Here is a 57671-nt window from a genome sequence, read left to right as displayed (position 1 = left end):
AGAGAATAAGTTTTAGCAAGTTGAACTGTATGTTTACCTCCGTGTGTTTTTACAAAATCAATATAAGCAATCCCCATATTGTAACTTTGTATTATGGTTTGTAAATCAACGCCTTGCTTTTTACCATAGGAATACACGTCTTTAAAGTGTGAGACCCCTTGTTGTATGCTTTTTGAAGTATCTTGAATACTATCCTTTGCTAGTCCTAGTGATTCTGAAGCCTGCATTGGATCTTTTCCTTTCCCCTTCGTTTCTTGCATTATTAGTCCTAGTAATAAAGGTGTATATTCTTCTAAATTAAACGTCTTTAATTCAGTATAAACTTGTGTTTCATACTTCAACACATCTTGGAAATAGTAACGATAGATCGCAAATAACCCAATAATTGACATCAGAAGTGTAAATAAAAGAAGTCTTTTAATAAATTTCCACATTCTATTCTTTTTCATTACCTCCAAACATTTCTCTTTAATACATTATAACGAATATTCCTATTTAGAAAAGCAATGTGCAAAAACTACATATATTTGACATTAAAATGTGAAAAAAGAAATATTTCTTATAATTAACATTTAATAAGAATTGTGCCCTTTTAACACTAGCTTAATAATTGCGGACTCCTCTAACCCTGAATCAACAAAAAAAGAGTCCAACCTAAATTGGACTCTTTTCTACAATTTACTTTATCTCTTTTACTTCTAAAATACGATCCATTTTTAATTCATCATTTTCTCTTGAGAAGTGGTAAGTAATTTCAAATGATTTCATTTTAGTTTTACCATGTTTATCAGTTATCTCATACGACTCATTTGTTGTAATGATCATACCTGAATCATCTTGCTTTGAATCTTTCATAGAAAAGCTTGTGAGTTTTTGCGTTGTATCCTTTTTCTTAATTTTGTCTTGATATTCCTTAGACTGTAAGAATGCTTGGCCATTTTGATTAAACAAACCATTGATTAGTTGCTTTTCTTCTAAATCAGAAGAAGGCTTAGGACTTGGTAAATACTTATCAAAAAAGCGTTTAAGTCCTGCAAAGAAACCATCTTTTTGATCAGTATGGTCCTGATTTTCAACTGGCGTATCAAACATTAAATCTACATATCTTCCTGTAACTGGAATATCATCCGTTTTAAATAATTCACCATTTTTTTCAATTTCAGCGTGAACTACTGTTTTACCATTTAATAAAAACGGACCAAAGCGATCTAGTTCACTTACTTTTTGCCCAGTATCTTTTCCATTTACAAAAAGTTCTGCCTCAGGTTCGTTTGAATAAATTTGGACATAACTAACATTAAAAGTTAATTCTTGTGATAACTTATTTTTCGAAGCAGAAGAAAAATCTATATCAACTGCATCCTTAACATCACTATAAACACCTTTATATGATACAGCCAAAGTGTACTTTCCAGGTAATATTTTGTGATATGTTGTTTCGTACTCGTCTTTATTCAAATGTGTAATATGATTGTTTAATTTTAATTGAATGTCGTCAATTGGAGAAGAAATCTTTAATTCGAATGGTTGGACACTTATTAAATACGTTTGATAAATTCCTAAAAATTTACCGCCCTTTTTAATTGAAAGCACATAATTGCCACGACCATCTATTAACTTACTATGAATTACTTTATTATTTTGAATCATATCGTCTAATTTATCTAAAACATCATAGCTATTTAAGTAATCCATAAATGCGATTACTGAGTCTTCATCTAGGGACGCCTCGGTACCGCCTTTTTGTAGCATATGTGTGACTTCTTTATAATTATTATCTGACACAGCTTTATCAAAAATCTTCACTAATCTTTTAGGTGAATTTAAGTAATTTAATGTTAAATGTGTAATTAATATCGCGATAATTGGTAGTAAAATAAACATCCATTTTCTTTTAAAACTAGGTATTCGTTCTTTTCGCATTGTTCGTATACCCGCTCTTGACAAGGAATTTTTTTCTCTTAACTGAGTTTCCATTTATTTTTAACTTCCCCTTAAATTTTCATTCTATATAGTACATGTTTTTAATATATAAATTGAATCTAAATAAATACTGAAAAAAGTAAACTATAGTCTATCATACTATTTTTTATTTAAAGGGTAAAAAGAAATTTTTTTATTATTTAGTGGAAGTAATTGGTTTCATTTCTCTTAAATATATGTATGACATCCTTTCCATTTACTTGTTAAACTATAAGAATTGAGAGATAGGAGGAGAGAGATTGAAACCTTTAGTTAATCGGAAAGAATCGATTTATTTTATATTACTTTTACTTATTAGTATTCCAATTTATTTATTACTTATTTTAAGCGTTGTTGGTCTTATTATTTTAGGAATTTTAATCATTTTACCACTCTTTGCCCATTTAATTTTCACTGCCCACATACGTATAAATGGCGTAAAGATTACTGAAAAACAATTTCCAGAAGTATATTTCAGAACAAGAGAAATTTCAAAGGAAATGGGCTTTTATTTCCTACCAGATGTTTATGTAGTCCAATCTGGGGGACTGTTAAATGCCTTTGCTACGCGTTTCTTTGGACGGAATATGATTGTTTTATATTCAGATCTATTCGAAGAGATTGAATCAAACCCAAAAGTAATTGATTTCGTGATTGCACACGAGCTTGCACATATTAAACGAAATCATATTCTAAAACAGGCTTTAGTATTACCTGCAAATTGGGTTCCTTTTTTAGGCTCGGCATATTCACGTGCATGTGAGTATACAAGTGATCAAATGGCTAGTCATTATACAAATGATTTTGAAGCATCGACTCAAGCACTTACAATGTTAGCCGTTGGTCGCAAATATTATCAACAAATTGATCAGCGTGAATATTTATTAAATAGTAGCAATGAAAAAGGCTTTTTAATTTGGTTAAGTGAACGATTAATGTTCCATCCAACTTTACCAAAACGTATTAACGCTTTGCATCATTTTAATAATGTAGAAAGCGATATTAAATTTAAAACACCAAAACGCGTATACGGAATTGCTGTAATTGTATTTGGGTTGTCATTCGGGGTTATAGTCGGTGCAAGTTTATTAATTGAAAAAGCGATTCCACTAGCACAATCATTCGTTGATGGCTATTTAGCTGCGGAAACACCATTAACGCAAGCAGTGCTTGATAACGATATTGAACAAGTTAAAGAGTTAATTGACGAAGGGGCAGACGTAAATGAATTGAACGATGACTACGAGTCTCCACTTCTCAAGACTTCATATACTGATGAAGACCATCTTAACTTAGAGATGTTAAAGTTATTACTTGATAACGGAGCTGATCCTTCTATAGGAGATGCAGATGATTGGACAATCTTACATGCCGCTGCTTCTATGGGGGACAAGCAAGCAATTGACTTACTACTAAAATACGGAGCAAATATTAACCAGCAAGACAGTTCTGGGGAATCACCTATTTTTGATACAACATATGAAGTAGATGATGTAAAAACATTCCAGTACCTTATTAAAAAAGGTGCAGACTTATCAATAAAGAATGTAGATGGAATGACAGTAAAAGAAGTAGCAAAGGAAAATGGAGCAACGAAGATAGTAAAATGGTTAGCTAGTCAAGGAACCGAGATTAACCTTTAAGACCTTCACAAGTATCTATTTTCTCATCAAAAGCATTGTATGATAGCAAATAAAAAAGCAAAGTTCATTAATCACTGAACTTTGCTTTTTTTAATAGCTCGTATATCCTATTATTCCTTTGATTTAATTAAATTTAAATTATATTGTTCTACATCATTAAGCTGTCCGCTATATGCTGGATTAGGTTTATACCAAGACTTCGAGCTGAAATAAATCGTCAAGTCACTAGATTTAAATACTAAACCATGCCTAGCATAGATTTCATTTCTGGCTAAACGTAAATCATTTGGAGCTAATTTAGTTAGATCTGCATTCGTTAGTTTTCTACTATTACTTTCCGGTAAAACATAATCATTTGATTGTTTTTCTTCATCGGAAACCTTTGTTTCCTTAGTGGTTGTTTCTTTAGCAACTTCCTTAGTTTTTGTTTCAGTCGCCTTTTCACTCTTTGTTTCTTTTTTTACATCCTTATCTGCTACTGCCTTTGTAGAAGCACTTTCCGGATGAATATTCCCTTCATTCATGATTTTAGGGTAGACATAAAAAATTGCTGTAGCACCTATTATTAGTACTCCAGCTATTGAGAGTATTAACGAAAAGTATCGTTTACTACTAAAAACATCTTCCTTATTCTTAAGTTTTCTATGTTCTGAACGACTTTCAACTTTATTTTCTGCCTTTTTAGCCAAATCCTTTCACTCCCCTAATACAGTTATAAATAAATACACTTATCATATTATCTAATCTATTTGCTTAAAATCCAATTCTTTTAATAGAAGTTTAATACGTTATTAACACAATTGAAAAGACTATATCAAATTAACAAGAAATCCCTAGCTCCTCAAACGGAATTAGGGATCATTCATCACTATATTTATTGTATATTGACGCTTATATATTTACCTCCTCTAGTTCCAACAATTACTTGTTGTCCAACTACAACTGGAGACGCCTCAATATTGGCACCTAGGTTAATCTTATTGATAATTTTTCCGCTACCACTTATTAAGTACAAGTTACCAACAGAATCACCTTGAATTAAGTAAGCTTTATTATCCTTTGTATATACCGTTACTGTAGATGACCACGCATAGTTTGGTAAGTCTAAATGCCATTTTTCTTTTCCAGTAACAGTATCATAACTAATTAATAAGCCCCCATTCATCGTTTTATATCTTGAAATATTAAAAATAACCTGCCCTTTTAATGGCCCAGTTCCAACAATTGGAGTCGCTAACAGTCCACCATTAACAGGATGATTACCTTTTATCGAATAACCCGGTATTTTCTTCTCCCAAATTACTTTCCCAGTAAGCCCATTTAACTTTTGAATGCGTGCATAGCCTTTAGTTCCTTGTTTATCGATTTCAGAACCTGTGTATAAAAACGGTGTACCATTGGAATTCTCAATGACAATTGAGGCATCTGTATCATCATATGCATTATTTGCCCAAATTGGCCTTTTCTTAATAATATCCAGCGCTTGAATACCACCACCGTTATCGGCGAAGTATGCAATATTTTTAAATACCGCTACTGAATTTTCAATACCTTGGTAAGAATTATTTTTAAGCTTATATCGATATTTTGAAATTACTGGAGAAATTTTTATCTTTTTAGCCTTTGAATCATATTTAGTATTTAGTTTGATAAAATAAACTAGTCCATTTTCCCCGCCAACTAACATAGCATCATCTTCTCGGTTAAATAACGCTGAACCATCAAAAGCTCCCCAACCACGAAAAGAATAAGAATCAATTCCAGGAATAAATGCTAATTGAGATCCATCAATTAGACTAAAAATCCTCATACCTATTTTTCCTGTTTGTGGTATACCTTGTCCAACGTATAAAAGAGGATAACCACGTGGATCAAGAGCCACGCTACCTTTAATTGGATTTTGAATATTAATTGGATTTCTTGTTTTCTTACCTGTTGCTAAGTCTAAAAAGTAAACTCTTCCATCTAAAGATCCATAAACTACTTCTTTAAAATTTGACTTTGTTTTAAATTGAGAATATAAATTCATAATTTTTTGTTCTTGTGGTTTCCATTCAATTACACTAGGTTGGCCAGTCCATCCTGAGCCCCCGCCCCATCCAGATGAAGAAGAAGTTTGAAAAGACCAACTCTTAATTAACTTTTGCTTTGAAATAACTGTCGTTCCCATCGGACCATTATTTCGGAAAGGTCCGCCTCGAAAGCTCAATATTCCATTAATAGTTTGATACTGCTCTGGGAAAGGCTTTGTAAACACTTTTATATTATTACTGAAACTATATGATAGGTTTTTACTACTTGGGAGTGGATTCAGTTGTAGTGCTTCCCATTTTTTTTGTTGATTTGTCTCATCCCTTTGAAGTGCTGATTGCGCACTACTCTTTTGATTTGTTGCAGCTTTCACTTCATTATTGATTATTAATTTGGTCTCATGTTTAGTGCCTCTATGTTTCAACGATGGTGAACTAAATATACTTGTTAAAAGTATTGCAGCAGAAAAGATTATACCGATCTTTGTCTTCAAATAAGCTCTCTCCCTCATATCTTAGTAGACTATTAATATGAAACTACTAAGATTATATATAATAGGAAGTAAGCAATTTGTCACATTTTGAAATTAACTAGTTATTTTTACTTAAAGATCAATCGCTACATTTTGATTCCTAATAATTTTTACTTTAGTATTAATAATATATTTTTCAATCTTTTCTATAAATTCCCACTATTTACACCTTGAGTCCCTTAAAACTTATGATACATTTAAACAAGAGACATGATAGATTACCAGCTCAGGAGGGAACACCCTTGATCCAGACTTTGCAAAAAATTATTGGCAATCGGAAATTAAAGGAGTATGAAAAAATTGTTCAGGAGATAAATACAAAGGAGCCATTCTTTGAAAGTCTTCTAGATGAAGATTTGCGTAAATTTACTTATCTATTAAAGCAAAAAATTTCTAATAACGAAGCTGTAATTCATGAAATTATAATAGATGCTTTTGCTCTAGTACGTGAAGCATCAAAACGTGTTTTAGGGATGCGCCCTTATGATGTTCAATTAATTGGCGGACTTGCATTACTAGATGGAAATATTGCTGAAATGCCAACTGGGGAAGGAAAAACATTGGTTTCTTCATTACCTGCCTATACTCGTGCGCTTGAGGGAAAAGGCGTACATATTATTACCATAAACGAATATTTGGCCCGACGAGATGCGGACCAAATTGGGCAAATTCACGAATTTTTAGGTCTTACCGTTGGTTTGAACATTCCAAATTTACCTATGGAGGCTAAAAAATCTGCATACAATGCAGATATTACTTATGGAATCGGAACCGAATTTGGTTTTGATTATTTACGCGATAATATGGTTAATTCTTTAGTTGAACAAGTTCAACGCCCATATCATTATGCAATTATTGATGAAGTTGACTCAGTATTAATAGATGAAGCAAAAACACCATTAATTATTGCAGGAAAAAAACCCGCACAATCACACTTATACACGCTTTGTGCACGCTTTATTCGTACGTTTATAAAAGGTAGGGATTATTTTTTAGATCAAGAAACTAAAGCAATTACTTTAACTGAAGAAGGCATTTCAAAGATTGAAAGAGCCTTTATGATAGAAAATTTATATGACCTTGAACATACAACGCTTTTCCACTTTGTTCATAACGCATTGCGAGCCGATTTAATATTTCAACGCGATGTTGATTATATTATTCACGAAGGTGAGATTAGACTAATTGACTTATTTACTGGCCGAATTATGGAAGGTCGCTCATTAAGTAACGGTCTCCATCAAGCAATCGAGGCAAAAGAAGGATTAAAAACAACTGAAGAAAATCATACCGTTGCATCTATAACAATACAAAATTATTTCCGTATGTACCCAATTCTTTCTGGCATGACTGGTACTGCAAAAACGGAAGAAAAAGAACTCCTACATGTTTATAACATGGAAGTTATTCGAATTCCTACTAATAAACCGGTAATTCGGATTGACCACGAAGATATTGTGTTTGAAAAAACAGAAGAAAAACTCAGAGCAGTACTGGCTGATGTAAAATTACGACATGAAAAGGGACAACCAATTCTAATTGGAACAAACTCCATTCGTCAATCTGAAGTATTCGCAGAATTATTAGAAAAAAAATCGATAAAGTTTCAGCTCCTTAATGCAAAAAATGTTGAAGAAGAGGCAAAGATGATTGCCATAGCTGGTCAAATGGGTATGATTACCATTTCAACCAATATGGCGGGTCGAGGGACTGATATCTTATTAGCTGAAGGTGTATCAGATTTAGGAGGTCTTCATGTAATTGGAACAGAACGTCATGAAAGTGAGCGCATTGATTTACAATTAAAAGGGCGTGCAGGGAGACAAGGGGACACTGGTTCATCTCAATTCTATCTGTCATTAGAAGATGAATTATTTGTAAAATATAATACAGAAAAGCTAGATAAATTATATAAAAATTTACAGACTGATCAATTTGGTAAAGTACTAAATTCTACGATTCAAGACCTTGTTTCAACTACACAAAAGCTCTGTGAAGGAAATCAATCTTCAATTCGTGAATGGCAGCTTAAATTAGATGGTGTTGCAAATGAACATCGCCGTATTATTTATAAATTAAGAAATAACTTTTTACAAAGTGAAACTGATTTAGGCTGGTTTATTGGTCAAGCTGAAGAAACGGTCAATCACTTATTAATGCAATTCTATCCTAAAGATAGTACACCTGAAGATTGGGATCTACTTGAAGGAAAAACAGCACTTGAACAACTTATACCACCACTTCGAATAGATATTGAACATTTTAATACTGAACAAGAGATTTGGAAAAACGTAAAAGAAGCTTTTTCAGTATATAAAGATGTATTAAACGGTATAGAGGAAGAGAAAAAAGTAAAACTTATTAGTATTTTAAAAAGCACGGTATTAAGTACTATAGATTTATATTGGACTGAACATTTAGAGCATTTACAACAATTGATTGAAGGGATACACTTAAGACAGTATCAACAAGAAGATCCAATTCGACTATATGAATTAGATGGATTTACTCTGTTTGAACATACTTATAACTCAATACAACAAGAAATATCAGCAAGTCTTGCTTCAACATTCCAAGAATTATCTTGTCCACAGGGGGTAGAAAAACAAAATGTTATCGTCGATTAAGCGTTTATTACAAAAGGGTAAAGATTCAACAGTTTCATCGAGTGATTTATTGCAACAAACATCTACTGATCAAGTAGTTCAAGTTGAAGGAAATGAAGTGGCTGAAATTTTTCCTAAAATTTCATTCCATCCATTAATGCATATTGAAGATGAAAAGCGTTATGTTTATCAATTTTTAAATAACGAGCTTTCTCCTTTAAAACCAAATCAATTATCATTATCTGCAATCGAACTTGAAACTAATGATGACGGAAGTGTAACTGTTACAGCATTCGTTCGTAATAGTTTAGAAAAATTAGTTCGCTTAGAAGATGCTATTTTATTATTGATTAGTGAAGAAGGAGAACTATTAGCTAAAAAAGGCTTTAGATTGGAAGAGCTTGGCGAAATGCCTCCTTGCAGTAGCCGCCCATGGCGCTTTGTATTTGAACGAGAGTATTTACTAAAAGAGGACTTGCCCGAAAAAGGTTTTGAGTTAGCATTTGATTTATCAAAAACTATCCACCGATTAGATATAGATCCAACATGGGAAGGCCGTCTTACTGAAGAACAAATTACAGAATTAAGCAATCTTGTAAATTCTTTACCTAAATTACGTATAAATGAAGTGAGCTTACATGCTTTGCGAGCAAGCTATAATGAAGAAGGAAACTTAGGCGTTAACATTTTAGTTCGAAATGGATCAACACAAGCCGTTAGTCTAGAATTACTACCACTAGAAATGTTAAATGAGAATGGCGAAATAATTGCGAAAGGTTTATTCACACTACCTCCATTAACAATCCAAGCAAATACGAGTAAACCATGGACATTTATCTTCCCTAAAGAACTAGTAGAAATAAATGCGTTCTCACAATGGACAATCAGAATACCTGAACAAGAAGTTATTTAAGGCATAATTAAAGAATAGATTCACTAAGTTTAAAAGCAGGATTTATGATCAATTAAGATCTTAAGGCCTGCTTTTTGTCTTTCCTTCCCCTGCTTTCCTAAAAACACCTTGCCTCTAGCCTACCCATCAGAAGAATATCCTTCTATTAATTCCTTAATCATCATTAACTTTTCTTCATCTGATTTTAGCTTATATTCTACTTTCTGACTTAAATACATACTAATAATCTTTGTGGCTTTACTAATTTGTTTATCAAAAATGTAATAAGAAATTGGGAATATCCTCTCTTCTCCATTCCTAAACTGTATTTTTGTTTTTCTTTTTTCTTTTATATATTTATTTATTTGGATAAAATTTAGCCATTTGCAAGATAAGTTATTTTGCGAAGATGTAGGAATCATAATAATTGATAATGTGGGATTAATCATAAGAGGAATCTTTTTCATAGTTGGATATTTACTTTTTACGACTTCGAGATGGCCTTTAATAGATTGATTATGGTAGAGGGCGGATTCTTTCAAGATTGCTTTCATTGGCCGCTTTGAATAGATTACTCCTTTGTTTTTATCTGTTATTTTGGTTAAATACTCTGGATGATCCGCAGCTTCAATCAGCATTGTTTCATACGATACAACATAATCTAATTTTGACATATGTGCCTCCTTTGAGGATTTTTTACATATCGATTATATCAAAATTATCTTTCCGTATTTTTGAAACTTCTATGACCGTTTAACCTGTGTTTTAGTAAACTTTACTTCTTTTAAAAATATAAATAGATAAGGTTTCATTTAATTATTTCTGGCAAATTTAAAGTTTTAAATTCAATACTCACCTTTCACTCTATTTTTATTATTCTTAATTGATGTTTCCAAATATGATATATATCTTATTTTTTTATATAGTTACTTCACCGCGGAATACACACAAGGGCATGCCTTTAAGAAAGGCAGTAAGCATGAAATGTAGTGAAGAACATGTAGATGATCAAGTTGTTTCAGGAAAATTGAAGCCAAGTACATTCGAGCAATGCATAAACCAGTATTCCCGAATGATAAAAGCAACTATGAAGAAGTTACATATATATAAAAACTTTGATGAATATTATCAAATTGGTCAAATAGCATTATGGAAGGCTTATCAGCAGTATCAAACCGAGAAAGGGGATTTTTCAAGTTATGCTTATATTACTGTAAGAGGCTATTTATTAAACGAGCTATCCAAAGCAATTAAATACGATGAACGAAACGTATTCTCCGAGCAAGGTATAGAAGATTTAATCTATTTTGATGAGGTATTTTCACTTGTTAATTTTATGAGTTTTCTAGATGGAATTTCCCCCTTACAGAAGCAAATTCTTATTGAACGTTTTTATTTCAATCATGACTTTCAACAAATTGCTAAAAATTTAAATATGAAAGAATCTAGTGTACGCTCTAGTTATCGTTATGCATTAAAAAGATTGAGAGAATCAAAATAAAACTAAAAAATACAGTAATCTATTTATTGATTACTGTATTTTTTTATTAGTTTCAATCTGTACTCCAATTCAAACCAAATAAACCATTACTTTCCTCCTACTTTTACAAATTTCAAAACTGTGCCATTTCGAGTAGAACTTCACACGTTTTTTAACATTCTCTTCTATTTTGGCCTGGTCTAGAATATTATTCTAAAATTACTAAATTCTACCAGTATTTTTTTGTAGTTTCGACATTTTTTTTACGAATGTCGAAATGTTTTCTGTTGAAATTTTTCCAATTGTTTCAAATATGAAAAAACGCCTTGATTTATCTAAAGCTTTTAATATAATTGAAATATTAGTAATACTATTGTTTTTTTTGAAACTACAAATTACTACAAACTATGTATTGGATTCATTATATAATTGTTATATAAATTTTTTAAAAATTGTAATAAATCTACCAGAACTCTCTCTAGAAAAAGGCAAACCAATTGAGAGATTGGGACGCAAAGCCACTGATCTTAGTTGTGAATATAGGGAAAAAGCACTAGTTCACTGTATTTTTTAACTATTAAACGAACTAAGATAGCAGGGTTACCTAGGTATCTTATACCTTAATTTTAGGAGGCATTATCCATGTACAGTGAATTGAAAAAACATTCTGCAGAATTAAACTGGATCGACTTACTACTAGAATGCATTGAAGTAGGCATAAGTCCTGATGAAGTGCGATTATTTCTTTACAATTGCGTTAAAGATTCATGTCAAAACTAGGAGAACTACTCCCTACTATGATATACTTTTTGTAATAGTCAAAAAGATATGGAGTAGCTTATATGATTGGAGAACGAATTAAAAAACTACGTTTACAACATGGAATGTCACTTACAGAGCTTGCAGAACGTGCTGGTATCGCAAAATCCTACATAAGTTCGATTGAACGAAATCTACAAAGCAATCCTTCAATTCAAGTACTTGAAAAAATTGCTGGCGTCTTCAATACAACGGCAGAAAGCCTCCTGAAAGATGATATTGATCCAACAAAAATTATTGATTCTGAATGGATGGATATCCTTCAAGAAGCAATTAATTCAGGTATACCAAAAGATGAATTATTAAAATTTATTGAGTTTAATAAGTATAAGCAAGGCAAATAAACCTTCGAATTAAAATGTAACCATTTTAATTTGAAGATTTTTTTTCCCACGATAATAAGAAGGGCGTTCTTCAAATGAAGAGTGCCCTTCTTATCATTTATTTACGCAAATCATATTTTAAAGAAATGTTATCGATATAACCAGCATCTTTACTAGAGCTGCCAGATTTATCTTTTGCATACGTAAGTTTTAACACATGTTTGCCTGGTTGAATAGTAAGCTTCTTATTTGTCCAATGGTTATCAGTACCTGATTCACTAACTAGTACACTGCCATCTAATGAAATCGTTAAGATATCTTTATTTAGTTGCGAAAGAACTAAATAATCAAAAGATAAGAATGCGTTGTATGCGTTATCTGGTACATTAATTGTTACCTCAGCAGTAGAAGAACTATTATTAGAAACGTTATTGCTGATTAAATAATAGTCAGCTTTCCCATCTACTTTTGAATTAATTCTTTCCCAACCACCAGCGATTGTAAATGGTGAACTTGCACTTTCAAAGTCTGCTAGATAACTATTTTGAGGAGTATATAATCCACTAGCTAAAGAATCTAAATCATTAAGTGTATCATTTTTTATATTTGTTGCCTTAGTAGCTAATGCTTTTGATTTTTTGAATTCTAAATCGCTTGTTGCATCATTGATAATTTGTGTTACTTTATCAATTTGATCTTGTAAGTAAGTTTTTACTTGTTGATCAGCTGTTTGTTTTTGCAGATCAATTAATTGGCCTAAAGTTACTTTAGCCGCATTTATTGCGTCTTCTAAATCATTAAGCGCCTTAGCTTGCTCAGCAGTAATTTTTTGTTGCCTATTTGTAACTTGTGAACTAAAGTCAGGTTTTAATCCGTTAACTTCACCTTCAACTCCAGCAGTAGTTTGAGCATTTAATTGTGCTACTAGCTGCGAAAATTGGTCAGTAGTATTTTGATTAATTCCAGGTAAAGCATTGTTGATTGCGTTAATATGCTCATCTGATTGACCGTTAATTTTATTAACACCAGCTTGTTGTAACTCGCCTTGTTTATTATTAACGCCATTTTCTGTATCAGAAGCATATGCATTTAATTTATTCTTTAATGCCCCAATCATATCTGAAGTTTTTGAACCTAATGTGTTACTAACAGTTGACTTCGCATCATTTAATAATTGAGCGGCATAATTTGTAAATAACTCTCCGGCATTAGTAGATGCAAATGCCAAACTAGAAGATGTTAGGATTCCAGCAGCCAGTATTCCAACTGCAATTTTCTTTTTCATTGATTTTTTTTCCATTTTCTTTCGTGCCTCCATTAGACAGATTACACTTTAAGTGGTTTTGCTATTTTATGAATAGGTAAGATTGAAACTAGTACATAACCTTTTATGTCATTAATAGGTATAAATCCAAATTCTTTACTTCGACTATCGAAACTTATTCCCGGCTCTCGATTATCACCAACAACAAATACCTTGTTTTTAGGAACCGTTATTTTTTCCATATCTTCAGAAGTCCCATTTGTAGAGATTTCTGGAACCGGTTGGTTATTCACATAAATAATTCCATTTTTTATAAAAACTGCGTCCCCAGAAACTCCAATTATTCGTTTTACAACATCAAATCCTTCAGCTCTTAATTTCATAATCGCAACATCTCCAAGTTCAGGATCATGAGTAAAACGAGCTAATTTATTCACAAAGACTACATCCCCATCGTTTAAAGTAGGGTACATTGAAAATCCGCTAACTTTTGTAAGTCCAACTGTGTTTAGTAAAATAACTAAAAGAACACCTAAGATTAGAAAGAACTTCATCCATTCAACTAATGACTGACTAAAAGTTTGTACGTTTTTATCTTCCATCGCTTTTTGTTCTTCAATTTTTGAAGCATTCATTACTGTTGACCTTCCTCACTAGACTGATCTTGGCTGTTTGTATTTTGTGAATCCTCATTTTTCGAGTTAGATGTTTCATCGGAATTATTCCCATTATTTGAGTTCACCTTAGGAACCTGCTGTTTAATTTCTTCTTTTGCTTGTTCCTGAGCGTTTTGTATAATTTTATCAATTCTCTCTTTTGCTTCTTGTACATCTTTTTCGTTCTTACTATCAATTTGTTTAATCAATTGATCTCCATACTTTTGAAGCTCTGCTTGTGATTCTAAGCTTTTTTGTGTCGAATATTTTTGTATTTCATCAGCAGATTCCTTCGCTTTTTCTTGCACCTCTTGAATTAAGCGTGCTTTTTGCTTAGTAGACTCTGCTTCGGTCATTCCAATAATATAATCACTGGCTTGCTTAGTTTGTTGGCTTGTCCATGCAGTCATTGCTGCAGGTAAATTTGTATCGGCAAATGAAAACGTCGTTGCGATTAGCAAACCACCACTTAACGTAACAGATCCAATTAAAAGCTTTTTAAATTTTTTGGAGACCCATGTTTGTTTTTCTGTTTTTTCAGTACGATTCTGCATAATTTACCTCCTAATGACTACATGAAAAAAACAAACTCTTTAATTTTATGAATTTAAAAGTCATGTTTACTGTTATTAATGGAAATTATCTAAGTTATTTCTTATTTATTAATCGCGTCAACTAAATCTTGCATATCTTTAATCGCATCATTAGTAGTTTTTGATTGTGTATCTTCTAAAGTTTTAAATGCTGCTTCTTTTTGCGTGTCAATTTCAGTTTTTAATGAAGCTTCAATACGGTCAATTTCTGAAGATAAGTGCTCTAAAACAGCTTTTTCAGAATCAGATGCTTGAGTATTAATTAATGTAGTAATTTCAGCTTTAGCATCTTGAATTTTTTGTGTTAAAGTGTTCACAGCTGTTGTACGAGAAGAATTTAAATTAGATTGAAGTTTTGAATCCGCACTTTTAGCAACCGCTGAAAGCTGTGCATTAAAGCTACTATTTAATGTATCTGCTAACGCATTCAAATCAGAAGTTGTTTGACCATTTGTTGTTGAAACATAGTTAGCAAAATCAGCAGGTATGCTCATGTTTAAAGCTGCCATAGCTTTAGAAATTGCAGCAATATGCTCATTTAATGCCGCACTAATTTGTTGATTTGCCAATTTTGTTTGAGCATCTCCTACTGATTCAATCGTGTTTGCAGCATCAACTTTGTAATTATTTACGTTAGTTTTCATATCTGCAACTGAAGAATCATATTTTGGTTTGTATGATGAAGAAAGCTCTGTTTTTGTATCAGAAGTTTTTGAATTAGCCCAGTTTGTTAATAACTCCCCCGCATTAGTACTTGCGAATGCAATCCCTCCAGAAATAACTAAACCAGCAGATACAATACCTATTACAACTTTACTCTTAACCTTTTTCATTTCTTTCTCTCTCCCTAAATTGTATATATTTTGTATTCTGTTCTCCCGTGAGAACGTATACAATTTAACTATACAAAAGACTAAATAATCTAACAATTGAGTTGAACCTTTATGAAAAGTGTTATTTTGACAAAAAACGACGTGAACATTGTTTTTTTTAATCGTTTTTTGATGAAAACTGTGTTTATTTGTAATTTTCTGTTGTCAAAACAGAACTTTACTAACTATTACTCTATTAATTAGTACTTTTTACATATAAAATACAAAATTGATTAAACGTAAATACTTTGCATTCTCTATTTTTTTCATATTTTAAAGGAAAAAACAGGATTAAGTACTAGGTCTTTAGTAACTCAGAGATTTGCGAGCGAATATCAATATGTAGAAATTTGTAGAAACCACAGAGGATAAATGGGAGGTGTAGTCTTTTCGTTCAGATTAAAGATTTAATCACTAAATAGATCAAAGCAAAAAAAACCCGATCCGTAATATAGATAAACTATATTACAGATCGGGTTTTTTTCTATTCACGCTTATTGTGTTAATCCTAACTGATCGCGTAGTTCGTTTGAAAGTGCTAAACGATTTTCTTCCGGTACTAAATAATAGTAGATTCCCTTAATCATTTTCCCACTTCCTTCTAATTGCTGTTGTTCAATACTGGCCGTGGCACCGCGGTAGCTTTTCTGAATATCGAACATTTCATCTAAGGTTAAATTAGTTTCAAGGTTTTTACTAATCGAATTTAATATATCCTTATAACTAACCAAACTTTTAATTTTTGTTCCTTTGTTAATTACTTCCTGAATAATTTGACGTTGTCTAGCTTCTCGTCCAAAATCTCCTTGTGGATCCTCATAACGCATTCGAGAGAAACTTAATGCCTTTTCTCCATTTAAAGTCAATAATCCCTTTTTAAAGTGATAACCATCATTTGTGAAGTCTAGAGTATTCATAACCTCTACTCCACCAATTGCATCTACAATACCCTTAAATCCCTCCATATTGACCTCTAAATAGTAATCAATAGGTATGTTTAAAAATTTCTCTACGGTGTTTACACTCATCTGTATACCACCGAATGCAAATGCATGATTAATCTTATCAGTACGATTTTTCCCTACTATTTCAGTACGAGTATCGCGTGGAATACTAATAATTTTCGTCGTATGTTTTGTAGGATTTACGGTTATGACCATTAGCGAATCAGAGCGCCCTTGGTCACCTGGCCGTTTGTCTACTCCTAGGAGTAAAACTGAGAATGGATTTTTTTCCTTAACGCTGACGGGTTCGACCCTTTTCTCCGTCTTTTCAATTGGGTGATAGATCACGCTTGTCGTTTTCGTTACTTCATGATAAATATAAAATCCAGTAGCCCCGGCTATAACTACCAGTACGGTCAAAACAATTCCAATGCGCAACATTATTTTTTTCCAGCTCACGGATATTGCTCCTTTTAGTTAAAATTAAAATGTAGTTAGACTATTTTTTTTGTTTTAATGTTAAAACATTAATTTCAGGTGGGTTAAATAAACGAAACTTTAGGAACCGAATAAAATTGCTACTTCCAAGACCTGTACTCACATATTGTTTAGTATGTTTGTACTCCCAAAGACCTTTAACGCGGTTTTGTGGAGGAAACAGACCACCCCACTTATACCATCCCTCTGGAACGAATGGGGCTCCTATAAAGGGTAAGCGAATTTGTCCTCCATGATAATGTCCAGCAATTATCAAATCGTATTTCCGATCTCTAAATTTCAGACTAGAATCATTTAAAAGACTATCAATTCTCGTGTCAACTATAGGATAGTGATTAAGCGCGATTAAGACATCATTCTTTTTTAAATGATTAATACTAGACATCTCTTTAATTAATGATTTACGGTGCTCAATATACTGCTTGGTTTGTACATACTCAGGTAAGAAGATTCCATTTGTTTGTTTTTCACTTTGAGTAACGTTCAGAATCGACGTTTCAAAGTCAACGAAGTTAATTGTGGAATTGTTTTTTTTGACTGAATAAACAGATTCCAAGAATTTGACGCCGCGTTTTTTAATTCCTTTTATGAACTTACTTTTTACTAATACACCTTTTGAATTTACATAATATGCCTCTGGATCTTCATTTCCAGGTATATAAATGGCATTCTCTTTGTTATGTATTCCTTCTAATAATTGATAAAAAGGCTTAATATTAGTACTTTGGCTTTTAAGAATCATATCCCCAGTAAAAACAATGGCATCATAATCCGTGGAATTAATGGATTTTAACAAGCGACTTTGATTTTTACCAAACTCTTTACTATGCAAGTCTGTAATTTGAAGAATTTTATATCCCTCAAATTCTTTTGGTAAGTGGTCTACTAAAACGTCTTGTTTTGCTATTGTAATTCGGTTATTATCCCAAATTATATAAATTACTAGGGCACAGATAAATAATATGATTAACCCGGCAACTACTTTCGCTAGTTTATTTTTCAAAGTAACCGCTCCATTATCCACTTTTTATACAAAGTATTGATAACCCGTTCAAATTAATACTTGATCGTCTGCTTTAATTCCAAAAAATCAAAGAGCTCCTCAACGCTTTCAGTTACATAAACATTCTTACATTTACTTGCGTCAACTTTACTTTCAAACCCGTAACCATAAGTCACGGCAATAAAATCAATTCCCACTTTCTCTGCACCGATTGCATCATGCATGCTATCACCGATCAATACTGCTTTTGATAAATCATTTTGACCTATCTCTTCTAAACACATTAAAATTAAATCTGATTTACTAAGCGTATCGGCATCATCAACTCCGAAAATAACATCAAAGTGCCTGCTTAATTCGAAATTTTCCAAAATTTCTTTTGCTAAATCATCCCTCTTTAGTGTTGCAACTGCCGTAGTACATTTTTTCTCTTTTAATGAAAATAGTAATTCTTTAATATAGCTATATTGCTTAGCTTCAAATTTACCCTTTTCTTTGTATCTACTTCTATATATTTTCACAGCTTCTCTTGCCTTCTCTTCATTAAAACCGCACTCTCGCATAAATGATTCGACAGGTGGTGGACCAATAAATCGTCTCTGCTGTTGAACTGTTAATTCGGGTGCCCCCATTAGAATTGCAGTATGATTCGCACCAATCATGATTCCTTCCGCTGTATCTAATAATGTTCCATCTAGGTCAAAAATAATTGTAGAATATTTCATATGCCCTCCGCTTTAATATGTCTTACTATATAAATGAACATCTTTATAAATCGTGGACGTTACATAGTGAATTCCCATATGATTTTCTATATTGGCTAAGTAATTTTTTATTTCTTCATTCTTCTTAACAAGCTCAACCATTTCAATATGATTGATTAATTCTGTTGAATAGTAGTTTTTAGCCTTGTTTAAACTGAATCCATCAAATCCCGCAAGATACACATGATCAATAAATAAACGATTTAATAGATTAATAGCCATTAATCCTGCGTTATCTGAAATTAAGGAGTTTTCTAGCAGTAAATCAGAATAATTAACGACTATTGATGAATCGACTTTTATGTTTGTAATGTTAGATGTTGTTATTAAGGTTGTTGTAAATGATAAATCTTTTATCACATCTTCCATACTCTTAAATCTCTTACTATTGCTAATAAAAATGGCATTACAGTTAAAAGTACTTGGTAAAAAATTTACACTAATAATAAATGGATCCTCTTCGTTTATAAACGTTTTAATATTCTCTAATTCTTTTTCGATTGATTTACCTGGTGCTATAATAAGTACTTTTTTATTGCCAATTAGCTTCCTTAATCTCTTCAAACTTTCTGTATCGTCTACCAATTGCATTTGATGACTTATGTATAAATCTTCAATATAATTTTCATCATAGAGTTCACGTTTTTTGTTCGGGATTTGCCTCAATATTGTATTGATTGACTTAACAGAAATCGTCTGTTTATTCATTAGATATGATGCGTAGTTAGGGTGACAATTATTGATTGCCGCTATGAAATAGGGAACTGAATAACCCCATTTAGGCTCATTAAAAAATCTACTCAAATGTTCATCTACAATTTCCAATAACGGTACTATATTATATTTTTCCTCAATATTTTCATTAATGTACTCGGAAATTAGCTCCGTGCATAAATTTCCAGCTCCTCTTCCCATACCAAATACCGAAGAATCTATTATTATATTTCTTTTAGTGTGCAGTGTTAGCAATTCTTGGGCATTTGAAAAAGATAATTGCAAATTATTATGAGAATGGAATCCGATGTTAATTGTTTTATCAAGATTATGATCTAGTAGGTGGTACATTCTTAGTAAATTATTTTTGTACATGATTCCAAGTGTATCTACTAGGTAAAATGCATATGGTTTTAACTCATTAACTTTTTCAATCAAAGCTAACAGATTTGCATCAGTGTAACTAGTAGTACCAACTGGTTGAATAAACACTTTATACCCTTTTTCAATTAACATTTTTCCATATTCTAATGCTTCAGCAATTTCTTTTTCATTATCATGGAATGTTAATCGAATTCCATCAATTGAAGTACCATCATATACTTTTATTTTATCGATTGAGATGAATGGTTGATCAATCATAGCTACGTAAATAGTATCTTTATTTTTTGGCTGAATCAGTTCTTTGATTTTTTCAATATCATTGAAAATTGTAGTATCATTATCATAATCCACATTTCTAAGAAATCCACATTCGATAATGTCTATATTAGATTGCGTCAACTTTTCAATTACTTTTTTAACCGTCCTCTTACCAAAATTCCAATCGTTGATGTATCCACCATCGCGTAAAGTACAATCGAGTAGCTTTATATTGTTCACTCAAATACCACACTTTCTAAACGACTTTTGATGATATCTCGTACTTTATCTAAATCTTTTGGAGTATCTACGGAAAGAGTCGTCACATTTGCTTCCACAAATTTTATCTTTTGACCATTCTCAATAAATCTAAACTCATCAATGTCTTCGGCTGCTTCCAAAGGGCCTCGTGGTGCTGAATAACAGAACTCCAATGCACTTTTTGTAAAACATTGTACTCCAACAAACTTTTTATAATAGAAATCGTATGTCCCTTTTGGATAAGGAATTGGACTTCTAGCTAAATATAATCCATATCCAAAAACATCTGTTGCAATTTTTATTTTAGAGAAGTCCACAGCCTCTAAAGGATTCTTTAATTCTGTCATTAGATTTGATACATATAATGACTTCGAATCAACCCCATTAGGTAGAATTCTACTAATCGCCTCAGTTTCAATTAAAGGTTCATCACCGTTTACATTAATATAAAAATCAGCATCTACTATTGTAGAAACTTCGTATAGACGATCTAGATGTGTTTTATGATTTTCAGAAGTCATAATCGTTTTTATTCCATAACTTTCACAAACTTCTTTAATTCGTATATCATCTGTTGCTACATATACCTCATTTAGTCCCTCTAATCCTTTTAATCGTTCGTGAACCCACCAAATCATTGGCTTTCCACAAATATCTGCTAATGGCTTACCTGGGAATCTTGACGAATTATATCTAGCTGGAATTATTCCGATAATTTTCATTTTTACCTCCATTTAATAAAAATCAGTTTTGAGTACAACTATAAAAAATAGTAGACTTACTTGTAAATCTATCTAAACAAAGGAATAAACCTTTTACGTTCATTATAGTGAACAACGCGTTATTATAATAGCTATAGCTATATAATTTACCTATATTTATTCAACTTGTGAATCACTAAATCTTTCACCACTTTTTACGTTTTCATAAAATTTAAAGAAGTTTATTTTGGAATCTAAATAGGTGAAAAAACTTTGATCTTTTAAAGGGTTTACTTGTAATTCTAAAAGTATAAATTCTAAATAATACAAATACCTGTATATATCAGAGTCCGTTAAATCTTCATTAAACACTGAATTACAAAATGTATCATCTAAATAATCACTTATAAACCTATTAAAAGCTAAATCTATTTCTTTTGATAGAACATAAACATCTTTTTCAACCATATTAGAAACTTTATAGAAAGTGTTATAGAAAGTTATAAAATAGAAATCAAAAAAATAATTTCTCTTTTCAAGCGTGTTCCAGTCAATCACTTTTGTTTGATTCTTACTTTTAAGGATATTTCCTTCCCAAAAGTCTCCATGTGAAAAACCTAGGAGAATTACCGATTTTAAATTTTTCCCTATTTTTTCATTTAAACTTAAGATAAAATCCCAAATATTCGTTAAGCTGTTTTCTAAATAAAAACCTTCTTTTAAAAATGATTCAAATATTTCTCTTATTTTATTCAATACATCTTGGAAATATTGACTTAATAAAATTTCCTGATACGTATCACTTAATATAATATCTCTTAATATTGGAAGAATTTCCGAGTAAAATTTGTTTAGATCATTAAAGTCAAATGCAGATGTTTTTAAATTTAAGTAGCTCTCCCTCATGTATCTTTCATCAATATTCCAATCTAATATTTTGGATGACAATTTACACTTTTGGGCCTCTTTAAGTTTAAAAATTTTTTCTTCAATCTTATTGATTGGATAATTTTCAGGAAACACTGTTAATACACTTTTTTCCCGAAAATTTATTATCTTGAATTCTCCTTGGGTTGCTTCGATTAAAATATGTCCTAAGTAGGATGAAGATTTTATTAGAGAAGAATCTTGATTTTTGTAGTAAAGTATTTTTTTCCTATAAATCAAATAAATAAATTGTCCTACACGGATTAACCTAACGATTGGTTTAAAGAAATTCACAAAATGACTATTAGTCTTTCGATCAAGAAAATTAAATGGATTTCCGCGAAAAAAAAGAAAATATATAAGACTTAATAAATTTTGATCTAAATGGACATATAAAGAGCTATATAAAAATTTATCGATATAAAGATATTTATACACTTTTCCTTTTTTAAGCTTTTTGCTTCCTAATTTATTTGTTAGCATATGCACTACCCCGTTTAAAAAATTAAATTAACTATATTATTTATAAGTTTTATTACTTTAGTGTTTAGCTAAAAAAGAAGACAAATAAGTTTAATTTAATTCATAACTAAGAATATCTTTTATCCTATATAATACTAGCAATTGCTTAATTTCCCTTCATTACAAATCTCTAATATTTTTCTTATTTAAAGGTCGTTAATTTGTGACTATATCTATTTAAACTTTAATTTTTCACTCTCAAAAAAAGCAAATTAATCTAATTACTTGAGGACATTAACATCTTCTTATTATTTTTCTTTCCCAAAACATTATCAAGATCTACTCTTTCAAACACCTCTAGCATTCCTCCCCTAGTAGCATTAAATATCTTAATATTATTTAGATCAGCGTATTCCTTTGCAACTTTGAAAGCATGTATCATTTTATTTCCAGCTACAGAGTAAGACGGATCAAAGTAGTCGTAATTTTTAAAATGATGATTTAAGTCTGTTGTATAATTACAATCAGTACCAAGTAAATAGATTTCTTTAATTCCCATATAAACTGCAATTTGAATAAGTGAATATGTAATTGTATAACCATCATAAACGGTGGCAAAAGCGTCATTACTAAATTTAGTATTATATTTCCTATGCAACCAATTATGGTTGAGCATGTTCATAGGATATATATAAAACTCACCCGGTACCTCTGTATACTTTAAAATAGACTCACCAATGAATTTACATTCTGAGTCCAATTCTTTAATTTCTTTTTCAAATGTAAGATAGTTTCCTATATCCTGAATACCATAATACGTCGGTCTCCAATCTGTTTCGTCAAACGCGAGACAAATTGAATTCATACTAAAGGTAATTTCACCTTGGAGCTTTTCTAAATCCTCCATTTTTAGACTCGGTCCTGTTGCAACAATAAAACATCTTTCATTTAAATGTCTATTTTTTATGTTCTTTAATCTTTCATAACGGCTATTTCTATAAATTCGTGTTACTCTGAAAAGCTTTTTTAAGTTAAACAAAATGTTTGGTATAATGACCGGTCGAATCATAGGTATAAAATCATATCGAAGTCTTCTAATACAATCATAAAAGTAGAATGTTACCCTATTACTTTTTAAGATGTCCTTAATTGTCATATTTCCCCAACCTCTTTATTAATTACTCAATTCATTATCAATAACTTAATATTGAGTCCCCGTTTTAGATGATATTTGATCATTATCACCATATATTTCCTTTAACTTACTAAGTCTATTTAGTAAACGATAATCTGTTATTTGATTATTAGACAAATTGATTTTTTCTAAATTGCTTAAGTATTGAATGCCATCTAAATTAGTAATATTCTGACCACTTAAATCTATTTCCTTTATAGAGTTTAATTCAGAAATGGTGATCCATTTTACATTTGGATTTATAAGTTGATTTCTGATACAACGTTCCAAATTAGGATCAATAAAAGTAGCTACTCCTGCTATTTCAGCAGTTGTATAGAATTCGAATCCTAATTTTCTAGCCTCTTTAATAATTACTTCTATCATGTTAGGAGAAGTTCTCCATGTTCCAGCAAAGTTTGATTCTTCTCCCCATCCAAAATCTTCCCACCTTACTTCTTCTGGTAGTATTGAGTGGGACATTAAAATTAAGTTTAATCCAGTTTTCTTAGCAACTCTAAGAACTTTCTTTATATATTTTTCACTTTTTAAAAACGTGTCATCGATACAAATAGAAGGAGCAAATCCCGTATGATTAAAAGGCGTTAAATGCTCCTCAGACATATTTCCTCCTCTTACAATTTTAAAGTACTTCGATACTAATGCGGTTATCATCTCATCATTGTATGCTGCAAATGGAAATGCATGCGATACGGGTACCTTAAACTTTTCTCTTGTTTTGGAGTGGGCTTGTTTTTCCATCCATTTAAATAAAGGTTCGATTTCATCTTCAATCCATTTTGATAAATTATATTCTGTGATGTACGCTTTAGCATTTTCGTGCTTTAATCCATGATGAGCAAGTTCATGACCGTTTGCTTGTAATTCGAGTAATAGATCAATTTCTCTTTGTGTATGCTCCCTTTTACCTTCATAATGGTGAAATGCATTTATATTAAATGTGACTTTGACATCATAATAGCCAAATAGATCCATACCATATTTATGCCACTGCTCCACTCTAAAGCTGTCATCGAAAGAAAATGCAATACCAGGTTTACTTACAAATGGAACATCTGAATTAATTTTAATCAATTTATTATTTGAGTGAATTTTCTTTTCCATTTCCTTAATTAATTTTGCGTAAAACCTATGCCAATACCAAGTTTGAGCTGCTTTCAGTCTAATTTTTCTATATACTTTCTTAATCATCACGTTCCTCCCTTAAAGAATAATATAAATTAGATATTTTCCTATTATTAAATAACTGAATGCTTCAATTTATGATCCACTGCAACTAATTTACCTTTATTCATTTTGAAAACAATATCACAGTTCTCAATTGTGCTTAGACGATGCGCTATAATAATTAATGTTTTTTCACCTTTTAAGCCATCGATAGCTTTCATAATTTCTTTTTCTGTTTCATTATCCAAAGCAGATGTTGCTTCGTCCATAAAGATTATTTCTGGATTATGGTAAAGTGACCTAGCAATTCCGATACGTTGACGTTGTCCACCAGAAAGCCTTACTCCTCTTTCACCCACAGTCGTATTTAGTTGATCTGGGAGTGACTCAACAAATTCTTTTAATTGCGCTTGCTCTAATGCCCTCCATACTGCATCCTCATCAATTTGGTCCTCATCTAATCCAAATGCAATATTTCCTCGAATTGTATCATCTGATAGGAAAATCGATTGTGGGATATAACCAATTTTTTGTTTCCATAGTTCTTTTTGATTGTTTAAATCATTCCCATCAATTAAGATTTCACCTTTTTCTGGATGGAATAACCCAAGAATGATATCAACTAGTGTTGTTTTACCAGCGCCGGATTCACCAATAAATGCCACAGACTGACCAATTGGAATCGTTAATGATACATCCTTAACTGAAAAGTCTCGCTGATTAGGATATCTAAAGGAAATATTGTTCAATTTAATGGATTGAGTGAAAACTCGCTCATTAAGACCAACCACTACTGAATTTTCCTTGCTAATTTGATTATCACTATTTACTAGATGATCTTTATTTAAGAATAAATCTTCATAAATAATTGATAACGCAGGTTCTGAATAACGTATCGCAGTTATAAACCCTACAATACGGGTAATTGAAGGCATTAGACGAAATGCTGCCATAGCAAAAAGTGCCATTGTTGAAACTAGACTAGTAGTATTACTACCTTTAAAAACTATGATTAGCATCGTAATCAGCACAATTGTAACCATAATTGTTTCAATAAAATACCTTGGCACTTGGTTTAACATATTTAATTGTCGGCTGTTTTTCGCGCTAATCAGATTTTGACGAGCAAAGGCATTAACAAAGAAATCCTCTTTACCTGAAACCTTTACCTCTTTACTTGCACCTAATCCTTGATTTACCCATTTAATCATTGCAGCATTTACTATTTGTTGTTCCTCACCTAAGCGGCTAATCTTTTTACGAAAAAACCTAAAAAATAAAAATACACTCCCACCTAATAATGTTGAAGCGACTACTGTTGCTAAAGGAGCTGTAACAATTAACAATACTAAAATAAACGAAGTCACTAAAATTTCCGTTAGTAATTGAAAACCAGATATAATAATCCCCTGAAAAACTTTTGTAATCTCCGTATTTATATTTCTTAGTAGTTCAGATGTATTTCTTGATAAATGAAATACATAAGGTTTTGTTAAATACTCTTTAAACAAACTACTAGATAATCTTACTTGCTGATTTAAAATTACCCGTACCTGTATATAGTTAAAAAATAATAAATAAATATTTTTTATAAAAAAGACTCCAAGTAATGCTATACCTGCAAGTACCACAAATCCACTTACTGAATGAAAGTGAAAAAATTTGTAAATATATGATAAAATAGCCTGTTCTTTTATTACTGAAGGGTCAGTTAAAATACCCACAAAAGGAAAGATTGCTCCAATTCCTATTGTTTCAAATATTGCTGCTACGATCATCATTAACAATAATATGATTAGTTTTTTCTTTTCTTTTTTGTTAAAAAGCATTAGTAATTTATTTAATGAAGACTTCAAATTTATCACCCTTTTAAAAATTAAAATAGACTTGTAGCACCTAGTTATAAAGGATTACTAAGTCTTTTTTGAACTAAATTATCAAACAAGTTCGAATTAACCATAAAAATAAACCAACCTATTTTTTCTTTTTTTATAAAATATGGGTTGTTTATAAACGAGAATAGACTTAAGCAGAATTCCGACTTTAATTTTTTCAACTCTTTGTTACTATTAGGCACTTCATTTTTTGCTTTATAGTAGTACCTAAAAAATAGTGGTATATAACAATACTCCGCTTTTTTTTGTAAGTCAAACTGCTTTATTGATTCAAAAAAATCTACTCTTTCTTTATAAGCTTTAATAAAGTCAAGATGCTTAATATTAAAACTAGATTGTGTAATACTATTTATTCTTTGTAGATAAAAATGCAATTGAATAGGTAGGTATGTGACTTTCGAACTTCTATAAAGTAATTTATGAGCAATAAATTCATCTTCATGGATCCTATCTTCTTCAAACGCTAGATTGTCAAATAAGGATCTTTTGTACAATTTATTCCAAACAACTACAAATTTAACTCCATTTTCTCCGTATAATTCATTTAAGGCTTCGATGTTAGTATAATGTTCTTCCTTATATCGAATAGTAGGTTCCTTTGAGTTGATGCCTTCACCTTCACTCACTTCCAAGTAGTCACACATAACAATTTCAGACGAATATTTCAAAGCATAACTATGTAATATTTCATACATTTTAAAATGGATGAGGTCATCACTATCGACAAATGCAATAAATTTTCCCTGTGCTATTTTTAGACCAGCATTTCTTGCTGAAGATAACCCACCATTTTCTTTGTGAATCACTTTTATCCTCCGGTCACTGAGGGCAAAATCATCACATATTTCCCCACAACAATCAGGTGACCCATCATTGACTAGTATCAGTTCAAAATCTTTAAATGTTTGTGCGAGTATTGAGTTGATACATTTTTTTAAATATGGTTCTACTTTATATACAGGGACGATTATTGAAATCTCACAAGGCATCCAATGTCCTCCTATTCAAAAGTTAAGATATTCTAGTGACTATTTCATTTTCATATTTAATGTCATTAATCCCATGAACTTCTGTACCATCTGGAACTTCACCAACATACTTATTTTTAATAGCTTCCTTCTCCACCGCGTTATTCAAAAACCATTCATATTCAATATCAATATGACCTATGTCAACTGCATGATAGCCAATACTAGCTAAATCATAAGCTAAGACTGTGGCTGTAGGACCAAGTGCAATTAATACTAACTTTGATTGACCATGCTTTTTTACTTCTTCTAATATTTGATCATACCTCTCAAATGCATTAGTTACTGGGCACAATATTCTTTTTATTGATTTTGCATTGTCGAACAAATTATTTCCAATTCCTAATCTACTTTGTTCTCCTTCGACAATAATGACTTCCCTTTTATTCCACAACTTTTTAATAGTCTTAAATCTAAATTCAGACTGACTCTTATCCTTATGGTCTATATAAAGACGCGTAACTAACGAATCGTAATAGATTTTATCTCTTTGGAGTAGTTTATAAATCTTACTACGATTTAAATTTAAATATCTAACCCAATAATTTCTGGACCTTTCTGTACACCAATCAACATTATTAAAAATATTTGGAATCAATACTTCATGATTTTCTTGATTACTCTTAATAATTTCTCTTAGTCTAAGACTTAACTCTTTTGAGTATGGCTGAAATCGTAAGCTTTGGCCATTCATTAAATTAAACTCACCATCACCATATCTACTAATAGAGCACTTTTTTTGAACAATTAAATTTAAACTTTCATCTGTTGTTTTCACAGAAGGTTGGCTAGTAAATAAAAAAACCATTCTATTAAATAGAGTGGTAATCTGTTCAATACTTTTTATTTTAATCTTTGAACCTAACACATACATTCTTCGGTAAATGTTCATCCTCTTTTTCTCCTTGATAGGATATTAATGATTAACTTATAAAAAATAGGGTGAATGCGAGTTGCAAATAATAATATTTTTACATTTGCTACATACTCTTTTAGCCTAATTGTTTCTGTGAAGTAATTGTTTAAAATTGCGGTTACTTTTTTATATTCTTTTTGATATAAAGTACTATTTGGATCTAGAGAAATGGTGTTTAAAACCGCCATTGCGTTATTAGCTAGTTTTAATGTTACGATTGGTTTTAGTTCTGGATAATACTGACTAACATACCTATAAATTTCGTCGTAAATTAGAACTGCATCAATACTTTTATTTTTTACTGCTAGATCCATCGTACTATTTTCACGTTTAATATAATGATATTTTGGTTCACCAATATAACATACTTTTTCACTCTCATTGATTACTTTATAAGTAAATGCTGTATCTTCATACATGATTCCTTCTGGAAATCTAAGATTTTCCAAAAGCTCTCTTTTTATTAATTTCGACCAAACGACTTCATCGTATAATTCACCTTCAAATAATGCTTCCATTGCTTGACTCTTATTATGAATCGTCAATGGTTGTGATCCATTTATAATTGTCTTGTCATTGTAATGAACGATGCTTGTACAGTTTGCTATTTCGCAGTCATTCTCGATACACATATTATAAAGAAGCTCATACATATCTGGTTCAATCCAGTCATCACTATCAACAAATCCTATATAATCTCCCTTTGCTATGTTTAAAGCTGCATTTCTTGCACTTGCTTGCCCACCATTTATTTTATGAATTACTTTTATTCGTTCATCCTTTTTAGCATACTCATCACATATGACTCCGCATTGATCGGGTGATCCATCATCTACTAAAATAAGTTCAAACTCGGTTAATGTTTGTGCTAAGATTGAATCCACACATTTATGTAAATATGGTTCAACTTTATATACAGGAACAATAATACTAATTTTTGGATTCACTTACTTCAACCCTTTCTATCACTAGTAGTTTTCGGCATGTAGAGTATGATCTAAGAAGGTAATTTAACCCGCTAATATAATTTATAAATATAAAGTTAAACTTGCTAATATTTAATTTAGAAGACCTTACCAGTGGATAAAACTTTTTTAAATTTGGATTTACTAAAAAATCTTGATAATTTCTTACGATTTTATTTTTCAAATCATTGCGATACTTTTTTTCAGGATCAACCTCTTTATTTTTAAGTAGTAGTTGGTAATAATTTAAAATTTCAGTGAAAAACTGTGATTCTGATAGGGTAAGTAAAGACTGTTCACTAACTCGTTCTCTTAGAAAATGGTATCGCTCCTCTTCACACTCTAATCCATCTAAATTTCTTAATGTGAAATTTTCCTGATTTGACATCGTACTACCGTTTCTTTGTAAATAATAATATTTACTCTTTCCGATGAAAACGTATTTCTTAGCCATATAATAAATTTTAAATGCTAAAAAACCATCTTCGTATAATTTATTTGGAAATCTGATAGTTTCGAAAATTTCCTTTTTATACAGTTTATTCCAAACACAATTTCGGTATCTATTATTTAATAATCCCATTAACGCTACCAAATGGTCTCCAATTTCAAACTCATTATTATTTTGAATTGGTTGTACTTTACTTCCATTGACAATATTTATGCCGCATTCAACAACGTCCGCTCCGTATTTCATTGCATTTTGAAATAACAATTCAAACATATCTCTTTCAACATAATCATCACTATCAACAAAACCTATATAATCTCCCTTTGCTATATCCAATCCCATATTCCTTGCGCTAGCCTGCCCACCATTTTCTTTATGAATTACTTTAATTCTTTTATCTTTAGAGGCATAATGATCACAAATTTCCCCACTTTTATCTGGTGATCCATCGTTAACTAGAATTAATTCGAAATCAGCAAACGTCTGATCCAATAGTGAATTTATACACTTATGAAGATAGGGTTCTACTTTATATACAGGAACAATAATACTGATTTTTGGATTCATTCATTTCACTCCATCTTATCCAATATATTGATATAACTTATCTATTTCAGAAGTAGTATCTACAATTTTGTTTAATAGATTTCTAGATAATTCCTCGCTTTTTCCGGGGTTGTTAATTAAATATGCTATTTTTTCATATAACTCATCTTGGTCAAATTTTACAATTAACCCATCATAATTATCAGTGATTTGCTCATACGCCCCTGTAAAATTTGTAGTAACGATTGGTTTATGCAAACACCTAGCTTCAGCTAAAGTAAGACAGAAACCTTCATGTCTAGAAGTTTGTACATAAAGATCGGCATTTGCTACATAAGGATATGGATTTTGTTTTGCACCTAATAAGATAAAATTGGATTCTAACCCAAGTTTATGAATTAACGCCTCGTATTCCTTGCGATCCTCACCTTCACCAATGCAATACCATCTCACGTTATATCCATTTTCAATTAATTTTGATAATACTTTTATAGCCATATCTTGACCCTTTTCCATCGAGAGCCTTCCAACCGTCAAAATTTTCATTCCTATGAAACTATTATCAAAGTCAACCTCTGCTAAAGACATATTATTAATTACACTTGATGAAAGTATATTTTTAAATACTTCTGTTTTCTTTACATCTTGTGGTAATTTTTCAATTAGCCTTTTCTTTGCTTCCTCTGAAACGACAAAGATCTTATCGAACTTTTTATGAAGCTTTTTATATAATTTAGTATTAATTAGATGTTTTGAAACATCGAAGTGAACCCATGACACCTTTTTTTTAGCAGTTACTCTGTTGGCGATATAATAATCAATGATGTCAGTAGGACCTTGATATGCAATAGCTACATCATACAAAGTAAAATCTTTTGGAACATCCTTAAAAATATGATGATAATAAATATTTCGATCTGCAGTTTTTTTGGAAATTAAGTATTTACTCAAAAAAGATAGCATTTTTACGTATTGCTTATTATCAAAGTAATCTTTCAAAGTTTTGTGTGGAGGTTGTAATATAATATCTTTAATTGTAGCAAACCATGTAGCTTCTACTACTTTAACCCAATCTGGGATATTACCGAAAAATCCGCCTTTTTTCTCTAAAAGTAGGAGCGTTATATCATATTTATCTTTTGGAATTACTGATAATAATGATAGAAAAGATTTCTCCACACCGCCTATATTCATACTACTAAGCATAAATAAAATTTTTTTCTTCATATTTCACCCCAAAAATGAGTATTAAAAAACCAGAATATCGATCTAGATGACTAATGAGGTAAATTTTTTATACATTGAGTAAATTCAATTTCTCTATTTCCTTTGTAGTATCTACAGATTCTTTTTGTAAATTTATTTTTATTTCATTTCTTAAAATCTCATTATCTAGTAATTCTTTCACTGCCTTATACATTTCCTCTTCATCAAAATTAACAATTAAGCCTGTTTCCCGATTTATGAGCTGTTCGTTTGCACCGGTAAAATTTGTTGTTACGATTGGATTATTAAAGCATCTTGCCTCAGAAAGAGTAATGCAATATCCTTCGTGTCGTGATGGCTGAACATATAGATCGCATTGCTTCATATAAGGATATGGATTTGTTTTCGTACCTAATAAAATAAAGTCTTCCGAAACATTATGCTCATCTATTAATTTGAGATACTCTGCTTTACCTTCTCCATCTCCAATGCAATACCATTTAACATTGTATCTAGCTTTCTTTAGTTTCGATAATACTTTGATTGCTAAATCCTGACCTTTTTCAATTGAAAGTCTTCCAACCGTTAGAATTTTTATTCCTTTAAAATCTTCATCAAATCCTGACTCTCTTTCCGCCATCTTTTCGATTAAACTTGAAGAAATAATATTTCCGAATGTATTTATTTTGTTTTTTATTCCAGATAACTTCTCTATAAGTTTTTCTTTCCCTTCATTTGATACAACGAAAATTTGATCAAACTTCTTATACAGATTAATAGCAAACTTGTTATTAAAGGAAATTTTAGTTACATCAAAATGAATCCACTGAACTTTCTTTTTGGCGTTTATTTTGTGCATAACAAAATAGCTTATTAAATCCATTGGACCTGCATAAGCTACCGCTATATCATATTCTTTTTCAAATTTGCGATAATCCTTTAATACATATTTAAAGTATGAACTTCGATCTTTCATAATCTTTGAAAGTAAGTGATGAAAGATTAAATTAATAGAGCGAATCGGTTTACCATCTTTTAATATTTCCATTGCTTCAAATAATGGTGGATTATTTAGTAAAGCTTTTATTTTGTCGTAATCTTTTACATATTCAATTAGAATATTACTTGGTAATTTATTTAAAAAACCACCAAACTCTTCTAGCATAAGTACAGTAATTTCGTATTCATCTTCATTCATCTCAGATAACATATTTAGTAGTGCTTTTTCAGTTCCACCAATATTCATATTAATTATCATAAATAATATCTTTATTTTCATAGGCTTCACTCTCTCTTCTTACATTAACCTATTAACTCATAAAATTTTGCTAATTCTTCTACATTGCCTTTTTTCTCAACTTGTAAGAATTTTACTATATTCTCTTTTAGTTCATTATCCGTGATTAATTTCAATATCCCGTTTGTTACACCTTCAGCCGTCATATCAACAACTAAACCATTCTTCCCATTAATCATTTGACTATAAACTGCGTCAAACCTTGTAGTAACTACGGGAATATTTAGCATACGAGCTTCAGCAATTGCAAGACCAAATCCTTCAAACTTCGATGTTTGAACATAAAGGTCAGCATCTTTTATATATGGATAAGGGTTTGATTTTACTCCTAACAATATAAAGTTTGAGTGCAACTGATGATCCTCAATATACTTTTCAATTTCTTGTTGTAACGGGCCCATTCCTAATACATACCATCTAAAGTCAATGCCCTGTTCTTTCAGATTTTTGCATGCTTCTAAAGCTAAATCATAACCCTTTTGGTGGGCCAACCTTCCAATTGTTAAAATTTTAATGCCATTAAAATTATCTTGATAACTATCTCCACTTAATGCCATTTGGTTAATAAATTCTGGATTATTTATATCAAAAATAACCTCCACTTTACTGGTATAGCTAGGAAAGGTCTCTATGAAGATTTCACGTGTAGAATTTGATACAGCTACAATTTTTTTATATTGATCATAAAACGGTTCTTGATAATTCCTTTCATGATCAGTTAAATGATAGCTTACGTTTACCCATGCATATTTTTCCTTAGCTATAACTTTATCAGCGACATAAAAAGTAGGAATACCTTGTGCATAGCTTATTGCAATATCATATACTTTTTCATTTTTCTCGATCACATTGGAAACACTTTCCCAAAATATTCTTGCTTCTTCCGCTATACTATAATTTTTTCTCCTTATTTCAAAGGAATACTTTAGCCTTGAAAATAGCATATCAAATTTAAATTTCTTTAATGAGTAGAGAACTGAGTTAGTCATACTTAGTTCAGTAAATTTGGTGTATTTAAGAGGGGGTAAAATATTTACATCCTTAGGAACCAGCTTCTCGAATTCACCACCGTGTGCGAATAACATTAGATCAACGGAGTATTCTTCTAGATTTAATAAATTCAATAGTGTTGTTAAACTTTTTTCTGCTCCTGCTATGTGTAAGGAATCAATTACAAAGAGTATATTTTTTTTCACTAGAAAAACCTCCCTTATACTGGTTTATATTTAAGCAAAAGCTGTTGCAAATTATATTAAGCTATAAAGTTTGTTTAGTTCATTTAAATTACTAAAAACTGTGCCTTTACAATTGTTTACTAATTGCTCTCTCATTTGGGAATCCAAGTAAAGTTTTTCAATGCCATCTGCAATACCTTTAACTGAGAGCTCACAAATTGAACCATCAAATCCATCTTTTACTTGGCTTTTAGCTGTTGGATAATTTGTTATAAGAACCGGCTTCGAAAGAACTTGCGCCTCGACCACTGTAACTGCTTTTCCCTCATACCTAGATGGTTGTACATATAAATCAGCTTCTTTTATAAATGGATAGGGATTTATTTTTTTTCCTAAAAGAATAAACTGATGCGTTAAATTATTTTCCTCTATTAAATCTTTAATTTGTTGTTCGTCGCCCCCGTAACCAACTACATACCAACATATGTTTTTGTATCCTCGATCATTTAACATTTTCAATGCTTTAACCGCGGAATCAATTCCCTTTGCGTATGATAGTCTGGCCACAGTTATCATTTTAAATCTAGTATCTTCCATCATTGGATTATCGACTTCTTCATTTGCTAATGTGTTAATCAATTCAGGAGTTGTAATATTTTCCATTACGATGACTCGGTCCCCTAATGCTGAATATTTACTTATGAATGCATTTTTGCATTCATCTGAGACTGCTACGATATAATTGAACTTACTCCACATTTTTACATCCAATGCAATGTCTGTTTCCACTGTTGAAAAATCTGTATGAATCCATGCAATTTTGATCTCAGCATCTACTTTCTCCGCGACAAAATAGTGTGGCCATAAGTAGCTAATTGCCACATCATATTTCTTACTTTGCTTTGGTAGTAAAGGGACTGAGTACTTCCACATATATTGCATTTGTTTATATCCATTTTCGGAAGAGTGGTTTTTATTTGCCAAATACTTTGCTAACAGTCTAGAAAGCGCAAGACTTATTTGCCCACTTTTGATTACATCTAGGACTGGCATTCGAAATGTCTTATATGCCTTACTTTCTGCGAGTAGATTTGCCTTATTCGGCAAAAGCTTCATAAATTCACCTGTATGACTATAAAGCATTAAATCAACTGTGTAACTCTTAAAATCAAAGTTATTTAACATACTGATTAGGCTTCTCTCAACTCCTCCAATCTCTAGATCAAAGGATGCCACTAATATATTCTTCTTCATTTAGTTCACCTGTCGAATATTGGTAAATAGCCAATAAATTTGATATTCCTTTAGTAACCGAATATCCCTCAGTTTCGAATCCATTAATTATTCGGTTAATATTTCCTTCTTTATTCCGTGAATTCATTAATATTGTATTTGCCCAAAGTTCTGGGCCTTCGCTTAACATGAGCTGTTTTACCAGTCCGATCTTTAAGTCTGCCTCAGGCTGTATTGCTTCAGATACAATACAAGGTATACCACTTGCTTGAGCTTCTAAAAGAACAAGCCCTAATCCCTCGTACAAAGATGGAAAAACAAATAAATCCATACTATGTAATAGTGTTGGTATGTCTTCCCTAACACCTACAAATTTTATATTCTCGTCGATTCCAAACTTTTTAACTTCTTCTTCAATACTTGCTCTTAATTCCCCATCTCCAACTAATAACAGGGTAATGTTTTTTTGCTTTTTTAAAATGTTCTTCATTATCTCAATTAAGAATAAATGATTTTTTGCATCCATAAACCTACCGATATGTCCAATTACAAAACTATGTTCTAAATCCGCTTCCTCTTTGAATTTCTTCACTTCTTTTAATGGCGGTTCTAGAAATTTTGTATAATCTATTACATTCGGATAATAGGAATATCTTGTTTTTACTAATTCTTTCTCTCCAAATAAATATCGTCCGGCACCATTACTACATGCCAATAATTTTGTTGAAGTTACATTGATGAGTTTTCGCATTATTCCTTTATAGATTGTTCTAACTAAAGATTGATTAGTATCTAAGGTTGTATGTGCATGTGATATTCTAATCTTTACACCTACTAATTGAGCCGCTAAATTGGCTATACCACAATTAAATAAAGTATGTGCATGAACTACATCATACGGACCGTACTTTTTAATCGCAGCATAAATTTCTTTTACTGAGTATGTTTTTACCAATCTTATAATGCGTCCGCCTAATCTTTCTATTTCTTGATCATAGTGTGCTTCTTTTTGACTATAAGAAATAAAATCAAATTGAATTTTGTTCCGATCTATATTTCGATATATATTCATTAGCATTGTTTCGGTCCCTGCTCTATTCATTGCACCAACAACATGAAGGACCTTTAAGGGCTTTGTTTTATCCATACATAACTCCCTTTAGCATTACTTATCAATAATTTTTAGAATTCTTCCATTTTACAAATTCAAATACCTTTTTATATTCTCTTAATTCTTCTCTTCCAATGCCAATTTCAACTAATTCCTTTATAAGATCAATATAGTCATTATCGAGTTTATTATTTTCTGTATTAGTCCCCAGTAAGGTTCTAAAATCAACTCCTAATACCTTTGAAATCTTTTCTACAACTTGAATAGACGGATTATCATTTAATTCACGCTCAATATTGCTTAAATAAGACTTAGAAATATTAGCTTTTTCTGCAAGTTCTGATAAAGTAAGTCCCTTTTTGATACGAATTTCCTGAATGTTTTTTCCTATCATTTTTGGCACCTCAGCTGTTCTTTCATAGAATGCCCTCCCTACAAGCTACTTTATAAAATACTTTTTTGATACAGCTTATTACTCTACTTTGATCGTCAAACGATAGATTCGATCCTGAAGGTAAACAAATTCCAGTTTCGAACATCCTCTCTGCAACATGGTTATTTTCTTCGTGAGGATAATAACGAACTCCATTGAATAGAGGTTGCATATGTAATGGCTTCCACACTGGTCTTGCTTCAATATTTTCCTCTTCTAATGCTCCTAATAGAGTATTTACTGATAGCTTAGATTCTTCTTCTTTAATCGTTAATGCTGTAAGCCATCGGTTACTGCGTGTATTTGCTAACTCTGGCATAAAAGTTAGACCTGGTAAATCCTTTAGCTCTTCAAAATAGCGTTGGAAAATCCTTCTTCTAGCTTCAATTCGCTCCTCTAATACTTGCAATTGAGCCCTGCCAACCCCTGCCAAAATATTACTCATCCTATAATTGTAACCAACTACACTATGTTGGTAATGTCGCGCTTCATCCCTAGCTTGAGTGGCTAAAAATCTTGCTCTTTGTATTAACTCATTATTATTTGAGACAAGTGCTCCGCCACCAGATGTCGTGATAATTTTATTTCCATTAAAGGAAAAAATACTAAAATGACCAAATGTACCACTAACTCTTCCTTTATAAGTAGAACCAAGTGATTCAGCCGCGTCTTCAATAATGGGTATTTTGTATTGGGAGCATAAAGTTTGAATTTCATCCATTTTTGCAACTTGTCCATAAAGATTAACAACAATAACAGCTTTTGGAAGAGTTCCTTCTAAATAAGAATCATACAATGCTCTTTCAAGTGCTTTTGGTGACATATTCCATGTTTCGGGCTCCGAGTCTATAAATATTGGTTCGGCTCCTTGATAAATAATTGGGTTAGCACTAGCCACAAAGGTAAGACTGGAACAAAATACCTTATCGCCTGTTGTAACATTTAATAAAGAAAGAGCCAAATGAATTGCAGCTGTTCCTGAACTAACAACTAACGCCTCATTGGCTCCTACATAATTAATAATATCTTTTTCAAATCCATCGACATTGGGTCCAAGTGGTGCAATCCAATTCGTATTAAATGCTTCCTGTATATACTTCATCTCTTCTCCGCTCATATGCGGGGGAGATAAATAAATTCTTGATAAGGTCAATTCACTTACCACCTTTTCGAAAAAATTTAATCTATAAACTTAAATTTTTAATAATTCTAGCTGGGCAGCCTACTACTGTACTAAGCGATGGAATATTGTGAATAACCGTTGAACCCGCCCCTACAATTGCCCAACCCCCTACTTTAATTCCAGGAATAATTGTCGCTGATGCTCCGATATGTGCACCTTCTTCAACTAAAACATTTCCTGTTAAAGTAGCATTTGGAGAAACATGCGTATAGTCTCCGATTTGATTATCATGTTCAATGATTGCCCCAGTATTAATTACACAATGGTCGCCAATTTGCGCTTGTGCATTAATAACTACATTCGGCATGACCACTGTTCCGTATCCAATTCTAGTCGAAGTGCTAACAACCGCTGAAGGATGAACAACTGTTAAATACTGTTCTTTTTTTATATCAATTGAATTAACAATATTTTTTCTAAGCTTGTTGTCTCCTATTGCAATGACTACTTTAGCGTCTTGATCTAGAAATTTTTTTAAAGAAACAAATGGAGCATATATAATTCCATTCTCAATTTTTTCAACTTTATATTTGTCATCTAATATAGCAATAATCTCAATTCCCTTTATTGAATAAATAATGTCTTGAATTACTTTGCTATGTCCCCCATTACCTAAAATAATTACCTTCATATTACATCACTTCATTAGAACCAGTGAATTTTTCCATTGTCACTTGCCCCTCCTGTGAAATTCCTTCTTTCTTTATAACCTTAATGGCTGTTTTAATAAGGATTTTTAGGTCTAAAAGGAGATTATTATTTTTCACATACCATACGTCCATTTTAAATTTTTCCTCCCATGTAAGTGAATTGCGTCCATTTACTTGGGCCCAACCTGTAATTCCGGGTTTTACATTATGTCTTAACATCTGTTCTTCTGTATATAAAGATAAATATTCCATTAAAAATGGTCTAGGTCCAACTAAACTCATATCCCCTTTAACCACGTTTATTAATTGTGGAAACTCATCAATACTATACTTTCTTAAAAACATCCCGAAGGCAGTTAAGCGTAATTCATCCGATAAAAGGTTTCCCCCTGCATCATGCAAATCACTCATTGTCCGGAATTTATACAAGTAAAATGGTTTACCATTTAAACCAGGGCGCTGTTGAGAAAATAATATAGGAGCACCCATTTTTAATCTAACAAAAATTGCTACAACTATTAGAGGTAGCGATAGCAACAGCAATATTATCACTGAAAATACTAAATCTATTACTCTCTTCATTTTTAGTTTACTCCTAAAAATTAATTACTTCGTTTCTACTAAATTGTTTGTACTAATCATTAAGATTGTTTTTTTCATATCATTAATAAAATCAATCGTATTTAATTCATTCGAATGGCTTCCTCTATAGTAAAAGAGTTTTAGAATATCTATTAATTGTTGTTGTGATAAATTAATTGATTCCATTTTTTCCTCCAAAACAAAAAAACACTGCATTATTGCACTGTAACTTGTTCAATTTCTTCAGAATATCCGTTCGGATTATTTTTTTGCCATCTCCATGTATCTTCACACATTAAGTGAATTCCCTTAGTAGCCTTAAAGCCAAGTTTTTGCAAAGCCTTTGTTGGATTCGCATAACAAACTGCCGCATCACCAGGACGTCTTTCTTTAATTCTATAAGGAATTTTTTTACCAGATGCTATTTCAAAAGCTTCAATCATTTCTAGAACACTATAGCCAGTGCCTGTACCAATGTTATATGCTTCAATTCCAGTGTTGCTTTCTAATTTCTTAAGTGCTTTAATATGACCAATTGCTAAATCTACCACATGGATGTAATCCCTCACACCTGTGCCGTCTTTTGTTGGATAGTCGTTTCCAAAAATATTTAATTGCTCCAATTTACCTACTGCTACTTGTGATATGAACGGCATTAAGTTATTCGGAATGCCATTTGGATCTTCACCAATTAAACCACTATGATGTGCACCGATTGGATTAAAATATCTCAATAATGCTATCCTCCAAGTATGGTCTGATTCGTATAAGTCCCTAAGGAATTCCTCAATCATAAGCTTGGTTCGTCCGTATGGATTAGAAGCGCCTAATATACTACTTTCTGGTATCGGTGATTCATTTGTTGAACCATAGACTGTGGCAGAAGAACTAAAAACAAGCTTTTTCACTTCATATTTTCTCATCATTTCGCAAAGGTTAATCGTTCCTGTAATATTGTTATAATAGTATTCAATAGGAGTTTGGACTGATTCACCTACAGCTTTAAGCCCAGCAAAATGAATGACAGCTGTTATTTTATTCTGAGAAAATATAATTTCTAACTCATCTCTATTAAGTAAGTCAATATTATATGTTTTAAATGACTTACACGTTATCTCTGACACTCTTTTCAATGCTTCTGGCTTACTATTTGAAAAATTATCTAGAACAATAATTTCATTGCCACTTTGTAACAACTCTACGCAAGTGTGACTCCCTATATATCCTGCTCCTCCAGTTACAAGAATTGCCATTTATTTTCCCTCCTATAAAAGACTAAAAAACGATCAATTTTACCAGTTTAAATTAATATAATCGCTGAAATATTGTATTTGCAGACTAATTACATTTTCATAGTAATAATAAAAAAAGTAGCAAATTAATATGCCATAATAGATTAACTTTTGATCTCTTACTCTAAATAATTTCACAATCCATGAAATTAAAATTAACTGATAAAAACTAAAATAAATTGAAATTCTTGCAAATATCCAATTTTGCGTTGAAATAAGCATAAAAACAAATCCAAGTAAAGCCATATTGACTACAATATCACTCTTTGGATTAATTTCTCTTAACTTCTCTCTTCCCATAAAAGCAATTAATAGTGGAATCCCTGTTACTGCAACTCTTATAACACTAGCTCCACCTTCTTGAAAGTTTTTATAGACTGCATACTGGGTATCTTGAATAGCGTTAAACAAATAAGTTGAAAGTTGATTAAATCCAATTATGAATACAATTGAAAATAATAATAGAGCAATTGTTACTTTTGACCATGCTTTAAAGCGCACAAGAAAATAAATTGGAATTAAAATAAGTGCAGTTTGATGGAATAAAGAAGCTAATAAAATAACGAGTAGATAGCGTTTAAAACTACCTTCCAGCAATAGTCGTATACCTGCAAAAGCAATGGATGCAGCAAGTACTTGTCTGATTCCATTCATGGAGACAAGAAACAAGCCACCAGTGATATACACATAAACGCTCAATTCAAAAATTCTTGAATAATTATATAAAGTAAAAATAACTAATACATTTGTGATAATTGCCGTTGTAATTAACATTATTTGAGGATTTGAAGAAAAATATTTTAAAATCATTTGCAGAACGCCAAATCCAATATCCTTAGACTCTAAAATATAGTTCCATGTAAAGTCATGTCTTTTATAGATATCCACATATGCATATGTGTCACCGATATTTGATCTAAGTCCCGATACGCAAACTAGCGTTATTAATACAACAAATGCCAATGTTTTATTAGGTTTTATATAGACTGATGATAAAGTTGCGGTGCTAGATATGCTGGCCCTTGAGGCTATTCGTGCCATGAAAGAAAAAACAAATACAATTGCTAAATTGAACCAAAATATAGTCATACCAATATCCTTCCAAAAAACAAAACCACTTTTAAGCGGCTTTTGTTTTTGTCGTAATATAAATATATAAAGTTATCCCAAATGGAATCGCTAAGATTGTTAAACCTTTTTTAGGCGTCTCGTCTAAAAAACTCCAGTTTCTACTCATAATGCTACTAGAAACATAATGAATGGCTTGTCTGAATTTAAACAATTGACTTGCAAAGGGCAATTTCATCATTTCTTTACGATAGAAAGCAAACCCATTCGGATTTTTAATATATTGACTGAACATATTTAACGATGATCCATCCGCAAGGTACTCTACATAGCATAAAATTTCATTCATTAATAGCATTTCGTATTGTTTATCAAGCATGTGATATTTGTATGCTAGACCAACATAGCGTTCATTTTTAAATAGTGGATATGGAAATTCTTTTGTTAACTCTGTCCGATAAACAAGCTTTTTATCTCCAGTTACTCCATATTTATTATATAAATCAAATAATCTAGACTGTTTTCTATTAACCGGCAACTTTGTACCAATAATTTTCCCATCTGAATATGCATCTAGCCCTATAATTCCACTCACATTATCGTTACCAAATTGATTCCAGTACTCAATAATTTTTTCGACCGCATCTAAAGGCATATAATCATCTGAATCAATACAGAGATTAAGTTCTGTGACAATTTTCTGGTAAGCGGTATTATGGGCACCATGCATTCCTTGATTTTTCTGCCAATAGTACATAATTTCGATTGTGTTTTCTTCAATCCAACCTTCAACTAATTCTTTAGTATTGTCAGTTGAACCATCGTCAATAATTAACCAGATAAATTCATTGCATGTTTGATTCTTTAAACTCTCGTAACATTTGTGAAGGCAGTATGCTCGATTGAATGTTGGAGTAAATACAGTTAACTTCTTCATATCCTACCTCCCTAACGAGATATATGTCTTTTGGGTATTCTCAGCTGTTTTGCGAATATCATATCCTTTTTGGCTCAATGCACTTTCCGCATTTCCTCTATTAATATTTCTTTTTGCTTCCTTCAAGATTTTCTCAACCCATTTTTCACTGTCATTTAAAGAACAGTATTGGATTAGTCCCATCTCCATATCCACTTCTGTTGTAATCGCATCTGAAATAACACAAGATAAACCTGCACCTTGTGCTTCTATTAACGTTACGGGTAAACCTTCATGCAAAGATGGGAAAACAAATACATCCATTGCTTGTAAAAGTTTATGAATATCATCTCTAATTCCAAGTAACCTTACATTTTTCTCTATTTGAAGTTCTTTTATTTTCGATTCTATTTTAGCTTGAAGGGAACCTCCTCCAACTAAGATTAGAACTGCATTCGGCATTTTTTTTAATAGTGAAGCAAAAATTTCTAGTAAAAATAGATGATTTTTTTGTTGATTAAATCTTCCAACATGGCCAAGTACGAATGCTTTGTCTGAGATATTTAACTGATCCCTAATTTGTTTTCTTAAATTTAATGAAAATTGAAACCTCTCACTTTCAATTCCATTTTTTAGGATTAGAGATTCACTAGAACGTTTAGTAAATAGCCACCTACTTGCAGACTCCGAGCAAGCAAATAAATGAGTAGCATTGGGTTCAATGTATTTACCGGCATACCATTTATATACTTGTGAAGCCAATCCACCTTCACTTTTTGTATTATGGCTATGGGCAATTCTTGTGGGAATATTTGCTTTTTTTGCTGCTCTTAAAACTAAGCCACTCATTTTATCCATATGAGAATGGACGATTTTATAATTAGGATTTAGCCTAAAAAACTTATCTAGTTTTCTTATATAACCTAAATGACCAACGTCCGTTATATATGGAATTCTATGAATCTTTCCACCCATTGCAATTATTTCAGAGTCATATGCCCCTTCTTTACACGTTAAAAAATCGAACTGTATTTTCGTTCGATCAATATTACGATATAAATTCATTATTAATGTTTCCGCGCCACCTCTGTTCATATTAACAACGGTATGTAAGATTCTTAAAGGGTCGCCCACATTGTATCCTCCATTTCGTTCATATAGCTCTTATATACCTCACTTTTTTCCAATATTACTTTATCAATGCTATATTTTCTCATAATGATCTTTCTACTATTAGACCCAAGCCTCTCTTTGAGACCCTCACTTTCAACAAGGTCCTTTATTGTGCTTGAAAAACCAATGGAGTCATTACTCTCAACAAGCCATCCATTTTTATTATTAGTTACAAGCTCTCTATGCCCCCGGTTATCTACTGCTATAATCGGTAAGCCACAAGACATTGCTTCCATTATATTGACTGGCAATCCTTCACGCAGACTGGATCCAACTGCAACATCACACATAGGTAGAATTTCTTTAATATCTTTTCTAAAACCTAAAAAATCTACCATATGTGAAATTCCAAGTTGATTTGCTAACTGTTTAGATTCATTAAGTAAAGCACCTTCACCTGCAAGTAGAAGTTTTACATTCGGCAATTCATCTTTTATTAAGGCCAATGAATTAAGTAGAAATTGTTGATTTTTGTTTTTATTAAATTCTGCTGCATAAAAAAGCAAAAAGTCATCTGGTTGATATCCATATGACTCTCTTATTACTTTTTTATTTAATTCATCAATTGGCTTAAAATCCTCTGTATCTATTCCAACCCCATGAATATGTACGATTCTTTTAACATTAAAACTTCTATTTGATAACTCATAATCTTCTTTATTAATCGTTATTAAACAATCTGATAAGGGAGCTATGATTTTTTCAATTGGATAATATAATAGCCAGTTTAATATAGGGGCACCTTTACAAAAATGGAATCCATGTGCTGTGTAGATTAATTTTGTTGTTCCTTTAACCCTGGACTTACGAGCCGCAAGGCGAGCAAGTATCCCCCCCATAGGTGTATGGCAATGTATGATCTCATAATTATTTTCATCTATTATATTTTTAAGGTCTTTTAGTGCCTTTATATTTTTAAAATTAAAAGGCGATCTTTGGATAGGTAGATTAAACTTTTTGTCCACATAATGAATATTATTTTCACCATTTGCAGCTATATGTACTTCCCAGCCATTATCCTTGAACCACTTTATATATGGCATATGAAATGCCGTAAAATGATAATCCACAGTTGCACAAAAAAGCACCTTTTTTTTCATTTTTTTCACCTATCAACATTATTTTCTAATCATTTGACCCGCTAATTAATTCTTTTTTCATTAGTTCCGTTAAATAATCTAGAACATTTTTTCTCAAGTCCTCTCTTTTAAGAGCAAACTCAAGAGTAGTTTTAATAAAGCCTAATTTCTCGCCTACATCGTATCTTGTTCCTTCAAATTCATAAGCATAAACTGCTTCTTGTTTATTAAGTTCAGCAATTGCATCAGTCAGTTGAATTTCATTTCCAGCCCCTGGCTTCTGATTACTTAAAATATCAAATATTCTCGGCGTTAGTATATAGCGGCCTAAAATCGCTAAATTTGAAGGAGCTTCTTCTTGCTTTGGTTTTTCTACCAAACTATGGACATTATAAAAATGATTATCTATTAAACTTCCGTCAACAATTCCGTATCTAGAAACCTCAGCTTCATTTACAGTTTGTACACCTAATATAGAAGCATTATATTGATTAAATTGCCCAATCATCTGCTTTAAACACGGTGTATCGGCTTTAACAATATCGTCGCCCAATAACACTGCAAATGGTTCATCACCAATAAATTTGCGTGCACACCAAATTGCATGACCTAAACCACTTGGTTCTTTTTGACGAATATAATGAATATCTACCATCTTTGATGATTTCTGAACCTCTGATAATAATTCAAATTTACCTTTTTCTAATAGGTTTTGTTCCAATTCAAATGAATTATCAAAATGATCTTCAATCGCTCTTTTTCCTTTTCCGGTTACAATAATAATATCCTCTATTCCTGATTCAATAGCTTCTTCAACTATATACTGAATAGTAGGTTTATCTACAATTGGCAACATCTCTTTTGGCATTGCTTTTGTTGCTGGAAGAAATCTAGTTCCTAATCCAGCAGCAGGTATTATGGCTTTTTTAATTTTCATTTTTTTCTCCCTTAATTTAAAATTGGCATCGTAGCGTTCGTTTGAGAAATAACTCTATTATTAGCCAAATTCAATAATCTTTCTCTAAGATCATCCTTCTCTAAATCTGAAAAGTTATCAATAATTTCATGTATTTCATTTATGCGCAAATCTGTCGTTTTTCCAATATAAATCTTCGGATAAATTTGTTCCTCATGAATTTCTTCATCTTTTAACAATTCCTCAAATAGCTTCTCTCCCGGTCTCATTCCTGAGAATTCAATCTCTATATCATCAAGTGAATTACCTGATAATAAAATTAAATTTCTAGCTAGATCTACTATTTTTACCGGCTCACCCATATCTAATACGAAGATTTCGCCACCTTTTGCTAATGCCCCTGCTTGTATCACTAGCCTCGATGCCTCGGGAATCGTCATGAAATAACGCACCATATCTGGATGAGTAACAGTGACAGGGCCTCCATTTTCGATTTGCTTTTTAAATAGTGGAATAACACTTCCTCTACTACCTAACACATTTCCAAATCGAACAGCTACAAATTTTGTATCACTATTTTTATCCATATCTTGAATAATCATTTCTGCAAGTTTTTTAGTTGAGCCCATTACACTTGTTGGATTGACAGCTTTATCAGTTGAAATCATGACAAATGTTTTTACACAATGCCAGCTAGCTGCTTTAGCAATATTCATCGTACCAATTACATTATTTTTAATTGCTGCCTCCGGATTTCGCTCCATTAAAGGTACGTGCTTGTGTGCTGCTGCATGGTAGACAACATCCGGACTATATTGTTCCATAATTGACATCATTTTCTTTTCGTCTTGTAAATCAGCAATCTCTGTAATAAATTCAATACTAGAATCCTTAAAACTATTCTTTAATTCCATTTCAATTGAATAAATACTATTTTCACCATGACCAAGTAAAATTAATTGTTTCGGATTAAAGTTAGAAATTTGTCGCGATATTTCTGAACCGATTGATCCTCCCGCACCTGTAACTAATACAACATTATTTGTAATCGATTCAGAAATGCTGCCCATATCCATCACAACAGGATCCCTTCCTAATAAGTCCTCTACTTGAACATCACGGAATTGATTGACTGAAACCTTACCAGTAATTAGATCTTCTAACATAGGTAATATTTTAGTACTAGCGTTTGTTTTAGAGCATTCTTGAAAGATTATATTTAACTCCTTTTTACGTAAAGAAGGAATTGCAATAATAATATTTTCAATTGAATACTTATTTACAACACTTTCTATTTTTTCAACCCCTCCTAAGACGGGAATACCCAGTATATCTAAATGATGTTTTTTTACGTTATCATCTATAAAAGCAACAGGATGGAGATGACTATAATTATCGTTACTTTTTAAAAGTTGTCTCGCAACCATAGTGCCTGCTGCGCCAGCACCAATAATTAAAGTTCTCTTCTTAATAATATTTTTTCTAACGAATGAATCTCGATATAACCGCCAAGTAAATCTTGAACCACCTATTAATAACATATGAAGTAACCAAGCGACCGCGAATAACCTGAAATACGTTTTTTGCATAATCATTTGCTGGATAATTAAAGATGTAAGTATTGAAGACGTTACAATGTTAAAGATTATAATTATTTCACCTATACTTGCATATTCCCATGCCTTTTTATAAAGTTTAAAAATTAATGAAAAAATATGATGGCTTAATAAAAGAAAAAGTGAACTAATAAAAACGGGTTTAATAAATATATCAATTGTTGCGTCTACCAAAAATCGACTAATAAAAATGGATGTGAGTACAATACATGAATCAATAATTATAAATAGAGATAATCTTTGCCTATAAGTCACTTGAATGCTCCTCCCATAAACCATCCTACGTTACATAATTCAAGCTTTTTTCTTCCATCGTCTTTTATTTTATTATTTGGAATCCAATTAGCTTCACTTAGCCGTTCAAATTGTTGAATGAATCTAATTTTATTCTTTAGTGTTTTAGGTGGCGTATCCTTATTTTTCATATTCACATCTCCATACTTTAGTAATAAAGTGCTTATTTTTATACTCTCTATAAAAAGCACATAAATAAACACTTTATATAAAAAACGGGCATTCAACCCACCCTCACACCACACTCTTGACGACTTGCGTCTAAGGTATATTTCAACCCACAGCATGATCGAGTGCCTACATTGATAAAGGAAAGTAGACATTACCTAAACTATTCTATTAAACACCGTTCTTAATTAAGAACAAGAAATTAAAAATTTTACTTACTTTTCATTTATAATTGCACCGATCAATCTTCCATGTGATAGTTCAATTACTCTACTAGCCTCACTCGTCTTCTCTAATTCAGTTTTACCACGATTAAGTACTAGAACTACACCATCACATTGATTTGCAAGCACTCTTGTCTCTGTATAGTCTAATATTGAAGGCGAATCAATTAGTACAATATCATAAGAGATAATCAATTTTTTAAATAACTCTTTAACCGCTGAATTCGCCAAAAGTTCTACAGGATTAAAATTAATTGTGCCACTAGTTAATACATCCAAATTTTCAAAGTCAGTACTTGTTACTACATCTTTAAGCTCTATACGTTTTGTTAACAAATCTGTTAATCCTACATTGTTCTGTAATTTAAAAATTGTATGTATTGAAGCTTCCCTTAAATTAGCATCTATCAATAAGACTTTCTCTTTCTGCTGAGCCATTGATACAGCTAAATTAGCGCTAATTGTTGAATTTCCTTCACCTTTACCAGTTGAAGTTATTAAGAGGATTTTATTCTTTGTTTCCTCAGTTAAAAAATGTAAATTTGTACGTATTGTTCGAAATTGGTCAGATATAATTGAATTTGGATTTGTAAACGTTACTAGATTTCTTTTTTTAAAGGCTGTGGTTTGTTTTCTTTTATTAAATATCAACATTCTCACCTTCATTTTTTAATAATTTATATTTCTTTTTCTCAGTTAATAACTTTTTCTTATTCATATTTGGAACAATGCCAATTACAGGTACCCCTAAGATTTCTTCAACTTCGCTTCGTCTTTTAATTGTTTGATCCAAAGAGTCTAGTAAAAATATTAATGCAACACTAATTACTATTCCCATCACAAATGCAAAAATAATAACTTTATTGCTTTGCTGATTAATCGGCATTGAAGCTGCCTCTGCTGGGGTTAATAATTGAACGTTTTTAAAATTTAATAAATTACTGACTTCATCTTTATATGATTTCGCTGTTTCATTCGCAATATTTTTAGCAATAATCGGATTTGTATCTTGTACTGTAATACTAAAAATAGTTGAATCACCTATTCTTTGCACGCTTAATTTTTGTGCCAAAGTGTCTTTAGAAATACTAAGGTGTAAGTTATTAATGACCTTAACCAAAACAGACGTATCATCAATCATAACCGCTAATGTACTCAAGTCATCCTTTGTATTAAGCATTATCCTCGTAGATGATTCATACACAGGAACATAATTATTATAAAATTTTTGATAAAGGTAACCCATTGATGTAGTTATTATAGAGAAAACAATAATAATCCAAAATCGACTTTTAATTACATCAAAATATTCCTTTATATCAATCTCCTTAGGTCTTACACTATTCATCCATTCACCTTCATTTTTTAGTATTTTTTACTGGATATAAAACATGACTAAAGATTCTATATAACGAACAACATTTTAAAAAGCTATCAAAATAGTATGTAAACATATAATTATGCATAATAATTACTCTTATGACTGATTAAAATCTGAAAATTAAGGTAATTATGAACTTAATTTTAATTCTTTATAATGAACTAGTCAATAACATTTTCGCTCCAATTTATACCTATTTTACTATGCTTTAATAATAGTAGATTCTAGTAAATTAATTATAAATTCCTAGTAAATTTATTGTTAATAAATTATGTTCAGTACTAATCATAAGAACAAAGATGTTCTTTTAAACGAACAATTACCATACTTAATTACTAGGAAGAATTAGGATTTTTTAATAATTTCCCATTTATTTACTAGTTAGTTTCACCATCTTTTATGCTTTATCTTAATTAGTACAAGCAGTTTGGACTGAAATAAATATACTACTCCTATAAATATACTAAATTATAAGGAGTGTCATAATATTTGGCAATTAGTAGTCCAAAGATTAATAGTTTACCTGTTGTAACAAGTATAAACGCAAGCTCCTATACCGTAAGTGGTAGCGGGATTGCAAATGCTACTATTTTTTTAACGTTCAAAGATCCTAATAAAAATACGATTTCTACTACCGTTAAAGCAAATTCAAGCGGTACCTTTTCTACAAAATTAAATCTCATTACTCTAAAAGACGGCCAGTTAAACTTGGAAGCTTATCAAAAGGACGCAAAAGGTAATACAAGTGGAAAGGTTAATAAGACTGTTTTAAAAGACACCATTGGACCAGCGATTCTTTTAAATGTCTCGAATATTACATTACAAAATCAAAGTGCTTATCCTTTAACTGGAAAAGTGGAAGCAAACCAAAAAGTAACAGTAACTGTGAGTGATGGTATTCATAGTCCACTATCTAAAGTAACTACATCTGATACAAGCGGAAATTTTTCAGTGGTATTTAATATGAGTTCATTAAATAACGGAAGTATTACAATCACTGCTGTCTCGAATGATCAATATGGCAATCAATCTACGAGTTCCTCAGTTGTCACAAAAGATACTACGGTTGTTTCACCTCCGGGAGGAGTATATGAATTGACTTCACAAGAAAGAACTAAATGGGGAATTTATAATGATAATTCTCATCCAATTGAAACAACGAATGGATTTAACCAGGCATTACAGTGGGCAACTAGCAACGGGTACACTACCTTTCATGTATTAGGTGGTACGTACTTAATAGCTAAGGGCGTAGAAGATAGAGATAATAATGCTCAAATTAATATGGTAAGTAATATGACATTTTTAATGGATAGTGATACGGTACTTCAAAAGGAAACAAATAAATGGGAACAATACGCTATTATTTCGCTAAGTAAAGACATTGTAAATGTGACTATAAAAGGTGGTACCCTGAAAGGTGACCGATATACTCACGATTACACTTATGTTGGTCCTTACACTTCGGGTACACATGAGTGGGGATTTGGAATCATAACAGAGGGAGCAAGTAATGTCATTATTGATGGTATTAATTTTACAGATTTTACCGGTGATGGTGTTCAAGCTGGTGGTACAACAGTCACAGGCGAGTGGATTGATTCAGCCAACCTAGAATTAGGTGGATTAGATGCAATTGGAAACCCTATTAGCCAATCAGGTAAAATTCGCACTAAACCTTATACCCTAAGTGACCCAGCGTATCAAAATCCTCATTTTAGAAATATTATGATGTGGAATCCTGATGGAGTAACTGGAAAATACGATTTATATTATTACCGCTCAGATGGAAGTTTAGTTAAAACTGATAAAGATCAAGATTTCAATTCATCATTTGGATATTCTAAGATTCCAGATGAAGCAGTTAAATGGCGTGCTGTTTTTAATGCTACTAGTACAGCAAATGTTGGTGTTCAAATGATGTCTGTTGCAGTTACAGAAAATTTACTGATACAAAATTGCAATATAGGCAATAACCGTAGACAAGGTATAAGTTTAGTAGGTACAGATGGCGTCAAAATATTAAATAATAAAATTCACGATATAAGTGGAGTCGCTCCTGGAAGTGGAGTTGATTTAGAGCCTGGATTTTACCCGGGTATAAATACGGAGATAAGCGGAAATGAATTTTTAAATAATAAAATTCATATGGTACTCTCTTATGGTGGCCATGCGATAGCAAATAATAACCACTTTGGTCCTGATGCTGCTTTTGCTTCAACTAGCTGGGGTGGCGTTTCTGCTTCCAATAACACCTTTGACAATTCATCATTTGTAAGTTCTGACGGCTCTTCTAATATTACTTTTATAAATAACAAACTAACAAAAAGTGGAGCAGTTTTTGACGGTGGAGAAAATATAATTGTAGATGGTCTCGTTGGTGTTGATTCAGATGTCAGCTTTACTCAGACTGTTGAAAATGGCATAAACGCATTCAATATTTCTCTTACATCTTCTGGACAAGATTCAGAATTACATGGTTTTGCTATATGGGGAGACAAGCCAATAACATTGAGTACTATTTATCTAGAAGGAAACAACGGTCTAAGTGGCAATGGACTCGCTTCGAATGTATACTCGAATGTTACATTTAATAATACTACTGAATCTCGATTAGCTTCTGGAAACTATAACAATCTAATGGTTACAAATGGAAAGATAAATTTCTATCCTGGAAAAGTAACTATTAACCAGGGACAGTTTAAAAATAGTACTGTTATACTTGATAACGACAATGGATATCCAAATGTTACTATATCAAGTTCAACATTCGACTTTGATAAATCTGTATCTGGTAATATTATTTTAGTAAATAATGCAACAAGTTTTGCCTTTCTTAACAATACAATAAATGATAGTGTAACAACTTCTGCGGATCATCCAATAATTCAAATTGGTCGTGACGCATGGAAAGATTCTCCTACTCAAATTAAAGGAGCAGTAATTAAAGGAAACAAAATAACATCCAAAATTAAAAGGGTTGGAATTGACACAACTAACGGTGGCATCGGTGCGCCTCCTTATGATATTGAAGACAACACATTAATCAATAATACTCTTGCATTAACATCTAAAGATATTAATAAAAACAATACAGTCACTTAAAAGAAATAGTTGAAAGAGTATGAACTAAGTCTCAATAGGAGCATTAATTATTTATTAAATTCAACTACCATTAATTTATTTTATATAAATAGACAAAAATATTCATTCTAACGATTACACATATTACTTCTTACACAGTTTAAAACTTTCTACAAAGTAAGATCCAGTTATGCATAGGTGGTTGAATCGATAATGGTCTAATCAATTTGTTTACATGGATTGATTAGGCTTACATATAAAAGTTTAATTATAAGAAACATAATTGTTTAACAAATGTAGTTTCAAATCATGACCTAATCGTTAAATAATCAGTTATATAGATAATATTTCCATTTAATTTTGGGGATTCTACTTATATCTTATTTTGAAAGGAAGCTACTAAATGGAACAAACTCTTTATGAAAAATATGGTGGAGAAGAAACAGTTGGAAAAGTAGTTGATTATTTTTACGATGAATTAGTCCTAAAAGATGAAACAGTTAATCATTTCTTTGATCAAACAGATATGGACAAGCAACGTCGTCATCAAACGAAGTTTATTAGTTTCGCTTTAGGTGGCCCTAACAAATATACTGGTAAATCCATGTCAAAAGCTCATGAAGGAATGAATATTCAACCTGAACATTTTAATGCAATTGCCACCCATCTCCATGATGCACTAGCTCACTTCGGGGTGAGCGAGGCAGACATTGATCAAGCCCTAACAAAGGTAGAATCACTAAGAGATGACATACAATATAAATAAATAATTTAATAAAAGCTACTATCTGTTGATAGTAGCTTTTAAACTTCTCCGTATTATTTCCAAAACGCACCCTCAAATTCAACTAAATCATGATATGGGTACAAAGGTTTCAATAATCTTGCTTTTGTCCATAAATCTGTTGTTTTTTCTAAAGCAGCTAAAGACGTTTTATAATTCTCATCAACTGTAATATATTTGACATTACCGAGATGCTGGAGTGAGTACCCAGTTATTTGTTTAAAGAAGGTTTTATTGGCGTAGTCCAATGGGTCACCCTTTACAATGTAATTTGTAAATAGCGGTTTAAACGTTTTTTGGACTTTTTGTGACTTTGCATGAAGTTTTTTCGAACCATCATCTAATAGTACACCTAATGAGTTAAATGTAACGCCCTGTACAAATAGATGATTTTTCAATTTTTTATCATTCTTAAGCTGATAACCTACAAATTGAGCCAAATAACCTCCAAAGGAATGACCAGTAACATATACACTTGAATGATTGTTCTCTTTTTTATTTAATATTGATGTAACCCAGTCATATGCTTGCTGAGCTTGTTGATCTACGACAATTGGTGAACCATTCTCAGGAGTTTCAAATTCAACTAATCTTTGGTAAATATCTTGTATATTAATTTTCTTTAATCCACTAAAAGCAAATAGTAAACTATTATTTTTTTTGTTTTTTAGTGCTATTGCAGAAAAACCAATATTACCAGATGTAATGGAAACAAGACTATAATCGCTAAGATTCTTATGAACTTGAGTAAGTAATGGATCAGCAATCCCTTTATGTTCTCTTAAGCTTTTGCCTATTTCTTTACTTAGAAATGCTTCATAAGAAAGCTCAGATGCTGCTAGAAATACGCCATCGGGAAGTTTCTGTAGCTCTCTTTGCTCTTGTTGGCTACATCCGGTGGTCGTTGTAAAAAAAGTAAGTACTGTAACGATAAAAATAACTACACGAAAATTCATTAGTAACCTAACCTCCTTTCGACAGTCTCTTTCTTCATATTATGTCCACGACCATATGACATGTTCATCCTTTCCCCAAAAAAGTAAAAAAATATACATAAAATTATTGACAGTTTTATTTTACAAATGTTATCATATAAATTTGATATTTCATTTATTAATGTTATACTTAAGTTATAAGAATTTTCGGAGGTGGGTACATTGTTCAAAATTGGCGATCAAATTATTTACCCAATGCAGGGAGCTGCAGTTATTGATTCCATCGAAGAGAAAGTTATACAAGGTGTAACACAACAGTACTACATAATCAACATACCATCCAGCAATTTAAAATTGATGGTCCCTCAAGGGAAAGTGTCAAATACGAAAATTCGTTTAGTCGAAGACAAAGAACATTTAAGTAATGTATTAGATGACTTTTCAAATGGTCTTCCCGACGATTCCTTATCTTGGAAACAAAAATATGATTTAAACATGAAAAAATTAAAGTCTGGCGAATTACTCGCTGGTGCTCAAGTGGTACGTGATCTAACACTTCAAAGTAGGGAGAAACCTTTAAATCCTAGTGAAAGAGAAATGCTAGACATGGCTAAACGCATGTTTGTTGGTGAACTTAGCTTAATTAAAGGCATATCGCAGCTTGAAGCAACCGAATTAATTGATTCTGCATTAAAATAAAGATTTATTTAGGAAAAGGAGCTTACTTTAGGCTCTTTTTTTTGTTGATTTTCGAACTAATTAGTTACTTTCATGAATATCTAGGAGGACCAATTGTTCAAAATAAATATAGTTTCGCGTCCACCTTTTGTATTTTTGGGTATGATTTACAATTGCACTTACGAGTTTTAATACCATTTGTTGATTTATTAATACAATTATAATAAAAAAAAATGGAAGATATTTATAGTTTTATTTTTTTTTTCAGATTTGCTTTTTTTTTAGTTTATTTTAGATTGTGGACATTTTATTTCCAGGCGACGCCATTAACACTTCTCCACAAAAATAAAAAAAGACTGCTAACAAAAATGCTAGCAGCCTTTTATTCACTCAGAAGTGAAATTATAATTTAACTACGTTTTCAGCTTGAGCGCCACGGTTACCTTGAGTGATCTCAAAGCTTACTTTTTGGCCTTCTTCAAGAGATTTGAAACCGTCGCCTTGGATAGCTGAGAAATGTACGAATACATCGTCTCCACCTTCAACAGCGATGAATCCGAAACCTTTTTCTGCATTAAACCATTTAACTGTACCTGTGTTCATTGTACGAACCTCCATATATACCTGTTTTTTTACACTTAATGAGTATTGTTAAGAAAAAATACACACATTAGAACAGGATGAAAATTCGTCCCTTTTAACACATGAATTGAATTAACCAATTTCTTATTAAGTATGTACCTATAGTAACATAAAATGAAACGAAAAACAAATTGTGCACGAAGAATAATTAAATTTAATAATTTTAATATAAAAAATGCCCTTATTATTTACTTTTCGTTAGCAAGTATTAAACCAACTGGTAAGTTCTTCTTCATAATACTATTAAAGTAACTATTTGGAACTGGTTTGTTCCCTACATAAGGAGAAATTTCAATAGTAAAACCAGGTCGTTTTTTTGCAGCGATATACCAGTCTTTATATCCACCGCCTCCACCTTTTGCAGGAGCGACCAAACTATAGCCTGTTTGTTTTGATAATTTTGTAGCAATTGCCTTATCTCTAGCCATTTGAGTTCCTGATTGATTATAATGCCAGAAAATAATATTTCCTGATGAGTGGTATGCGACTGTATTTTTGAATGAATGTTTATTAGTGAAATCATATAAAGCTTTAGCTTCTGGTTCACTTAGAGCCTTCGTACCTTTATAGTTATCGGGGCCAGGCTTTGACTTGTTACCAGAAATTGTATTCCACCCAGCTGGATATTGACGATTTAAATCTACGCCACGTACATTTGCCTTCCAAGCTTTAAAATTCTTGCTACCATTATTTAATTTAATGACCTGATTTGGATTCTTTGCACTGCTCGCACCTTTTTGTACAAGCATTACACCATCAGGATTAACCATTGGTACAAAATAAATAGACGTTTGAGATAATGTTTTTCTTACATCAAAACCAGATATTTTTGTATTTTTTTCATACGCACTAGCGTATTGATCAAGCATTTCCATTATGACATTCGTTGTCATATGCTCACGAGCATGATGCGAACCATTTATACTAATTTCAGATTTTCCAGTCCCTAGCTTAATCGCATATAAATTTCTACCATCTACCGATTTACCAATTGTTTCAACTTTAGTAAATCCAGGATACCAAGCACTCAGTTCCTGTAAATCCGCTGTCAATTCGTCATATGAGTAATCACCATTTGGGTCAACATAGTTATATGTTTTTAACGAAATATCCGCTTTAGGGATTAGCCCTTTAAGTCCTCCAACTTTAACAACATAATAAGAGGAATAAGCTGAATCAATTACTATTTTTTGTTTAGCAGGTATGTTAACCATTGTTGGTTTCGGATCACGCGGTAAAACAATTTTAGTATTTCGTACTGCAACCCCCGCCGTAATTTTAACAGGCTGCGTCACAATACTGATTACAGGCAAGGTCCCATTTGGTAAAGGAGTTGTTTTATTTTTATCAATATAAGCAGTTTGATTAGAATATTGGATCATTAAATAATGATCCTTCTCACCTGTTTTACTAAAAATCGTATTTGCTTTAACTGTTCCCCTATTCACTAATTTACCATTTTCATTTAATAATAGAGGTGTATCGTTTGTTACTTTAAAGACTTTCGCCGTTGGGTAGATTTCCCATGGAGTTGCATTTCGGACCGCACTTTTCAATATAGTCCCAGCATTCCCATTATAAGTAACATAGTAAAGGTCATTCTCTTCTTTATCTACTTTTAACTTAACGTTTGCTGGTATTGTTATTGTAGTTGTTGCGTCAGTTGCTTCTCCAGTTGTTGCACCGCCGGTTGTTCCTCCAGTTGTTGCACTACCGATTGTTTCTCCAGTTGTTGCGTCGCCCGTTGTTTCTCCAGTTGTTGCGCCGCCAGTTGTTTCTCCAGTTGTTGCGCCACCGGT

Annotated in this window: 54 protein-coding genes and 1 riboswitch (1 of these 55 running past the window's edge); of the genes, 9 read left to right on the top strand and 45 right to left on the bottom strand. The window is 31.7% G+C overall.

Going from position 1 to position 57671, the window contains the following annotated elements:
* Together COI44_RS13445 and COI44_RS13440 are read right to left on the bottom strand one after the other, a co-directional pair.
* A protein-coding gene (locus COI44_RS13445; protein ID WP_098428419.1) for a lysozyme family protein crosses the window boundary here: on the bottom strand, positions 1–449 show its 5' portion. It extends 169 nt beyond the left edge of the window; only the first 449 of its 618 coding nucleotides appear in the window; its start codon is at positions 447–449; its stop codon lies beyond the left edge, outside the window.
* A 229-nt stretch (positions 450–678) separates the two neighbouring features.
* Complete coding sequence (locus COI44_RS13440) at positions 679–1977, bottom strand: TcaA 3rd/4th domain-containing protein (RefSeq protein ID WP_098428418.1); 1299 nt, start codon at positions 1975–1977, stop codon at positions 679–681.
* Positions 1978–2222: 245 nt separating this feature from the next.
* On the opposite strand from COI44_RS13440, the gene COI44_RS13435 reads away from it, so the two are divergent.
* The gene (locus tag COI44_RS13435; RefSeq protein ID WP_098428417.1) at positions 2223–3605 is read left to right on the top strand and encodes a M48 family metallopeptidase; all 1383 of its coding nucleotides are present in this window, start codon (positions 2223–2225) and stop codon (positions 3603–3605) included.
* A 110-nt stretch (positions 3606–3715) separates the two neighbouring features.
* On the opposite strand, the gene COI44_RS13430 is transcribed toward COI44_RS13435, so the two are convergent.
* Together COI44_RS13430 and COI44_RS13425 are read right to left on the bottom strand one after the other, a co-directional pair.
* Positions 3716–4294 carry a YARHG domain-containing protein gene (locus COI44_RS13430; RefSeq protein WP_098428416.1) on the bottom strand — a complete coding sequence of 193 codons (579 nt, stop codon included), beginning with the start codon at positions 4292–4294 and terminating at the stop codon, positions 3716–3718.
* A gap of 185 nt (positions 4295–4479) precedes the next feature.
* Positions 4480–6129 carry a PQQ-binding-like beta-propeller repeat protein gene (locus tag COI44_RS13425; protein WP_098428415.1) on the bottom strand — a complete coding sequence of 550 codons (1650 nt, stop codon included), beginning with the start codon at positions 6127–6129 and terminating at the stop codon, positions 4480–4482.
* Between the two features lie 281 nt (positions 6130–6410).
* Here COI44_RS13425 and secA2 point away from each other — a divergent pair, with 281 nt between their 5' ends.
* Together secA2 and COI44_RS13415 are read left to right on the top strand one after the other, a co-directional pair.
* Positions 6411–8795 (top strand): accessory Sec system translocase SecA2, encoded by a 2385-nt coding sequence (gene secA2 / locus COI44_RS13420; RefSeq protein WP_098428414.1) that lies wholly within the window; start codon positions 6411–6413, stop codon positions 8793–8795.
* Positions 8779–9687, top strand: coding sequence for an accessory Sec system S-layer assembly protein (locus COI44_RS13415; RefSeq protein ID WP_098428413.1), 909 nt, complete (start codon positions 8779–8781; stop codon positions 9685–9687). Before secA2 ends, COI44_RS13415 begins: the two co-directional genes overlap by 17 nt.
* A 119-nt stretch (positions 9688–9806) precedes the next feature.
* Here the strand turns inward: COI44_RS13415 and COI44_RS13410 are convergent, their stop codons facing one another.
* The gene (locus COI44_RS13410; RefSeq protein ID WP_098428412.1) at positions 9807–10340 is read right to left on the bottom strand and encodes a competence protein ComK; all 534 of its coding nucleotides are present in this window, start codon (positions 10338–10340) and stop codon (positions 9807–9809) included.
* Positions 10341–10645: 305 nt separating this feature from the next.
* On the opposite strand from COI44_RS13410, the gene COI44_RS13405 reads away from it, so the two are divergent.
* The 3 genes from COI44_RS13405 to COI44_RS13400 all read left to right on the top strand — a co-directional run bounded on the left by COI44_RS13405 (position 10646) and on the right by COI44_RS13400 (position 12309).
* The gene (locus COI44_RS13405; protein WP_179887119.1) at positions 10646–11167 is read left to right on the top strand and encodes a sigma-70 family RNA polymerase sigma factor; all 522 of its coding nucleotides are present in this window, start codon (positions 10646–10648) and stop codon (positions 11165–11167) included.
* A gap of 456 nt (positions 11168–11623) precedes the next feature.
* Positions 11624–11754, top strand: a riboswitch (cyclic di-GMP riboswitch).
* A gap of 34 nt (positions 11755–11788) precedes the next feature.
* Positions 11789–11926: a hypothetical protein gene (locus tag COI44_RS24210; RefSeq protein ID WP_179887117.1), complete on the top strand. Its 138-nt coding sequence runs from the start codon at positions 11789–11791 to the stop codon at positions 11924–11926.
* 62 nt (positions 11927–11988) lie between these two features.
* Positions 11989–12309: a helix-turn-helix domain-containing protein gene (locus COI44_RS13400; RefSeq protein ID WP_025671315.1), complete on the top strand. Its 321-nt coding sequence runs from the start codon at positions 11989–11991 to the stop codon at positions 12307–12309.
* Between the two features lie 97 nt (positions 12310–12406).
* On the opposite strand, the gene COI44_RS13395 is transcribed toward COI44_RS13400, so the two are convergent.
* The 37 genes from COI44_RS13395 to COI44_RS13220 form a co-directional block, all read right to left on the bottom strand.
* Positions 12407–13588: an ATP synthase subunit B family protein gene (locus COI44_RS13395; RefSeq protein ID WP_098428410.1), complete on the bottom strand. Its 1182-nt coding sequence runs from the start codon at positions 13586–13588 to the stop codon at positions 12407–12409.
* A 26-nt stretch (positions 13589–13614) separates the two neighbouring features.
* The gene (lepB, locus tag COI44_RS13390; RefSeq protein ID WP_098428409.1) at positions 13615–14187 is read right to left on the bottom strand and encodes a signal peptidase I; all 573 of its coding nucleotides are present in this window, start codon (positions 14185–14187) and stop codon (positions 13615–13617) included.
* Positions 14187–14762: a hypothetical protein gene (locus COI44_RS13385; RefSeq protein ID WP_098428408.1), complete on the bottom strand. Its 576-nt coding sequence runs from the start codon at positions 14760–14762 to the stop codon at positions 14187–14189. Before COI44_RS13385 ends, lepB begins: the two co-directional genes overlap by 1 nt.
* 101 nt (positions 14763–14863) lie before the next feature.
* A complete protein-coding gene (locus COI44_RS13380; RefSeq protein WP_098428407.1) occupies positions 14864–15634 on the bottom strand; it encodes a hypothetical protein in 771 nt (256 codons plus the stop codon).
* A gap of 533 nt (positions 15635–16167) precedes the next feature.
* The gene (locus tag COI44_RS13375; protein ID WP_098428661.1) at positions 16168–17058 is read right to left on the bottom strand and encodes an LCP family glycopolymer transferase; all 891 of its coding nucleotides are present in this window, start codon (positions 17056–17058) and stop codon (positions 16168–16170) included.
* A 58-nt stretch (positions 17059–17116) separates the two neighbouring features.
* On the bottom strand, positions 17117–18118 hold the full coding sequence (locus tag COI44_RS13370) for a metallophosphoesterase (protein WP_179887115.1): 1002 nt from the start codon (positions 18116–18118) through the stop codon (positions 17117–17119).
* A 53-nt stretch (positions 18119–18171) separates the two neighbouring features.
* Positions 18172–18843: an HAD hydrolase-like protein gene (locus tag COI44_RS13365; RefSeq protein ID WP_098428405.1), complete on the bottom strand. Its 672-nt coding sequence runs from the start codon at positions 18841–18843 to the stop codon at positions 18172–18174.
* Positions 18844–18855: 12 nt separating this feature from the next.
* The gene (locus COI44_RS13360; protein WP_098428404.1) at positions 18856–20478 is read right to left on the bottom strand and encodes an aldolase catalytic domain-containing protein; all 1623 of its coding nucleotides are present in this window, start codon (positions 20476–20478) and stop codon (positions 18856–18858) included.
* Positions 20475–21221, bottom strand: coding sequence for a 3-deoxy-manno-octulosonate cytidylyltransferase (locus COI44_RS13355; RefSeq protein WP_098428403.1), 747 nt, complete (start codon positions 21219–21221; stop codon positions 20475–20477). Before COI44_RS13355 ends, COI44_RS13360 begins: the two co-directional genes overlap by 4 nt.
* Before the next feature lie 156 nt (positions 21222–21377).
* The gene (locus COI44_RS13350) at positions 21378–22610 is read right to left on the bottom strand and encodes a hypothetical protein (protein ID WP_098428402.1); all 1233 of its coding nucleotides are present in this window, start codon (positions 22608–22610) and stop codon (positions 21378–21380) included.
* Between the two features lie 256 nt (positions 22611–22866).
* Positions 22867–23745, bottom strand: coding sequence for a 6-hydroxymethylpterin diphosphokinase MptE-like protein (locus COI44_RS13345; protein WP_098428401.1), 879 nt, complete (start codon positions 23743–23745; stop codon positions 22867–22869).
* 45 nt (positions 23746–23790) lie between these two features.
* A complete protein-coding gene (locus COI44_RS13340; protein ID WP_098428400.1) occupies positions 23791–24975 on the bottom strand; it encodes a polysaccharide deacetylase family protein in 1185 nt (394 codons plus the stop codon).
* Between the two features lie 47 nt (positions 24976–25022).
* Positions 25023–26816 carry an ABC transporter ATP-binding protein gene (locus COI44_RS13335; protein ID WP_483295485.1) on the bottom strand — a complete coding sequence of 598 codons (1794 nt, stop codon included), beginning with the start codon at positions 26814–26816 and terminating at the stop codon, positions 25023–25025.
* 35 nt (positions 26817–26851) lie between these two features.
* A complete protein-coding gene (locus COI44_RS13330; protein ID WP_098428398.1) occupies positions 26852–27835 on the bottom strand; it encodes a glycosyltransferase family 2 protein in 984 nt (327 codons plus the stop codon).
* Between the two features lie 22 nt (positions 27836–27857).
* Positions 27858–28766 (bottom strand): SP_1767 family glycosyltransferase, encoded by a 909-nt coding sequence (locus COI44_RS13325; RefSeq protein ID WP_098428397.1) that lies wholly within the window; start codon positions 28764–28766, stop codon positions 27858–27860.
* Entirely contained in the window at positions 28763–29737 is a 975-nt protein-coding gene (locus tag COI44_RS13320; RefSeq protein WP_098428396.1) for a glycosyltransferase family 2 protein, read from the bottom strand. Before COI44_RS13320 ends, COI44_RS13325 begins: the two co-directional genes overlap by 4 nt.
* Complete coding sequence (locus tag COI44_RS13315; RefSeq protein ID WP_098428395.1) at positions 29721–30773, bottom strand: glycosyltransferase family 2 protein; 1053 nt, start codon at positions 30771–30773, stop codon at positions 29721–29723. The genes COI44_RS13320 and COI44_RS13315 overlap by 17 nt, the downstream gene beginning before the upstream one ends.
* 15 nt (positions 30774–30788) lie before the next feature.
* Positions 30789–31979 carry a glycosyltransferase gene (locus COI44_RS13310; protein ID WP_286163909.1) on the bottom strand — a complete coding sequence of 397 codons (1191 nt, stop codon included), beginning with the start codon at positions 31977–31979 and terminating at the stop codon, positions 30789–30791.
* 67 nt (positions 31980–32046) lie between these two features.
* Positions 32047–33237, bottom strand: a complete 1191-nt coding sequence (locus COI44_RS13305; RefSeq protein ID WP_098428394.1) for a glycosyltransferase — start codon at positions 33235–33237, stop codon at positions 32047–32049.
* Between the two features lie 23 nt (positions 33238–33260).
* Entirely contained in the window at positions 33261–34451 is a 1191-nt protein-coding gene (locus tag COI44_RS13300) for a glycosyltransferase (RefSeq protein WP_098428393.1), read from the bottom strand.
* Between the two features lie 51 nt (positions 34452–34502).
* On the bottom strand, positions 34503–35684 hold the full coding sequence (locus COI44_RS13295; protein ID WP_098428392.1) for a glycosyltransferase: 1182 nt from the start codon (positions 35682–35684) through the stop codon (positions 34503–34505).
* Positions 35653–36810, bottom strand: a complete 1158-nt coding sequence (locus COI44_RS13290) for a glycosyltransferase family 1 protein (RefSeq protein ID WP_098428391.1) — start codon at positions 36808–36810, stop codon at positions 35653–35655. The genes COI44_RS13295 and COI44_RS13290 overlap by 32 nt, the downstream gene beginning before the upstream one ends.
* A gap of 25 nt (positions 36811–36835) precedes the next feature.
* Positions 36836–37168: a helix-turn-helix domain-containing protein gene (locus COI44_RS13285; protein ID WP_098428390.1), complete on the bottom strand. Its 333-nt coding sequence runs from the start codon at positions 37166–37168 to the stop codon at positions 36836–36838.
* 22 nt (positions 37169–37190) lie between these two features.
* On the bottom strand, positions 37191–38372 hold the full coding sequence (locus COI44_RS13280; RefSeq protein WP_483295484.1) for a DegT/DnrJ/EryC1/StrS family aminotransferase: 1182 nt from the start codon (positions 38370–38372) through the stop codon (positions 37191–37193).
* A gap of 19 nt (positions 38373–38391) precedes the next feature.
* On the bottom strand, positions 38392–39021 hold the full coding sequence (locus COI44_RS13275; protein WP_098428389.1) for an acetyltransferase: 630 nt from the start codon (positions 39019–39021) through the stop codon (positions 38392–38394).
* Between the two features lies 1 nt (position 39022).
* Entirely contained in the window at positions 39023–39622 is a 600-nt protein-coding gene (locus COI44_RS13270) for a sugar transferase (RefSeq protein WP_098428388.1), read from the bottom strand.
* 24 nt (positions 39623–39646) lie between these two features.
* On the bottom strand, positions 39647–39808 hold the full coding sequence (locus COI44_RS24205) for a YwzD family small protein (RefSeq protein ID WP_179887114.1): 162 nt from the start codon (positions 39806–39808) through the stop codon (positions 39647–39649).
* A 29-nt stretch (positions 39809–39837) separates the two neighbouring features.
* Complete coding sequence (galE, locus tag COI44_RS13265) at positions 39838–40875, bottom strand: UDP-glucose 4-epimerase GalE (protein ID WP_098428387.1); 1038 nt, start codon at positions 40873–40875, stop codon at positions 39838–39840.
* A 39-nt stretch (positions 40876–40914) separates the two neighbouring features.
* Positions 40915–42003: an EpsG family protein gene (locus COI44_RS13260; RefSeq protein WP_098428386.1), complete on the bottom strand. Its 1089-nt coding sequence runs from the start codon at positions 42001–42003 to the stop codon at positions 40915–40917.
* A gap of 31 nt (positions 42004–42034) precedes the next feature.
* Positions 42035–42919: a glycosyltransferase family 2 protein gene (locus COI44_RS13255; protein WP_098428385.1), complete on the bottom strand. Its 885-nt coding sequence runs from the start codon at positions 42917–42919 to the stop codon at positions 42035–42037.
* A 3-nt stretch (positions 42920–42922) separates the two neighbouring features.
* Complete coding sequence (locus COI44_RS13250; RefSeq protein ID WP_098428384.1) at positions 42923–44032, bottom strand: glycosyltransferase family 1 protein; 1110 nt, start codon at positions 44030–44032, stop codon at positions 42923–42925.
* On the bottom strand, positions 44017–45171 hold the full coding sequence (locus COI44_RS13245; protein WP_098428383.1) for a glycosyltransferase family 4 protein: 1155 nt from the start codon (positions 45169–45171) through the stop codon (positions 44017–44019). Before COI44_RS13245 ends, COI44_RS13250 begins: the two co-directional genes overlap by 16 nt.
* Positions 45172–45196: 25 nt before the next feature.
* A complete protein-coding gene (galU, locus tag COI44_RS13240) occupies positions 45197–46087 on the bottom strand; it encodes a UTP--glucose-1-phosphate uridylyltransferase GalU (RefSeq protein WP_098428382.1) in 891 nt (296 codons plus the stop codon).
* Positions 46088–46098: 11 nt separating this feature from the next.
* A complete protein-coding gene (locus COI44_RS13235) occupies positions 46099–47937 on the bottom strand; it encodes a polysaccharide biosynthesis protein (protein ID WP_098428381.1) in 1839 nt (612 codons plus the stop codon).
* Positions 47934–48107 (bottom strand): hypothetical protein, encoded by a 174-nt coding sequence (locus COI44_RS24200; RefSeq protein WP_179887112.1) that lies wholly within the window; start codon positions 48105–48107, stop codon positions 47934–47936. The genes COI44_RS13235 and COI44_RS24200 overlap by 4 nt, the downstream gene beginning before the upstream one ends.
* Before the next feature lie 252 nt (positions 48108–48359).
* On the bottom strand, positions 48360–49022 hold the full coding sequence (locus COI44_RS13225; RefSeq protein ID WP_286163908.1) for a CpsD/CapB family tyrosine-protein kinase: 663 nt from the start codon (positions 49020–49022) through the stop codon (positions 48360–48362).
* A complete protein-coding gene (locus tag COI44_RS13220; protein WP_098428378.1) occupies positions 49009–49716 on the bottom strand; it encodes a YveK family protein in 708 nt (235 codons plus the stop codon). The genes COI44_RS13225 and COI44_RS13220 overlap by 14 nt, the downstream gene beginning before the upstream one ends.
* Before the next feature lie 522 nt (positions 49717–50238).
* Between COI44_RS13220 and COI44_RS13215 the strand changes: the two genes are divergently transcribed.
* Entirely contained in the window at positions 50239–52854 is a 2616-nt protein-coding gene (locus tag COI44_RS13215; RefSeq protein WP_098428377.1) for an Ig-like domain-containing protein, read from the top strand.
* Between the two features lie 382 nt (positions 52855–53236).
* Positions 53237–53599 (top strand): group I truncated hemoglobin, encoded by a 363-nt coding sequence (locus COI44_RS13210; RefSeq protein WP_098428376.1) that lies wholly within the window; start codon positions 53237–53239, stop codon positions 53597–53599.
* A gap of 53 nt (positions 53600–53652) precedes the next feature.
* Here COI44_RS13210 and COI44_RS13205 read toward each other — a convergent pair whose 3' ends face one another.
* Positions 53653–54573 (bottom strand): lipase family protein, encoded by a 921-nt coding sequence (locus COI44_RS13205; protein WP_098428375.1) that lies wholly within the window; start codon positions 54571–54573, stop codon positions 53653–53655.
* Between the two features lie 192 nt (positions 54574–54765).
* Here COI44_RS13205 and COI44_RS13200 point away from each other — a divergent pair, with 192 nt between their 5' ends.
* Complete coding sequence (locus tag COI44_RS13200) at positions 54766–55251, top strand: CarD family transcriptional regulator (RefSeq protein ID WP_286163907.1); 486 nt, start codon at positions 54766–54768, stop codon at positions 55249–55251.
* Positions 55252–55632: 381 nt separating this feature from the next.
* Here the strand turns inward: COI44_RS13200 and cspD are convergent, their stop codons facing one another.
* Positions 55633–55833, bottom strand: coding sequence for a cold-shock protein CspD (gene cspD, locus COI44_RS13195; protein ID WP_025568675.1), 201 nt, complete (start codon positions 55831–55833; stop codon positions 55633–55635).
* Positions 55834–56060: 227 nt separating this feature from the next.
* Positions 56061–57671: M14 family metallopeptidase (locus tag COI44_RS13190; protein ID WP_218926924.1), on the bottom strand; the 1611-nt coding region annotated here is incomplete at its 5' end.

Source organism: Bacillus sp. AFS088145 (assembly GCF_002564465.1).
GTDB lineage: Bacteria > Bacillota > Bacilli > Bacillales > Bacillaceae_G > Gottfriedia.
The sequence above is the reverse complement of the archived record's forward strand: the minus strand, read 5'-3'. Positions and strand labels throughout refer to the sequence as shown.

Coding starts and splice junctions, on each gene's coding strand:
- COI44_RS13440 (WP_098428418.1), bottom strand. CDS start 1,977: ATGGAAACTCAGTTAAGAGAAAAAAATTCCTTGTCAAGAGCGGGTATA.
- COI44_RS13415 (WP_098428413.1), top strand. CDS start 8,779: ATGTTATCGTCGATTAAGCGTTTATTACAAAAGGGTAAAGATTCAACA.
- COI44_RS13410 (WP_098428412.1), bottom strand. CDS start 10,340: ATGTCAAAATTAGATTATGTTGTATCGTATGAAACAATGCTGATTGAA.
- COI44_RS13405 (WP_179887119.1), top strand. CDS start 10,646: ATGAAATGTAGTGAAGAACATGTAGATGATCAAGTTGTTTCAGGAAAA.
- COI44_RS24210 (WP_179887117.1), top strand. CDS start 11,789: ATGTACAGTGAATTGAAAAAACATTCTGCAGAATTAAACTGGATCGAC.
- COI44_RS13400 (WP_025671315.1), top strand. CDS start 11,989: ATGATTGGAGAACGAATTAAAAAACTACGTTTACAACATGGAATGTCA.
- COI44_RS13395 (WP_098428410.1), bottom strand. CDS start 13,588: ATGGAAAAAAAATCAATGAAAAAGAAAATTGCAGTTGGAATACTGGCT.
- lepB (WP_098428409.1), bottom strand. CDS start 14,187: ATGAATGCTTCAAAAATTGAAGAACAAAAAGCGATGGAAGATAAAAAC.
- COI44_RS13385 (WP_098428408.1), bottom strand. CDS start 14,762: ATGCAGAATCGTACTGAAAAAACAGAAAAACAAACATGGGTCTCCAAA.
- COI44_RS13380 (WP_098428407.1), bottom strand. CDS start 15,634: ATGAAAAAGGTTAAGAGTAAAGTTGTAATAGGTATTGTATCTGCTGGT.
- COI44_RS13375 (WP_098428661.1), bottom strand. CDS start 17,058: ATGTTGCGCATTGGAATTGTTTTGACCGTACTGGTAGTTATAGCCGGG.
- COI44_RS13365 (WP_098428405.1), bottom strand. CDS start 18,843: ATGAAATATTCTACAATTATTTTTGACCTAGATGGAACATTATTAGAT.
- COI44_RS13355 (WP_098428403.1), bottom strand. CDS start 21,221: ATGAAAATTATCGGAATAATTCCAGCTAGATATAATTCGTCAAGATTC.
- COI44_RS13350 (WP_098428402.1), bottom strand. CDS start 22,610: ATGCTAACAAATAAATTAGGAAGCAAAAAGCTTAAAAAAGGAAAAGTG.
- COI44_RS13345 (WP_098428401.1), bottom strand. CDS start 23,745: ATGACAATTAAGGACATCTTAAAAAGTAATAGGGTAACATTCTACTTT.
- COI44_RS13340 (WP_098428400.1), bottom strand. CDS start 24,975: ATGATTAAGAAAGTATATAGAAAAATTAGACTGAAAGCAGCTCAAACT.
- COI44_RS13330 (WP_098428398.1), bottom strand. CDS start 27,835: ATGCCTTGTGAGATTTCAATAATCGTCCCTGTATATAAAGTAGAACCA.
- COI44_RS13325 (WP_098428397.1), bottom strand. CDS start 28,766: ATGAACATTTACCGAAGAATGTATGTGTTAGGTTCAAAGATTAAAATA.
- COI44_RS13315 (WP_098428395.1), bottom strand. CDS start 30,773: ATGAATCCAAAAATCAGTATTATTGTTCCTGTATATAAAGTAGAACCC.
- COI44_RS13310 (WP_286163909.1), bottom strand. CDS start 31,979: ATGAAGAAAAAAATTTTATTTATGCTTAGTAGTATGAATATAGGCGGT.
- COI44_RS13305 (WP_098428394.1), bottom strand. CDS start 33,237: ATGAAAATAAAGATATTATTTATGATAATTAATATGAATATTGGTGGA.
- COI44_RS13295 (WP_098428392.1), bottom strand. CDS start 35,684: ATGAAGAAGAATATATTAGTGGCATCCTTTGATCTAGAGATTGGAGGA.
- COI44_RS13290 (WP_098428391.1), bottom strand. CDS start 36,810: ATGGATAAAACAAAGCCCTTAAAGGTCCTTCATGTTGTTGGTGCAATG.
- COI44_RS13285 (WP_098428390.1), bottom strand. CDS start 37,168: ATGATAGGAAAAAACATTCAGGAAATTCGTATCAAAAAGGGACTTACT.
- COI44_RS13275 (WP_098428389.1), bottom strand. CDS start 39,021: ATGAAGGTAATTATTTTAGGTAATGGGGGACATAGCAAAGTAATTCAA.
- COI44_RS13270 (WP_098428388.1), bottom strand. CDS start 39,622: ATGAAGAGAGTAATAGATTTAGTATTTTCAGTGATAATATTGCTGTTG.
- COI44_RS24205 (WP_179887114.1), bottom strand. CDS start 39,808: ATGGAATCAATTAATTTATCACAACAACAATTAATAGATATTCTAAAA.
- galE (WP_098428387.1), bottom strand. CDS start 40,875: ATGGCAATTCTTGTAACTGGAGGAGCAGGATATATAGGGAGTCACACT.
- COI44_RS13260 (WP_098428386.1), bottom strand. CDS start 42,003: ATGACTATATTTTGGTTCAATTTAGCAATTGTATTTGTTTTTTCTTTC.
- COI44_RS13255 (WP_098428385.1), bottom strand. CDS start 42,919: ATGAAGAAGTTAACTGTATTTACTCCAACATTCAATCGAGCATACTGC.
- COI44_RS13245 (WP_098428383.1), bottom strand. CDS start 45,171: ATGAAAAAAAAGGTGCTTTTTTGTGCAACTGTGGATTATCATTTTACG.
- galU (WP_098428382.1), bottom strand. CDS start 46,087: ATGAAAATTAAAAAAGCCATAATACCTGCTGCTGGATTAGGAACTAGA.
- COI44_RS24200 (WP_179887112.1), bottom strand. CDS start 48,107: ATGAAAAATAAGGATACGCCACCTAAAACACTAAAGAATAAAATTAGA.
- COI44_RS13225 (WP_286163908.1), bottom strand. CDS start 49,022: ATGTTGATATTTAATAAAAGAAAACAAACCACAGCCTTTAAAAAAAGA.
- COI44_RS13220 (WP_098428378.1), bottom strand. CDS start 49,716: ATGAATAGTGTAAGACCTAAGGAGATTGATATAAAGGAATATTTTGAT.
- COI44_RS13210 (WP_098428376.1), top strand. CDS start 53,237: ATGGAACAAACTCTTTATGAAAAATATGGTGGAGAAGAAACAGTTGGA.
- COI44_RS13205 (WP_098428375.1), bottom strand. CDS start 54,573: ATGAATTTTCGTGTAGTTATTTTTATCGTTACAGTACTTACTTTTTTT.
- cspD (WP_025568675.1), bottom strand. CDS start 55,833: ATGAACACAGGTACAGTTAAATGGTTTAATGCAGAAAAAGGTTTCGGA.